The sequence below is a fragment of the Sphingomonas xinjiangensis genome, assembly GCF_014199255.1.
Taxonomy (GTDB): domain Bacteria; phylum Pseudomonadota; class Alphaproteobacteria; order Sphingomonadales; family Sphingomonadaceae; genus Sphingomonas; species Sphingomonas xinjiangensis.
In genome coordinates this window covers 54,688-108,698 of the sequence record NZ_JACIJF010000011.1, presented here as the reverse complement: position 1 = coordinate 108,698, position 54,011 = coordinate 54,688, and the positions used below count along the sequence as shown (strand labels likewise).

50 protein-coding genes, 2 tRNA genes, 1 pseudogene and 1 other annotated feature (1 of these 54 running past the window's edge) are annotated in these 54,011 nt (G+C 66.1%); of the genes and pseudogenes, 33 read left to right on the top strand and 20 right to left on the bottom strand.

Annotated elements, in window-relative coordinates:
- Nucleotides 1-147: 147 nt before the first annotated feature.
- Nucleotides 148-234 (bottom strand) — tRNA-Leu (locus FHT02_RS16005).
- A 141-nt stretch (nt 235-375) separates the two neighbouring features.
- On the opposite strand from FHT02_RS16005, the gene FHT02_RS16000 reads away from it, so the two are divergent.
- From FHT02_RS16000 to FHT02_RS15960, 9 genes are all read left to right on the top strand, one after another.
- The gene (locus FHT02_RS16000) at nt 376-1,305 is read left to right on the top strand and encodes a complex I NDUFA9 subunit family protein (protein ID WP_184089869.1); all 930 of its coding nucleotides are present in this window, start codon (nt 376-378) and stop codon (nt 1,303-1,305) included.
- A 52-nt stretch (nt 1,306-1,357) separates the two neighbouring features.
- Complete coding sequence (locus FHT02_RS15995) at nt 1,358-2,158, top strand: undecaprenyl-diphosphate phosphatase (protein WP_184089866.1); 801 nt, start codon at nt 1,358-1,360, stop codon at nt 2,156-2,158.
- Between the two features lie 141 nt (nt 2,159-2,299).
- Nucleotides 2,300-3,742: an NAD(P)-dependent oxidoreductase gene (locus FHT02_RS15990; RefSeq protein WP_184089863.1), complete on the top strand. Its 1,443-nt coding sequence runs from the start codon at nt 2,300-2,302 to the stop codon at nt 3,740-3,742.
- A gap of 11 nt (nt 3,743-3,753) precedes the next feature.
- Complete coding sequence (locus FHT02_RS15985; RefSeq protein WP_184089860.1) at nt 3,754-4,443, top strand: DUF2059 domain-containing protein; 690 nt, start codon at nt 3,754-3,756, stop codon at nt 4,441-4,443.
- Nucleotides 4,440-5,207: a DUF2059 domain-containing protein gene (locus FHT02_RS15980; RefSeq protein ID WP_184089857.1), complete on the top strand. Its 768-nt coding sequence runs from the start codon at nt 4,440-4,442 to the stop codon at nt 5,205-5,207. The genes FHT02_RS15985 and FHT02_RS15980 overlap by 4 nt, the downstream gene beginning before the upstream one ends.
- A 38-nt stretch (nt 5,208-5,245) precedes the next feature.
- A complete protein-coding gene (gene gltB, locus FHT02_RS15975; protein WP_184089854.1) occupies nt 5,246-9,754 on the top strand; it encodes a glutamate synthase large subunit in 4,509 nt (1,502 codons plus the stop codon).
- A 132-nt stretch (nt 9,755-9,886) separates the two neighbouring features.
- The gene (locus FHT02_RS15970) at nt 9,887-10,306 is read left to right on the top strand and encodes a hypothetical protein (RefSeq protein ID WP_184089851.1); all 420 of its coding nucleotides are present in this window, start codon (nt 9,887-9,889) and stop codon (nt 10,304-10,306) included.
- Nucleotides 10,307-10,352: 46 nt separating this feature from the next.
- On the top strand, nt 10,353-11,024 hold the full coding sequence (locus tag FHT02_RS15965; protein ID WP_184089848.1) for a glutathione S-transferase family protein: 672 nt from the start codon (nt 10,353-10,355) through the stop codon (nt 11,022-11,024).
- A 94-nt stretch (nt 11,025-11,118) separates the two neighbouring features.
- Nucleotides 11,119-12,738, top strand: a complete 1,620-nt coding sequence (locus tag FHT02_RS15960) for an MFS transporter (protein ID WP_184089845.1) — start codon at nt 11,119-11,121, stop codon at nt 12,736-12,738.
- Between the two features lie 7 nt (nt 12,739-12,745).
- On the opposite strand, the gene FHT02_RS15955 is transcribed toward FHT02_RS15960, so the two are convergent.
- From FHT02_RS15955 to glmM, 4 genes are read right to left on the bottom strand one after another with little or no spacing between them, the layout of a single operon-like run.
- Complete coding sequence (locus FHT02_RS15955) at nt 12,746-13,375, bottom strand: ribonuclease HII (RefSeq protein ID WP_184089843.1); 630 nt, start codon at nt 13,373-13,375, stop codon at nt 12,746-12,748.
- The gene (gene thiD / locus FHT02_RS15950; protein WP_184089840.1) at nt 13,368-14,525 is read right to left on the bottom strand and encodes a bifunctional hydroxymethylpyrimidine kinase/phosphomethylpyrimidine kinase; all 1,158 of its coding nucleotides are present in this window, start codon (nt 14,523-14,525) and stop codon (nt 13,368-13,370) included. The genes FHT02_RS15955 and thiD overlap by 8 nt, the downstream gene beginning before the upstream one ends.
- A gap of 3 nt (nt 14,526-14,528) precedes the next feature.
- Nucleotides 14,529-14,753 (bottom strand): DUF1272 domain-containing protein, encoded by a 225-nt coding sequence (locus tag FHT02_RS15945; protein WP_184089837.1) that lies wholly within the window; start codon nt 14,751-14,753, stop codon nt 14,529-14,531.
- A complete protein-coding gene (glmM, locus tag FHT02_RS15940) occupies nt 14,753-16,093 on the bottom strand; it encodes a phosphoglucosamine mutase (protein WP_184089898.1) in 1,341 nt (446 codons plus the stop codon). The genes FHT02_RS15945 and glmM overlap by 1 nt, the downstream gene beginning before the upstream one ends.
- 71 nt (nt 16,094-16,164) lie before the next feature.
- On the opposite strand from glmM, the gene FHT02_RS15935 reads away from it, so the two are divergent.
- Nucleotides 16,165-17,433 (top strand): dicarboxylate/amino acid:cation symporter, encoded by a 1,269-nt coding sequence (locus tag FHT02_RS15935; protein ID WP_184089834.1) that lies wholly within the window; start codon nt 16,165-16,167, stop codon nt 17,431-17,433.
- Between the two features lie 25 nt (nt 17,434-17,458).
- On the opposite strand, the gene gorA is transcribed toward FHT02_RS15935, so the two are convergent.
- From gorA to pgi, 3 genes are all read right to left on the bottom strand, one after another.
- Entirely contained in the window at nt 17,459-18,805 is a 1,347-nt protein-coding gene (gorA, locus tag FHT02_RS15930; RefSeq protein ID WP_184089831.1) for a glutathione-disulfide reductase, read from the bottom strand.
- 69 nt (nt 18,806-18,874) lie between these two features.
- Nucleotides 18,875-19,177, bottom strand: coding sequence for an alkylphosphonate utilization protein (locus FHT02_RS15925; protein ID WP_184089828.1), 303 nt, complete (start codon nt 19,175-19,177; stop codon nt 18,875-18,877).
- Nucleotides 19,174-20,667 (bottom strand): glucose-6-phosphate isomerase, encoded by a 1,494-nt coding sequence (gene pgi / locus FHT02_RS15920; protein WP_184089825.1) that lies wholly within the window; start codon nt 20,665-20,667, stop codon nt 19,174-19,176. The genes FHT02_RS15925 and pgi overlap by 4 nt, the downstream gene beginning before the upstream one ends.
- Nucleotides 20,668-20,779: 112 nt before the next feature.
- On the opposite strand from pgi, the gene lepB reads away from it, so the two are divergent.
- From lepB to era, 3 genes are all read left to right on the top strand, one after another.
- Nucleotides 20,780-21,625: a signal peptidase I gene (lepB, locus tag FHT02_RS15915; protein ID WP_184089822.1), complete on the top strand. Its 846-nt coding sequence runs from the start codon at nt 20,780-20,782 to the stop codon at nt 21,623-21,625.
- Complete coding sequence (gene rnc / locus FHT02_RS15910) at nt 21,622-22,293, top strand: ribonuclease III (RefSeq protein WP_425506447.1); 672 nt, start codon at nt 21,622-21,624, stop codon at nt 22,291-22,293. Before lepB ends, rnc begins: the two co-directional genes overlap by 4 nt.
- Before the next feature lie 183 nt (nt 22,294-22,476).
- The gene (era, locus tag FHT02_RS15905; RefSeq protein ID WP_184089819.1) at nt 22,477-23,385 is read left to right on the top strand and encodes a GTPase Era; all 909 of its coding nucleotides are present in this window, start codon (nt 22,477-22,479) and stop codon (nt 23,383-23,385) included.
- A gap of 4 nt (nt 23,386-23,389) precedes the next feature.
- Here era and FHT02_RS15900 read toward each other — a convergent pair whose 3' ends face one another.
- A complete protein-coding gene (locus tag FHT02_RS15900) occupies nt 23,390-24,091 on the bottom strand; it encodes an NAD-dependent deacylase (protein ID WP_184089816.1) in 702 nt (233 codons plus the stop codon).
- A 92-nt stretch (nt 24,092-24,183) separates the two neighbouring features.
- Between FHT02_RS15900 and FHT02_RS15895 the strand changes: the two genes are divergently transcribed.
- The 5 genes from FHT02_RS15895 (at nt 24,184) to FHT02_RS15875 (ending at nt 26,987) form a co-directional block, all read left to right on the top strand.
- On the top strand, nt 24,184-24,522 hold the full coding sequence (locus tag FHT02_RS15895; protein ID WP_184089814.1) for a hypothetical protein: 339 nt from the start codon (nt 24,184-24,186) through the stop codon (nt 24,520-24,522).
- Between the two features lie 39 nt (nt 24,523-24,561).
- Nucleotides 24,562-25,290, top strand: a complete 729-nt coding sequence (dapB, locus tag FHT02_RS15890; RefSeq protein ID WP_184089811.1) for a 4-hydroxy-tetrahydrodipicolinate reductase — start codon at nt 24,562-24,564, stop codon at nt 25,288-25,290.
- Entirely contained in the window at nt 25,287-25,958 is a 672-nt protein-coding gene (nth, locus tag FHT02_RS15885; protein ID WP_184089808.1) for an endonuclease III, read from the top strand. The genes dapB and nth overlap by 4 nt, the downstream gene beginning before the upstream one ends.
- Before the next feature lie 45 nt (nt 25,959-26,003).
- Nucleotides 26,004-26,080: transfer RNA gene (locus tag FHT02_RS15880), tRNA-Arg, on the top strand.
- A 25-nt stretch (nt 26,081-26,105) separates the two neighbouring features.
- A complete protein-coding gene (locus FHT02_RS15875) occupies nt 26,106-26,987 on the top strand; it encodes an aldose 1-epimerase family protein (RefSeq protein WP_184089805.1) in 882 nt (293 codons plus the stop codon).
- Nucleotides 26,988-27,011: 24 nt separating this feature from the next.
- Here the strand turns inward: FHT02_RS15875 and FHT02_RS15870 are convergent, their stop codons facing one another.
- On the bottom strand, nt 27,012-28,142 hold the full coding sequence (locus FHT02_RS15870) for a site-specific DNA-methyltransferase (protein WP_184089802.1): 1,131 nt from the start codon (nt 28,140-28,142) through the stop codon (nt 27,012-27,014).
- 364 nt (nt 28,143-28,506) lie between these two features.
- On the opposite strand from FHT02_RS15870, the gene FHT02_RS15865 reads away from it, so the two are divergent.
- Nucleotides 28,507-29,124, top strand: a complete 618-nt coding sequence (locus tag FHT02_RS15865; protein WP_184089801.1) for a YbhB/YbcL family Raf kinase inhibitor-like protein — start codon at nt 28,507-28,509, stop codon at nt 29,122-29,124.
- Nucleotides 29,125-29,321: 197 nt separating this feature from the next.
- Here the strand turns inward: FHT02_RS15865 and FHT02_RS15860 are convergent, their stop codons facing one another.
- The 4 genes from FHT02_RS15860 to FHT02_RS15845 form a co-directional block, all read right to left on the bottom strand.
- Complete coding sequence (locus FHT02_RS15860; protein ID WP_184089798.1) at nt 29,322-30,179, bottom strand: SDR family oxidoreductase; 858 nt, start codon at nt 30,177-30,179, stop codon at nt 29,322-29,324.
- 507 nt (nt 30,180-30,686) lie between these two features.
- Entirely contained in the window at nt 30,687-31,703 is a 1,017-nt protein-coding gene (locus FHT02_RS15855) for a GGDEF domain-containing protein (RefSeq protein WP_246352454.1), read from the bottom strand.
- 136 nt (nt 31,704-31,839) lie between these two features.
- Entirely contained in the window at nt 31,840-32,385 is a 546-nt protein-coding gene (locus FHT02_RS15850) for a peroxiredoxin (protein ID WP_184089792.1), read from the bottom strand.
- Nucleotides 32,386-32,409: 24 nt separating this feature from the next.
- Nucleotides 32,410-33,468, bottom strand: coding sequence for a phospholipase A (locus FHT02_RS15845; protein ID WP_246352453.1), 1,059 nt, complete (start codon nt 33,466-33,468; stop codon nt 32,410-32,412).
- A gap of 65 nt (nt 33,469-33,533) precedes the next feature.
- Between FHT02_RS15845 and hisN the strand changes: the two genes are divergently transcribed.
- Entirely contained in the window at nt 33,534-34,319 is a 786-nt protein-coding gene (gene hisN, locus FHT02_RS15840) for a histidinol-phosphatase (RefSeq protein WP_184089789.1), read from the top strand.
- Nucleotides 34,320-34,341: 22 nt separating this feature from the next.
- Here the strand turns inward: hisN and FHT02_RS15835 are convergent, their stop codons facing one another.
- Complete coding sequence (locus tag FHT02_RS15835; protein WP_184089786.1) at nt 34,342-36,495, bottom strand: AsmA family protein; 2,154 nt, start codon at nt 36,493-36,495, stop codon at nt 34,342-34,344.
- A 155-nt stretch (nt 36,496-36,650) separates the two neighbouring features.
- Here FHT02_RS15835 and rpmI point away from each other — a divergent pair, with 155 nt between their 5' ends.
- From rpmI to FHT02_RS15800, 7 genes are all read left to right on the top strand, one after another.
- Nucleotides 36,651-36,854: a 50S ribosomal protein L35 gene (rpmI, locus tag FHT02_RS15830; RefSeq protein WP_184089783.1), complete on the top strand. Its 204-nt coding sequence runs from the start codon at nt 36,651-36,653 to the stop codon at nt 36,852-36,854.
- Between the two features lie 14 nt (nt 36,855-36,868).
- Entirely contained in the window at nt 36,869-37,234 is a 366-nt protein-coding gene (gene rplT, locus FHT02_RS15825; RefSeq protein ID WP_029936734.1) for a 50S ribosomal protein L20, read from the top strand.
- A 231-nt stretch (nt 37,235-37,465) separates the two neighbouring features.
- Nucleotides 37,466-38,086: a LysE family translocator gene (locus tag FHT02_RS15820; RefSeq protein ID WP_184089780.1), complete on the top strand. Its 621-nt coding sequence runs from the start codon at nt 37,466-37,468 to the stop codon at nt 38,084-38,086.
- 58 nt (nt 38,087-38,144) lie between these two features.
- Nucleotides 38,145-39,236 carry a phenylalanine--tRNA ligase subunit alpha gene (gene pheS / locus FHT02_RS15815; RefSeq protein ID WP_184089777.1) on the top strand — a complete coding sequence of 364 codons (1,092 nt, stop codon included), beginning with the start codon at nt 38,145-38,147 and terminating at the stop codon, nt 39,234-39,236.
- On the top strand, nt 39,233-41,596 hold the full coding sequence (pheT, locus tag FHT02_RS15810; protein ID WP_184089773.1) for a phenylalanine--tRNA ligase subunit beta: 2,364 nt from the start codon (nt 39,233-39,235) through the stop codon (nt 41,594-41,596). Before pheS ends, pheT begins: the two co-directional genes overlap by 4 nt.
- A 4-nt stretch (nt 41,597-41,600) precedes the next feature.
- Nucleotides 41,601-41,960, top strand: a complete 360-nt coding sequence (locus FHT02_RS15805) for a hypothetical protein (RefSeq protein WP_184089770.1) — start codon at nt 41,601-41,603, stop codon at nt 41,958-41,960.
- A gap of 66 nt (nt 41,961-42,026) precedes the next feature.
- The gene (locus FHT02_RS15800; protein WP_184089767.1) at nt 42,027-42,878 is read left to right on the top strand and encodes a hypothetical protein; all 852 of its coding nucleotides are present in this window, start codon (nt 42,027-42,029) and stop codon (nt 42,876-42,878) included.
- Between the two features lie 24 nt (nt 42,879-42,902).
- Here FHT02_RS15800 and FHT02_RS15795 read toward each other — a convergent pair whose 3' ends face one another.
- The 4 genes from FHT02_RS15795 to FHT02_RS15780 all read right to left on the bottom strand — a co-directional run bounded on the left by FHT02_RS15795 (nt 42,903) and on the right by FHT02_RS15780 (nt 46,863).
- Nucleotides 42,903-43,427: a DedA family protein gene (locus tag FHT02_RS15795; RefSeq protein WP_246352451.1), complete on the bottom strand. Its 525-nt coding sequence runs from the start codon at nt 43,425-43,427 to the stop codon at nt 42,903-42,905.
- Nucleotides 43,428-43,539: 112 nt separating this feature from the next.
- A complete protein-coding gene (locus FHT02_RS15790) occupies nt 43,540-45,624 on the bottom strand; it encodes a M13 family metallopeptidase (protein WP_184089764.1) in 2,085 nt (694 codons plus the stop codon).
- A gap of 109 nt (nt 45,625-45,733) precedes the next feature.
- Nucleotides 45,734-46,621, bottom strand: a complete 888-nt coding sequence (locus tag FHT02_RS15785; protein WP_184089761.1) for a bestrophin family protein — start codon at nt 46,619-46,621, stop codon at nt 45,734-45,736.
- 38 nt (nt 46,622-46,659) lie between these two features.
- Nucleotides 46,660-46,863, bottom strand: a complete 204-nt coding sequence (locus FHT02_RS15780; protein ID WP_184089758.1) for a hypothetical protein — start codon at nt 46,861-46,863, stop codon at nt 46,660-46,662.
- Between the two features lie 172 nt (nt 46,864-47,035).
- Nucleotides 47,036-47,091, top strand: a sequence feature (sul1 is cis-regulatory element that is thought to sense ions involved in sulfur or methionine metabolism; They are found in Alphaproteobacteria).
- 71 nt (nt 47,092-47,162) lie between these two features.
- On the opposite strand from FHT02_RS15780, the gene FHT02_RS15775 reads away from it, so the two are divergent.
- From FHT02_RS15775 to FHT02_RS15760, 4 genes are all read left to right on the top strand, one after another.
- Nucleotides 47,163-48,659 (top strand): SulP family inorganic anion transporter, encoded by a 1,497-nt coding sequence (locus FHT02_RS15775; protein ID WP_184089754.1) that lies wholly within the window; start codon nt 47,163-47,165, stop codon nt 48,657-48,659.
- Between the two features lie 58 nt (nt 48,660-48,717).
- Nucleotides 48,718-49,464: an SDR family NAD(P)-dependent oxidoreductase gene (locus FHT02_RS15770; RefSeq protein ID WP_184089751.1), complete on the top strand. Its 747-nt coding sequence runs from the start codon at nt 48,718-48,720 to the stop codon at nt 49,462-49,464.
- A gap of 64 nt (nt 49,465-49,528) precedes the next feature.
- Nucleotides 49,529-50,380 (top strand): MBL fold metallo-hydrolase, encoded by an 852-nt coding sequence (locus tag FHT02_RS15765; RefSeq protein WP_184089748.1) that lies wholly within the window; start codon nt 49,529-49,531, stop codon nt 50,378-50,380.
- Between the two features lie 27 nt (nt 50,381-50,407).
- Nucleotides 50,408-50,983: a 3'-5' exonuclease gene (locus FHT02_RS15760; protein ID WP_343056973.1), complete on the top strand. Its 576-nt coding sequence runs from the start codon at nt 50,408-50,410 to the stop codon at nt 50,981-50,983.
- Here FHT02_RS15760 and FHT02_RS21360 read toward each other — a convergent pair.
- Nucleotides 50,944-51,828 (bottom strand): annotated as a pseudogene (locus tag FHT02_RS21360) (SDR family NAD(P)-dependent oxidoreductase). The gene FHT02_RS15760 and the pseudogene FHT02_RS21360 overlap by 40 nt on opposite strands.
- A 116-nt stretch (nt 51,829-51,944) precedes the next feature.
- Here FHT02_RS21360 and FHT02_RS15750 point away from each other — a divergent pair.
- On the top strand, nt 51,945-53,369 hold the full coding sequence (locus tag FHT02_RS15750) for a M20/M25/M40 family metallo-hydrolase (RefSeq protein ID WP_184089745.1): 1,425 nt from the start codon (nt 51,945-51,947) through the stop codon (nt 53,367-53,369).
- Nucleotides 53,370-53,410: 41 nt separating this feature from the next.
- Nucleotides 53,411-54,011: the 5' portion of a ligase-associated DNA damage response endonuclease PdeM gene (pdeM, locus tag FHT02_RS15745; protein ID WP_184089742.1), read on the top strand. 62 nt of this gene lie beyond the right edge of the window; only the first 601 of its 663 coding nucleotides appear in the window; it begins with the start codon at nt 53,411-53,413; the stop codon falls past the right edge of the window.

Sequence of the window (54,011 nt, the reverse complement as noted above, 5' to 3'; positions counted from 1 at the left end):
TAGCAGCCACTTCGACCATCTACGCCGGATTTCCGAGGGTTTTCGGCGGATTGGTGCTCCGGACTGTGTAGCAGTTGCGTGGAGCAGACGCTCTCTGGGGACCGTCTTTTCGACGATCCCCAGCATTTTCAATGCTATGAGAACAAATGGTGCCCAGAAGAGGACTCGAACCTCCACGACCTTGCGATCGCCAGCACCTGAAGCTGGTGCGTCTACCAATTCCGCCATCTGGGCACGGGGTAGGCCGGCGCCTCTAGGGGAGGGCTGCGGGGTCTGTCAACGAACTTTTCGTCAGAAATTTTGCAACGCACCCAAGCCGCTTGCCGTTTGGCCCCGTGCGCGGCAATGGGGGCGCTCGTGAAATAAGAGGCAGGCATGAAGGAAAGGCTGGTAACGCTGATCGGCGGCGGAGGATTTCTCGGCCGCTATGTCGCGCAGGAACTGTACCGCACCGGCGCGCGGATCCGCATCGCGCAGTCGCGGCCGCGCGATGCCTTTTTCCTAAAGATCCTGGGGGGCCTGGGCCAGACCCAGTTCATCGCCGCTGACGTCACTCGGCCCGACACGCTGGCCCGCGCGATCGAGGGATCGGATCTGGTGGTGAACCTGGCCGGCACCTTCGGCCCGCGCATGCAGGCGGTGCATGTCGATGGCGCGCGCAACGTGGCGCAGGCCGCCGCGAGCGCGGGCGTCCAGGCGCTGGTGCACCTCTCGGCGATCGGCGCCGATCCGCACTCGGATTCGAACTATGGCCGTACCAAGGGTGAGGGCGAGCGCGCGCTGCGCGAGGCGTTCCCGAACGCCACCATTCTGCGCCCTTCCGTCGTGTTCGGGCGCGAGGACGCGTTCGTGAATCGTTTTGCGGGCATGATTTCGCTGCTGCCGGTGGTGCCGGTGGTGCGCGGCACTGCCCGTTTCCAGCCCGTCTATGTCACCGATGTCGCCCAAGCCGTGCTGGCGGCGCTGACCGACCCGGGTGCGCATGGGGGCAAGACGTACGCGCTGGGCGGTCCTGAGGTGCTCAGTCTTGCCGAGCTGCACCGTTGGATCGCCGGGGCGCTGGGCCGCAAGGTGCATTTCCTGGAGCTGCCTGATGCGATCGGCGGCATGCTGCCGATGCTGCCCGGTTCGCCGATCAGCAAGGATCAGTGGCGCATGCTTCAGCGCGACAGCGTCGTCGATACCGATGCCGAGGGGCTTGCGGCGCTGGGAGTCACCCCCACGCCGCTGCCGACGGTGGCGCCGGCCTGGCTGGTGCGGTTCCGCCGCAACGGCCGCTTCGGTTCGGTCGGCCGGACCGCCTGACGACCTTTATTGCGGCGGGGGCCGCGGCTTTAAACGGGGCGGGGAGAAGCGAATGAACGAGTATCTCGTGGCGATCCTGCTCGGCATCGTCGAAGGCATGACCGAATTTCTGCCGGTATCCTCCACCGGGCACCTGATCCTGGCCAGCGAGCTGATGGGCTATGACGCCGCGCAATGGGCGGTGTTCAACATCGCGATCCAGCCCGGTGCGATCCTGGCGATAGTGGCGCTCTATTGGCGCACCTTCCTTGCGGTCGGCCGCGGGCTGCTGTCCTGGGAGGCCAATTCGGTCAAGTTCGTGCGCAACCTGCTGATCGCCTTCTTCCCCGCCGTCGCGCTGGGTCTCGCCTTCAACGACCAGATCGAGGCGCTGCTCGAAAACGCAGTGATCGTCGCCTGGGCGCTGATCGCCGGCGGCATCGGCATCCTGGTGGTCGAGCGGCTGGCGCGAACCGAAAATGTGCTGGGCATCGCCGGCGTGTCGTTCGCCCAGTCGGTCAAGATCGGGCTGGTCCAGTGCATCGCGATGATCCCGGGGGTCAGCCGCTCGGGCGCGACGATCATGGGCGCGATGGCGCTGGGCATCGATCGCCGCACCGCCGCCGATTTCAGCTTCTTCCTGGCGCTGCCGACGCTGACCGGCGCGACTGTGCTGCAATTGTTCAAGCATCGCGACGCGCTGACCGCCGACAGCTTCGGGCTGATCGGTGTCGGCTTCCTGGTGTCGTTCGTCGTGGCGTTGGCAGTGATCAAGGCGTTCCTTGCGGTGGTCACCAAGCATGGCTTCGCGCCATTCGCCTGGTACCGGATCGTCGCCGGTGCGGCCGCACTGATTTGGCTGTCGATGCGATAAGTCCGTTTCGGGCTCTTCTTTGCTGCTGAAGAAGCTCGCGTCATAATAAGAAGAGGCGCAGCACACATAAAAGGACAGCATCACTTCCTTATTGTTCAAATCATGCGTGACTTTGTGGTTCCGCATCGCTAAACGTGCGGCATGGCAAATGATGCGATGCTGAAATTCGTGGGGCGTGAGCAGGTCTATCCGGCCAAGCGCGCGGCTGATTTGCGCGCGGAGGATTTCCGCGAGATCGCCAACCGCTATGCCGTTCCGGATGCTGAGGCGCAGGCGGGACGCTGCTCCCAATGCGGCGTTCCTTATTGCTCGGTGCACTGCCCGCTCCACAACCACATCCCCGACTGGCTGCGCCTGACGGCGGAGGGGCGGCTACAGGAGGCCTATCAGCTCTCCAACGCCACTTCGACCATGCCCGAGATTTGCGGCCGCATCTGCCCGCAGGACCGGCTTTGCGAAGGCAATTGCGTCATCGAATTCTCCGGCCACGGCGCCGTCACCATCGGCTCCGTCGAAAAGTTCATCACCGACAAGGCTTGGGAAGAAGGCTGGGTCGAGCCCGTGCGCCCCGGCCCGGACAAGGGCCAGTCGGTCGGCATCATCGGCGCGGGTCCTGCCGGGCTCAGCGCCGCCGAATATCTGCGCGAGATGGGCTATGCCGTCCATGTCTATGACCGGCACGACCGCGCCGGCGGGCTGCTCACTTACGGCATTCCCGGATTCAAGCTGGAAAAGGACGTGGTGATGCGCCGCGTCGCGCGGCTGGAGGAAGGCGGCATCGTCTTCCACACCAGCTTCGAGGTCGGCCGTGACGCCAGCCTCGACGCGCTGCGCAGCCGCCACGACGCGGTGCTGGTCGCCACCGGCGTGTACAAGGCGCGCGCGATCAAGGCGCCCGGCGTCGGCGCGCGGGGCGTGGTCGAGGCACTGGATTATCTCACCGCCTCCAACCGCAAGAGCTTTGGCGACGCGGTCCCCGCGTTCGACGATGGCAGCCTGAATGCGCAGGGTAAGCACGTCGTCGTGGTCGGCGGCGGCGACACCGCGATGGACTGCGTCCGCACCGCGGTGCGCCAGGGCGCGGCGTCGGTGAAGTGCCTCTATCGCCGCGACCGCGCGAACATGCCGGGCTCGCAGCGCGAAGTCGCCAATGCCGAAGAGGAAGGCGTCGAATTCGTCTGGCTGTCCGCGCCCGAAGCGTTCGATGGCGGCGACACCGTTACCGGCGTGCGCGCCTCGCGCATGCGGCTGGGTGCCCCCGACGCCACCGGCCGCCGCGCGCCGGAAGTCGATCCGGGCGGCGCGATGGACCTGCCTGCCGATCTGGTGATCAAGGCGCTGGGGTTCGAGGCCGAGGACCTGCCGAAAATGTTCGGTGCCGAGGCGCTGGGTGTCACCCGCTGGGGCACGCTGCGCACCGACGGGCGCACGATGATGACCAGCCTCGACGGCGTGTTCGCGGCGGGCGATATCGTGCGCGGCGCGAGTCTGGTCGTCTGGGCGATTCGCGACGGCCGCGACGTGGCGGCGCATATGCATGCCTGGATGCGGGCGCGTGCGGCCTCGGCCGTCCGCGCCGCTTGAAGGAACCCACCATGAAGACCGTGTTCGTCGCCCTGTTGCTGGGCACCGCCGCACTCGCGCCGATGCCCGCGCTGGCGCATCCCGTTGTTCAGGCGGCGAGCGCCAAGGCAGAGGCCGACCGGCTGGTCGGCGTGATGCTGAGCGACGCGGCGATGACCGACGTCGCCAGCCGCTCCTTTACCTATGGCATGGAGCAGCAGTTGGCGGGCGATCCGGCCACGCAGAAGCTGTACGCCGCCAATCCAGGAATGAAGGAGCATGTCGCGGGTCAGGTCCGCGCCGAGTTCCTGAAGGTCATGAAGGGCGAATTGCCCTCGCTGCGCAGCGACGTGGCGCGGCTGATCCAGGCAGACATGACCGCTGCCGAAATCGGCACCGCCCGCACGTTCCTGGAAAGCCCCACCGGGCGCAAGGTCGCCGCGCAGATGTACCGCTCGATCGGCGACAAGCCCGATCAAAGCCAGGAACAGATGCAGCAGGCCGCGATGGCGTCGCTGATGGGCTCGCTGACGCCCGAGGACTATCCCGCGCTGATGGCGTTCGGCGGCAGCCCGGCAGCGCAGAAACTTCAAACACTTAACCCCAAGATCACTGCCGCCAGCCAGGCTTGGTCGGCGCGCCTGATCGCCGCCAACGAAGCCCGGATGAAGACGCTCGCCGCCCAGTCCGCCGCGCAGTTCCTGAAGGGTAAGAAGCCGTGATCCGCGTCGACAAGATGCTGGCCATCGCCGCCGCGCTGGCGATCGGCACCACTAGCGCTGCCGCGCAGACCGCGCCCAAACCCGTCACGGCCCCGGTGGACCCCGCCCGCTTGAGCGCAGCCCGGCAAGTAGTGGCCCGGCTGATGCCCCCGGGTACCTATAAGCGGATGATGGACCAGAGCATGGGTCCGCTGATGGACAGCATGACGCAGTCGATGGGCCAGCTGCCGGTGCAGGAACTTGCCCGGCTGAGCGGCATCACCGCCGAGGAGGCCAGCACCCTGGGCACCGGCACGATCGAGCAGGTCATGGCGATCTATGACCCGCACTGGCGGGACCGGCTGAAGCGCAGCACCGACGCGATGATGGGCGGCATGACCGAGATCATGACGAACATGGAGCCGGCGATGCGCGAAGGCCTTTCGCGAGCCTATGCCCGTGAGTTCGTTCCCGCCGAGCTAGCGGAGATGGACCGCTTCTTCGCGACCCCGGCGGGTGCGCATTATGCGCTCAAGTCGCTCCAGCTCTTCATGGACCCGGAGATGATGAAGATCATGTCCGACATGGTCCCGGAAATGACCAAGCGCATGCCCGACATGATGGCCAAGGCCGAAGCGGCAGTCGCCGCCCTGCCCAAGCCGCGCAGCAACAGCGACCTGACGCCTGCCGAGCGTGCCAAGCTCGCCACGCTGCTCGGCGTTCCTGCCGACACGCTCAAGACCGACCCGGAACCGGCAGCGGAGGCGGAAGACGCGGAGGATTGATCCGCACTCGCCCGACCCTGCGCCTTAGGACAATTGCCATGACTATCGACCAGACCGAACGCGACCGCCTCGCCCGCGAAGGCATGTACCGCCCCGAATTTGAAGGCGATGCCTGCGGCGTGGGCCTGATCGCTGCGACCGATGGGCAGGCCTCGCGCCGCGTGGTCCAGTCGGCGATCGATGCGCTGAAGGCGGTGTGGCATCGTGGTGCGGTCGATGCGGATGGCAAGACCGGCGATGGCGCCGGGCTCCATGTCGACTTGCCGGTGCGGTTCTTTGACGACGCAATAGCGATGGGTGGGCACCGCGTGCTCCCGAACCGGCTCGCGGTCGGCATGATCTTCCTGCCGCGCACCGATCTGGCCGCGCAGGAAACCTGCCGCACCATTGTCGAGAGCGAGATCATCGAGGCCGGCTACACCATCTATGGCTGGCGCCAGGTGCCAGTGGACGTGTCGGTGATCGGTTTGAAGGCGCAGGCGACCCGGCCCGAGATCGAGCAGATCATGATCGCCGGGCCCCTTCCAGACGATCAGGATGAGGCCGAGTTCGAGAAGAACCTGTATCTGGTCCGCCGCCGCATCGAAAAGCGGGTGATCGCGGCGCAGGTCGGGGGCTTCTACGTCTGTTCGCTGTCCACCCGCTCGATCATCTACAAGGGGCTGTTCCTCGCCGAGAGCCTCAGCGAGTTCTACCCCGATCTGAAGGACGAGCGCTTCACCAGCCGCGTCGCGATCTTCCACCAGCGTTATTCCACTAACACCTTCCCGCAATGGTGGCTGGCCCAGCCCTTCCGGTGTCTTGCGCACAATGGCGAGATCAACACGGTGCGCGGCAACAAGAACTGGATGCTCAGCCACGAGATCAAGATGGCCAGCATCGCGTTTGGCGAGCAGAGCGAGGACATCAAGCCGGTGATCCCCGCCGGCGCGTCCGACACCGCGGCGCTGGACGCGGTGTTTGAGGCGATCTGCCGCTCGGGTCGCGATGCACCGACCGCCAAGCTGATGCTGGTGCCTGAGGCGCCGGGCGACGACACGCCCGAGAGTCATGTCTCGATGTACAAGTACCTCGCCAGCGTCATGGAGCCGTGGGACGGTCCCGCCGCGCTCGCGATGACCGATGGCCGCTGGGCCGTCGCCGGGGTGGACCGCAACGCGCTGCGCCCCTTGCGTTACACCCAGACCGCCGACGGGCTGCTGATCGTTGGGTCGGAAACCGGCATGGTGCCGGTGCCCGAATCCACCGTGATCGCGCGCGGCCGGATGGGGCCGGGGCAGATGATTGCGGTCGACTTGACGCAGGGCCGGCTGTTCACTGACGCAGAGATCAAGGACCAGATCGCCGGGGAAGCCGATTACGCAAAGATGATCGGCGACTTCCTGACGCTCGACGATCTTCCCGATGGCCCGGCGGATGCGCATTATGATCGCGCCGAACTCACCCGCCGTCAGGTGGCCGCCGGCCAGACGCTCGAGGATATGGAGCTGATCCTCGCCCCGATGATCGAGACCGGCAAGGAAGCGGTCGGATCGATGGGCGACGACACGCCGCTCGCGGTCATCTCGGACAAGCCGCGCCTGATCAGCCAGTTTTTCCGCCAGAATTTCAGCCAGGTCACCAACCCGCCGATTGATCCGCTGCGCGAGCGGCACGTGATGTCGCTCAAGACGCGCTTCGGCAATTTGGCGAACATCCTCGACAAGGAAGCCAATGCGTCCAAGGTGCTGGTGCTCGAAAGCCCGGTGCTGACCAACGCGCAATGGCATCGCCTGCGCGCCTATTTCGGTGCCCAAGCCGGCGAGATCGACTGCACTTTCGACGCGAAGGGCGGGCCGGAGGCGCTGCGCGTCGCGATCACCCGTATCCGCCACGAAGCCGAACAGGCAGTCCGCGCCGGCTGTACCGAGCTGTTCCTGACCGACGAGCATCAGAATGAGGACAAGGCCGCGATCGCCGGTGTCCTCGCCGCCGCCGCGGTCCACACCCACCTCGTCCGGCGGGGGCTTCGCTCTTACGCCAGCGTCAACGTCCGCTCGGGCGAATGCCTCGACACCCATTACTATGCGGTGCTGATCGGCGTCGGCGCGACGACCGTAAACGCCTATCTGGCCGAAGCCGCCATCGCCGACCGCCATGGCCGCAGCCTGTTCGGCGACCTCACCCTCGACCAGTGCCTCAAGAACCACCGCAAGGCGATCGACGAGGGGCTGCTGAAGATTTTGTCCAAGATGGGCATCGCCGTCATCTCTTCCTATCGCGGCGGCTATAATTTCGAAGCGGTTGGCCTATCGCGCGCGCTGGTGAACGACTTCTTCCCCGGCATGCCCGCCAAGATTTCGGGCGAAGGCTATGCCTCGCTCCATCTCTCGGCGATGATGCGGCACGAAGCGGCCTATGACCGCGCCGTCGCCGCGTTGCCGATCGGCGGCTTCTATCGCCAGCGGCATGGCGGCGAGACCCACGCCTTCTCCGCGCAGCTGATGCACCAGCTTCAGACCGCGGTGTCGACCGACAGCTATTCGAGCTACCTCTCCTTCTCGCGCGGCGTTCGCGACCTGCCGCCGGTCTATCTGCGCGACTTGCTCGAATTCAACTTCCCGCAGGAAGGCATCGCCATCGACCAGGTCGAAGCGATTACTGAGATCCGCAAGCGCTTTATCACCCCCGGCATGTCCTTGGGCGCGCTCAGCCCGGAAGCGCATGAGACGCTGGCTATCGCCATGAACCGCATCGGCGCCAAGGCGGTGTCGGGCGAGGGCGGCGAGGACAAGCTGCGCTACAAGCCGTATGAGAATGGCGACAACGCCAATTCGGTGATCAAGCAGGTCGCTTCGGGCCGGTTCGGCGTGACGGCGGAATATCTCAACGCCTGCGACGAGATCGAGATCAAGGTCGCCCAGGGCGCAAAGCCGGGCGAGGGCGGCCAACTGCCGGGCTTCAAGGTGACCGAGTTCATCGCCAAGCTGCGCCACGCCACCCCCGGCGTGACGCTGATCAGCCCGCCGCCGCACCACGACATCTATTCGATCGAGGATCTGGCGCAGCTCATCTACGACTTAAAGATGATCAACCCGCGCGCCCGGGTTTGCGTGAAGCTGGTCAGTTCGGCCGGCATCGGCACGGTCGCGGCCGGCGTAGCCAAGGCGCATGCCGACGTCATCCTAGTCGCTGGCCATGTCGGCGGCACCGGCGCGTCGCCCCAGACCAGTGTCAAATATGCCGGGACGCCATGGGAGATGGGGCTCTCCGAGGTCAACCAGACGCTCACCCTCAACGGCCTGCGCGGGCGTGTAAAGCTGCGCACCGATGGCGGGCTCAAGACCGGGCGCGACATCGTCATCGCCGCGATTCTGGGTGCCGAGGAGTTCGGCATCGGAACGCTCAGCCTGGTGGCGATGGGGTGCATCATGGTGCGCCAGTGCCATTCGAACACCTGCCCCGTGGGCGTTTGTACCCAGGACGAGAAGCTGCGCGCCAAGTTCGTCGGCACGCCCGAAAAGGTCATCAACCTGATGACCTTCATCGCCGAGGAAGTGCGCGAGATCCTCGCCAAGCTCGGCTGCACCAGCCTCGACGAAGTGATCGGCCGCACCGAACTGCTCCGCCAGGTCAGCCGCGGCGCCGAGCATCTCGACGACCTCGACTTGAACCCGATCCTCGCCAAGGTCGATGCGACCGATGCTGAGCGGCGGTTCTCCTTGAGCACCTTCCGCAACGAAGTGCCCGACAGCCTCGACGCGCAGATGATCAAGGACGCCGCGCCCGTGTTTGCCCGCGGCGAGAAGATGCAGCTCACCTACAGCGTGCGCAACGTTCACCGCGCGGTTGGCACCCGGCTGTCGTCCGAAGTGACCAACAAATTCGGCATGTCGACGCTTCAGGATGGGCACGTCCATGTCCGCCTGCGCGGATCGGCTGGCCAGTCGCTCGGCGCCTTCCTGTGCAAGGGGATTACGCTCGAAGTGTTCGGCGACGCCAACGATTATGTCGGAAAAGGCCTGTCGGGCGGCATCATTGTCGTGCGGCCGATGGTCAGTTCGCAGATTGAAAGTCGGCACAACACGATTCTCGGCAATACCGTGCTCTACGGTGCCACCTCGGGCCGGCTGTTCGCCGCCGGCCAGGCGGGAGAGCGCTTCGCGGTGCGCAACTCGGGCGCCGATGTCGTGGTCGAGGGCTGCGGTGCCAATGGCTGCGAGTATATGACCGGCGGCACCGCAGTGGTGCTCGGTGAAGTCGGCATGAACTTCGGCGCCGGCATGACCGGCGGCATGGCGTTCATCTACGACGCGGAAGCCAATTTCGACCGCCGCGCAAACCCCGAGAATATCGTCTGGCAGCGCGTCGCTTCGGCGCATTGGGAAGTCAGGCTGCGCGGTCTTGTCGAGGCGCATGCCGACGCCACCGATAGCAAATGGTCGCGCGGCCTGCTCGAGGATTGGGAGCGCAGCCTGCACCATTTCTGGCAAGTTGTGCCCAAGGAAATGCTGACCCGTCTCGCGCATCCGCTCGACGACACGGTGGAAGCGGTAGCCGCGGAGTAGCTAAGGCGTCATCCCGGCTCAGGGCCAGGAGGTGACAAAGAAGAATGGGGGGCAACTTTCCGCTCCCCGTTCATCGGCTGCTAAGCTGCTGTAATTGATATATATGCCATCCTGCCGACTCGGGAGAATGACATGCGTCCCCTTTTCATCGCCGCCGCAGCGCTTTGCGGGATCGCCGCGCCCGCCGCCGCCCAGACTGACACTAAAGCCGAAGCCGCGGCCCGTGCGCTCAGCAACCCGCTGGTGCAGGAAGGCGTGGCGATGATGGTCGATCAGATCGCCGGCATCGTACTCGACACCCGTGTCGGGCCGATCGCGCGCTATGTTGATCCGGAGGGCGATGTGCGGCCCGCCGACACGCTGGGCGACGTCCAGCGCCGCCGCGACCCGCACTTCCAGGCCAAGCTGCACGCCGGTACCCGAAACGCAGTCCGGACTGCGGGGGCGGTCGCCAACGACGCGCTGGCGATGGGCGATGAGCTTGGCCGCACCGCTGCGCGCCTCCAGGCAGCGCTAGCCCCGTTCACTGCGATGCTCGCCACCGATAATTGATCTAGAAGCGCTGGACGCGCCGCGCGCTGCGGCTCAATAGAGCCGCATGTGGCAGCTTCTTCAATTCCCGCTATGCCCCTTTTCGCGTAAGGTTCGCCTGCTGCTGGGCGAAAAGGGCGTGGCGTACGAGCCTGTGCGCGAATCCCCCTGGATGCGCCGCGACGAGTTCATGGACCTGAACCCGGCCGGGCAGGTGCCGGTGATGGTCGACACCGAACGCGGCGTGACGCTGATCGACTCTTCGGTGATTTGCGAGTTCTTTGAGGAAACCGTCGACAAAGCCGCGATGCTCAACGGCACGGCGGTCGACCGCGCCGAGATCCGCCGGCTGACCCTTTGGTTCGACACCCAGTTCTTCAGCGAGATCACCGCGCCGCTGTTGCAGGAACGCATGCTCAAGCGGTTGGTGTACAAGCAGTCGCCCGATGGCCAGGTGCTGCGCGCCGCGATGAAGGCGGCGGTCGGGCATCTCGACTATATAGACTACCTGCTCGATCACCGTACCTGGATCGGCGGCGCGACGATGAGCCTTGCCGACCTCGCGGCCGCCGCGCAGATCTCGATCGCCGACTATCTTGGCGGCATCGACTGGAAGAGCCACGAACAGGCTAAGCGCTGGTATATCGGCATGAAAAGCCGCCCCAGCTTCCGCCCGCTGCTTTCTGAACGGATGGAGGGCATTCCGCCACCCGCTGATTACGAAAAGCTCGATCACTAGAGCCGCCGCTGGCAATCCATTGGGCGTGAAGATACGGAACGCTTCGCCTCCGCCCCGGTTGTCCGCCCATCCACGCGGCGATACGGACCTTTTGATGCTGGCACCGCAACCCTCGATCAGTCCCCAGGAACGCGAGCGGGCCGCCCGCAACCTGCTGATCGATGCTGCCGCCGCCACGGCGATCGGCGCGCTGAACAGCGGCGTGGTGCTGCTGGCGCTGGCGATCCATATCGGCGCAACCAACAGCGAGATCGGCCTGCTCGCCGCCATCCCGCTGCTCACGCAGATTCTCCAAGCGCCCACCGTGAAGCTGGTCGAGCGCCTCCGCCGCCGCCGGCTGATCTCGGTTACCTGTGTCTTCTTTGCGCGCCTCGCGCTGCCGACCTATGCCGCGGTGCCCTTCATTCCCGACCGAGACGTCGCCGCCGGCGTGCTGCTCACCGCCGCGCTGCTCCACTATGGCCTCAACGCGGTGGGCGCGTGCAGCTGGAATAGCTGGATGCGCGACTTGCTGCCGCCTGAGCGCCTCGGCCAATTCTTCGCCCGCCGCGGCGTGTACGGCACGCTGGTGAGCACGTTCGCAACCGTCGCGGCGGCGGTGGCGCTGGAATGGACCAGCGGATCGCACGCGCTGGGCGACCGCATCTATTCCAGCCTGTATCTGGTCGGGTTCGTGTTCGGGCTGATCAGCACTGCCTTCCTTGCAATGGTGCCCGAGCCGCAGATGCCCCAGGGGGGTCCTACCGCCTCGCTCTACAAGCTGCTGCTTCAGCCGCTCAAGGACCGCAACTTCCGCAACATGCTGCGCTATCTCGCCAGCTGGCAGTTCGCGGTGAACCTGGCGACGCCCTTCTTCACCGTCTATTTCGTCCGCGAACTCGGCTTCTCGATGAGCTTCGTGCTGATCCTCACGGTGGTTAGCCAGCTCGCAAGCGTCAGCGTCGTGCGCGGGTGGGGCCAGCTGAGCGACCGCTTCGCCAACAAGTCGGTGCTGTCGGTGGCGACGCCCCTGTTCATCCTGTGCATCGCGGGCATGGCCTTCACCAGCAACATCGATGGCATGGCTGGCCGCGCGGCCTATCTGATCCTGCTGCACATCGTCATGGGCGCGGCGAGCGCCGGGGTGGGGCTGGCATCAGGGAACATCGTCATGAAGCTCAGCCCGGAGGGGATCGCCACCAGCTACATGGCGGCCAACGCACTGATAAGTGCCGTCGCCGCCGGCTCGGCGCCGATCATCGGCGGCTGGGCGGCAGACTTCTTCGCCAAGCGCCAGCTACGCCTCAATCTGGAATGGGTGAGCCCCAGCGGCACGAATGCGCTGTTCGGCCTGGTATTCACCCATTGGGAGTTCTTCTTCCTGCTCTCTGCGCTGCTCGGCCTCTACACGCTGCACCGCCTGACGATCGTCCAAGAGCCCGGCGCCGTCGAAGGGCGCGAAGTGGTCGGCCATGTCTGGACCTCCGCACGCCGCACGCTGCGCAACGCGTCATCGGTCGCGGGGCTGCGCATCGGCGTGGCGTTCCCGGGCGGCGACCTGATCCGCGCGCGCCAGGGTAAGCGCGTGTCGATCTTCGCGCTGCTGGAAAGCACCAAGCGCCGCCTGGGCTTCGGCGCGACCGCCATGGCCACCGCGCTCGACGCCAGCTTCCGTGAGCCCGAACCCGACGCCAGCTTCGACGATCTGCTCAAGCAGCTCGACAAGATTAACTGAGGCCTGGCTACTCCGCCGCGATCGCCGAGCCGAAGTCCAGTTCGGCCTGCGCTACGGGTGCAAAGCTGCGGCGATGGTGCGGCGTCGGCCCCAGGCTGCGTAGCGCCTCTTGATGGACCTTGGCGCCATAGCCCTTGTTCGACTTCCAGCCATAGCCGGGATGCACCGCGTCGAGTTCGGTCATGATGCAGTCGCGGCGGTGCTTGGCGACGATGGATGCCGCGGCGATCGACAGGCACAGCGCGTCGCCGCTCACCACCGCCTGGCTCTGATGATCCCAGTCCGGACAGCGATTGCCGTCGACCAGCACAAAGGCGGGGCGGAAGCCGAGCGCGTCGACTGCGCGGTGCATTGCCAGCATCGTGGCCCAGAAAATGTTGATCGTGTCGATCTCTTCGACGCTGGCAATGCCGACGCCCACCTTTGCGCAGGCGAGCAACTGCGCGCACAGATCGGCGCGCTTGGCGGCGTTCAGCACCTTGGAATCGTCGATGCCCTCGGGAATGCACTTGGGATCGAGCACCACGGCCGCGGCGACCACCGGCCCGGCCAGCGGCCCGCGCCCGGCCTCGTCGACGCCGGCCACCAGCCCCTTATGCAAGCGCTTGTATTTTCGTTCGAACTTGAGGTCAGGCATCTTCCAGCCGCCATGGTGGAAAGCGGCGCATCTCGCCAGCCTGATAGAGGCGGATCGCATTGCCCGCGGGATCGGTCAGCCGGGCCTCGCGCCAGCCCCATTTCTCGTCGCGGGGCTCCTGGTCGAACTTGACGCCCTGCTGCTGGAGATAGGCGACGGTGACGTCTAGGTCGCCGCACTCCAGATACACCACTGGCGCGGTATAGACCGGATCGGTCGCCACCGAAAACGTCGCGCCGCCCTCAGTCTCGAACCGGGCATAACGCGGGCTGGCGCGGACGACTTGGCGCATCCCCAGCAGCCGGTAGAAGCGCTCGCTCGCGGCCAGGTTGCTGGTCGGCACCGTCACCTGGTTCAGCATCGGCTCGAAAAAGCTCATATTGCTGTCCAGCCGCACTGCCTGCTGCCCCATCGGACCGTGCCCGCGGCCAAGCCCCGGGGCTTCGCGCATCGCGATACGGACAAAGCGGCGCGCGCGCGTAACCGCCTCGGGCAGGTCCCATTCCTGCGCCAGGCCGCATGCGATCGCTGAAGACAACGTGCAGCCGGTGCCATGCGTCGCGTCGGTGTCAATGCGTGGATCGCTCCAGCTGATCTCGGGCGGGTCCTCGGGATCGACCGAATAGAGCCGGTCGGTGACGTCGGTGCCAGCGCGGTGTCCGCCCTTCACCAGCACCGCGCAGCCATGCGCGTGCACCAGCGCCTGTGGATCGCGACCCAGCGCTTCGAGCTCGGGCAAATTGGGGGTGACCACAGTGGCGCGGTCCATCAGCCGCTCGAACGCGGCGATCGTCGCCTCGTCGGCCAACCGCGCGCCGGTCGACGCGACCATCACCGGGTCGAACACCACGGGGATGCCGGGCAGCTCGTCCAGCTTCTCGGCCACCGCCAGCGCCGTGCGTGCCGAACCGATCATGCCGATCTTCACCGCGTCGACGCCGATGTCGCGCACCACCGAATCGATCTGCGCCAGCACCATGTCGGTCGATATCGCGTGCACCGCCTGCACGCCCACCGTGTTCTGCGCGGTCAGCGCGGTGATCGCGGTCATGGCATGGCCGCCCAGCATGGTGACGGTTTTGATATCGGCCTGGATGCCGGCGCCGCCGCCGGAGTCCGAACCCGCAATGATCAGCACGCGTGGCGTCATGTCTCAGCCTTTGAACTTGCGTTCGGTGGACGCGGGATTGCCTTTCAGCGCCTGGCCCACTCGCGCCGGCCGGTCGAGCAGCTCGCCGCCGCAATTCGTACAGGTGTCGTCCAGCGCGTCGGTGCAGTCCGCGCAAAAGGTGCATTCGAACGAACAGATAAACGCGCCGGCTTCATCCGCCGGCAGGTCGGTGCCGCAGCGTTCGCAGTCCGGACGCATCGCCAGCATCAGGCCGCAGCCTGGCGCACGGCGTCGCAGATCCGGTCCACAAGGGATTCGACCTGGGCCCGGTCGTCGCCCTCGGCCATCACGCGGATCACCGGCTCGGTGCCTGATGCGCGGATGACCAGCCGGCCGCTGCCGTCGAGTTCCGCTTCCGCCGCCGCGATCACGTCTTTGACGCGAGCATCGTCCAGCGGCTTGCCGCCGGCAAAGCGCACATTCTTCAGCAACTGGGGCAGGGGGTCGAAGCGGTGCAGCACTTCGCTGGCCGGCGCCTTGGCGCGGACGAGCTCGGCCAGCACCTGCAGCGCGGCGACCAGCCCGTCGCCGGTGGTGGCGTAATCGGACAGGATGATGTGCCCCGATTGCTCGCCGCCCACATTGTAGCCCGAACTGCGCATCTTCTCGAGCACGTGGCGGTCGCCCACGCTGGTGCGGATCAGCCCTAGCCCCTGTGCTGAGAGATGCCGCTCCAGGCCCAGATTGGACATCACTGTCGCAACCAGCCCACCACCCGCCAGGCGCCCCTGGCGTGCCCAGCCGCCGGCGATCAGCGCCATCAGCTGGTCGCCATCAACCACCTTGCCGGTCTCGTCGACGACGATCAGGCGGTCGGCGTCGCCATCCAGCGCGATGCCGATATGCGCGCCGGAAGCCACCACCGTCTCGCACAGCGTCTGAGGCGCGGTGGACCCGACGCCATCATTGATGTTCTTGCCATTGGGCGTGACGCCGATCGCGATGATCTCCGCGCCTAGCTCCCACAGGGCGGAAGGCGCTACCTGATAAGCGGCGCCGTTCGCGCAATCGATGACGATCTTGAGCCCGTCGAGCCGCAGATTTTCCGGGAACGTGGATTTGGCGAAGTGGATGTAGCGCCCCTGTGCGTCGTCCACGCGCCGGGCGCGGCCGATCTCGCTGGACGGGGCAAGCTGCACGTCACCGTCGATCAGTGTCTCAATCGCAAGTTCGTCGGCATCAGACAGCTTGAAACCGTCGGGGCCGAACAGCTTGATGCCATTGTCGGCATAGGGATTGTGGCTGGCCGAGATCATGACGCCCATGTCGGCGCGCATCGATTGAGTCAGCATCGCCACCGCGGGGGTGGGCATCGGTCCCACCAGTACCACATCCATGCCGACGCTGGTGAAGCCCGCCACCATCGCGTTTTCCAGCATATAGCCCGACAGGCGCGTGTCCTTTCCGATCACTACCCGGTGGCGATGCGCGCCGCGCAGGAAGTGGCATCCTGCTGCCATGCCGACCTTCATCGCCATCGCGGCAGTCATGTTGGCGGAGTTGGTGGCGCCCCGGATTCCGTCGGTACCGAAATATTTTCTTGCCATACGTCGCGTTCTCACGCCCTTGTCGAAATCTCTGCCCGTCGTGATAGCGGCGAAAACCTCAAAGGGCGAGCATGTCGCAACCCACCCGCATTCTTCTTTCGTTGCTGGCCGGATTGGCGATCGGCGCCATGTTGGCGGCCTATTCGCCGCAAGGAGCGCTCGCCGCCGCCGCCTGGGCGCAGCCGGTCGGACAGGCTTGGCTGAATGGCTTGCAGATGACGATCGTGCCGCTGGTCGTCGCGCTGCTGATCACCGGCGTCACCGCGACGGCGGAAGCGGCGCAGGCCGGGCGGCTGGCCGGCCGGGCGATCGCGCTCTACGTCGTGCTGCTCTTCCTCTCGGCCGTCGCTGCGGCGCTGCTCACTCCGCTGTTCCTCCAGATCGCGCCGCTGCCGCAGGGATCGGCCGCCAGCCTGCGCGCCGCGCTGGCCGGCGCTGAGAAGATCGGCTCCGTGCCGCCGCTCGGCGAATTCCTAGCAGCGGTGATCCCCGCCAACATCGTCAAGGCCGCGGCGGAGAACGCGTTCCTGTCGCTGATCATCTTCGCGCTGATCTTCGCCTTTGCGATCACCCGGGTGGGGCAGGAGGCGCGCACGCTGCTGACCAGCTTCTTCGTCGCCGTGCGTGACGTCATGCTGGTGGTGATCGATTGGGTGCTGTGGATCGGCCCGGTGGGCGTGTTTGCGCTCGCGCTGGTGGTCGGCGCGAAGGCGGGCACTGGCGCGTTCGGCGCGCTGCTCCACTACATCCTGATCGTCTCAAGCGTCGGGCTGGTCATCACGCTGCTCGCCTATCCCGCGGCCGTGATCGGCGGCCGCATCGGCCTGGGCCGCTATGTCCGCGCGGCTTTACCCAGCCAGGCGGTGGCGATCAGCACCCAGTCGTCATTGGCAACGCTGCCCGTGATGATCGAAGGCGCGAGCGGCGTCGGCGTGCCAGTGGCCGTGTCGGGCGTCACCATGCCGCTTGCCGTCGCAATCTTCCGCGCTACCGGCCCGGCGATGAACTTTGCAGTGGCGATCTATGTCGCCACTTGGTTCGGCGTGCCGTTGCATCCCACCACGCTCGCCGTGGGCGCGGTGGTCGCGACGCTCACGTCGCTCGGGTCGGTCAGCCTGCCCGGCACCGTGAGCTATGTCAGTGCGATTTCCCCTGTGGCCGCGACCATTGGCGCGCCGATCACGCCCTTGGGGCTGCTGGTCGCGGTTGAAACGCTGCCCGACATCATGCGCACCGTCGGCAACGTCACTTGGGATCTCGCGACCAGTATCTGGCTGTCGCGCCGGGCCGGTGCTGTGCCCCGCGATAACCAAGACGAACTGCTCGCCCACCAGCGATAAAGGGCAGCTCGCCCGGCTGGTGCCGCTATTTAAGCAGCACCAGCTCCTCGGCCATCGTGGGGTGCAGCGCGACGGTCTGGTCGAACGCGTCCTTGGTCAGCCCGGCCTTCACCGCCACCGCCGCGGCCTGGAGGATCTCCGGCGCGTCGGGTCCGATCATGTGCAGGCCCACCACGCGCCCGGTCGTGCCTTCGCACACCATCTTGTACAGCGCGCGCTCGTTCCGGTCGGCCAGCACGTTCTTCATTGCGCGGAAGTCGGACTGGTACACCGCGATCGAGCCCAGCTTGTTCTTGGCCTCGCTCTCCGTCATGCCGACGCCCGCCATTGGCGGATGGCTGAACACCGCGTTGGGGATGCAGCTGTAATCCACCTTGTGCGGCTTGTTGCCAAAGATCGTGTCGGCAAACGCCTGGCCCTCGCGGATCGCTACGGGTGTCAGCTGCACGCGGTTGGTGACGTCGCCCACCGCGAAGATGCTGTCGACCGAGGAGCGGTTCTCGTCGTCGACCTTGATCGCGCCCATGTCGTCGATTTCCACCCCGACGTCCTCCAGCCCCAGCCCCTTGGTGTTCGGCACGCGCCCGGTGGCGAACAGCACGCAATCGACTTCGATCGGCTCGAACTTGCTCAGCTCAACACGCAGCGCCCCGCCTTCGGTCTGCTCGATCTTGCGGAATTCCGAATGGAAGCGGAAGTCGATCCCCTTGGTAATCGAGATCTGGAGCAGCCGGTCCCGGATCGAGTGATCATAGCCGCGCAGGATCACGTCGGTGCGGTTCACCAGCGTCACATGGCTACCCAGTTCGTTGAAGATGCCGGCGAATTCGTTGGCGATGTACCCGCCGCCCGCGATCAGCACGCGCTTTGGCAGCTTGTCGATATGGAACACCTCGTTCGACGTGATGCCCAACTCGCTGCCCGGAAATGCAGGCACCAACGGGTGCGCACCGGTGGCGATCAGGATGTGCTTGGCCGATACCTTGCGCCCGCTGGCGAGCGTCACTTCGTTCGGTCCGCTGACCGTCGCGCGCTCTTGGAAAACCTCCACCTGGTTGTTGTGCAGCGTCTGGGTGTACAGTCCGTTCAGCCGGTCGACATCGGCGAGCACATTGTCGCGCAACGTCGCCCAGTCGAAATGGCAGTCGGGGACGTCCCAGCCGAAGCGGCGCGCGTCCTTCAGATCCTCGGCGAAATGCGCTCCGAAGATCAGCAGCTTCTTGGGCACACAGCCGCGAATGACGCAGGTGCCGCCGACCCGGTATTCCTCGGCCACCGCCACCCGCGCGCCATGCGCCGCCGACACGCGCGAGGCGCGCACGCCGCCCGACCCTGCGCCGATGACGAACAGGTCATAGTCAAAGTCGGGCATGGCGGTTCCGGATCCTGCTGGTCGTAAAGCGTCGATATGGTGGCGGGCGACGGTGAATGCGAGCCGGGTTCAGCGCTTGCGGACGAACTCCGCGCGCAGCACCAGGCCCTTGATGCCCTCATATTTGCAGTCGATCTCCTGCGCGTCGCCGGTCAGCCGGATCGACTTGATCAGCGTGCCGCGCTTGAGCGTCTGGCCCGCGCCCTTGACGGTCAGATCCTTGATGAGCGTGACCTGATCACCGTCCTGGAGCAGGTTGCCGACCGAATCGCGTACCTCCACAGCATCGCTCGCCGCCGCGTTTACGGCAGCCTCGGCGGCGGGGACCCATTCCCCGCTCGCCTCGTCATACACGTACTCGTCGTCCTTCATTCGCCGAACGCCCGGCGCATCAGATCGGTGGTGGACGCGTCGAAGCTGCCGCCCTGGTCCGCAGCCTTGGCCATTTCCTTGCCGAGTTCGACGCCGAACTGGTCGAACGCATTGATGCCCAGCAGGACGGCATTCACGAAGGTGCGCTGTTCGTAGAAGGCGAGCAGCGCGCCCAGGGTGCGCGGATCGAGGTCGTCAAGCAGCAGCGTCGAAGAAGGGCGGTTGCCCGGATAGGCGCGCGCCTTGTCCTCGGCATCGCGGCCAGCCATCAGCGCCGCGCCTTGCGCGAACATGTTGAGCAGCAGCTGGCGATGATGCGCCTCGGGCAGCACGTCGCCTGCCTCGATCACGCCGACGAACTCCAGCGGCACCAGGCGCGTGCCCTGGTGGAGCAGCTGGAACACCGCGTGCTGCGCATCGGTGCCGACGCCGCCCCAGGTGATCGGCGCAGTCGGCCAATCGACTGGCTGGCCGTCGGCGGTCACGCGCTTGCCGTTCGACTCCATCTCCAGCTGCTGAAGATAAGAGGGCAGCAGCCGCAGCCGCTCGTCATAAGCGAAGGTCGCGCGCGTTTCGCAGCCGAGCGCCTGGGTATAATACAGGTCGGCAAAGGCGGCGAGGACGGGAGCGTTCTCCGCCAGCGGAGTCAGGCGGAAGTGGCGGTCCATCTCGGCTGCACCTTCCAGCATCTCCTCGAACGCGGTCCAGCCGAGCGCCAGCGCGGCCGGAAAGCCGATCGACGACCAGAGCGAGTACCGCCCGCCGACGGACTCGGAGAAGGGCAGAACCCGCGTTTCGTCCACGCCCCATGCGATCGCCTTCTCCGGCGCGGCGGTCAGCGCGATCACCTTGCCATAGGGATCCTCGACGCCGCCCTCGGCAAGCCAGGCGAGCGCGCTCTCGGCATTGAGCATCGTCTCGGTGGTGGTGAAGGTCTTCGACGCGACTGCAACGATCGTGGCAGCGGGGTCGAAGCCCTTGACCGCCTCCTCCAGCGCGACACCATCGACATTGGAAACCACGGCCACGTCGTACCGGTCGGCCTCGCGGCCGAGCGCGTCGACCAGCAGGTCGGGACCCAGTGCCGATCCGCCGATGCCGATATGGACGATGTGGCGTACCGGGCCGAGCGCATCGGCTTCGATCGCGTCGATCAGCGCGCGCATCCGGGCGTGGAAGCCCTTGGCCAGCGCCACGCTCTCGGGCGCGCCTTCGCCGCGCTGTGCGGTGTGTTCGACTGCGCGGCCTTCGGTCACGTTGATCGCTTCGCCAGCGAACAGTGCGTCACGCTTGGTGGCCAGCCCCATCTGCTCGGCCAGCGTGGTGAACGCCTGCACGGCCTGCGGCGTCAGGTGGGTTTTGGACCAGTCGAAATGGATGCCGGCAACATCCGCTGACAGGGTCGCGACACGGCTCGAATCACCCTCGAACAGCTGCGCCAAGGTCTGGCGCGGAAGGTTCCGGATGGGCGACCAGTCGGGCAATGCCATGTTCATCTCCTGTAAGGCAGCATCTGGCCCACGCCCCTACGCGCCCGAAACGGTCGCGACCACCCGTATTCATCGGCTTGACGCCACCCTTCAGCCCAAGCAGAGCACATCCATGGAAAACGCGCCTTCCGCCGAACCCACCGACCAGCCCGCGCGCGCTGCCGCAAAGCCGGCGCCGCCCAAGTCGGAATGGCGCGATCTCGCCACCTTCCTGGTGAAGCTGGCGCTGATCGTGTTCGTGGTGCGCAGCTTCATTTTCTCGCCCTTCTCGATTCCCTCCGAATCGATGCTGCCCCGGCTGCTGATCGGCGACTATCTGTTCATCACCAAATGGAACTACGGCTATTCCAAGCATTCGCTGCCGTGGAGCCTCCCGCTGATCCCGGGCAGGATCCTTCCGGGCACGCCGGCGCGCGGCGACGTGGTGGTATTTAAGGCGCCGCCGGGTAACGACACCGATTGGATCAAGCGCGTCATCGGCCTGCCGGGCGACACCGTGCAGATGCAGAACGGCCAGCTGGTGCTGAACGGCAAGCCGGTTCCCAAGCAGGCCGTCGCCAATTTCGTCTTGCCGATCACGCCGAACTTCCAACGGTGCCAGCCGCAGTTCGAGCAGGTCGATGCAAAGGGCAATCCGATCTGCTCGATCCCGCGCTTCCGCGAGACGTTGCCGAACGGCAAGCAATATGACGTGCTCGACCAAGGCATGTTGCCCAAGGATAATACCGGCGTTTACACCGTTCCCGCAGGCCATGCCTTCATGATGGGCGACAACCGCGACAATTCGATGGACAGCCGCTTCAGTCATGAAGAGGGCGGCATCGAGTTCGTGCCGCTGGAAAATGTCGAAGGCAAGGCGATCGTCAACTTCTGGTCGACCGACGGCAGCGCCAATTGGCTGCTCCCCTGGACCTGGTTCACCGCCGCGCGCTGGAGCCGGATCGGAGAAGGCTTCTGAGCGCGCAGCCACTGGGCGACTGGCTGGGCAAGATTTTCGGCCGCAAGCCGGGCGCGCTCGCCGCCTATGAGCGCGCGCTGACCCATGGCAGCCAGGCCGCTGAAAATTACGAGCGGCTGGAGTTCCTGGGCGACCGCGTGCTCGGCCTGACCATCGCCGAATGGCTGTTCGAGCGCTTCCCGCAAGAACCCGAAGGTGCGCTGTCGCGGCGTTTGAACGCACTGGTCACCGGCCCGGTCTGTGCCGAGGTCGCGCGCGAACTGGGCGTCGTACCGTATCTCCGCCTGGGCAAGCAGGCACGCGAGGATGGCGCAGCCGACAGCGACAATGTGCTGGGCGACGTCATCGAGGCGCTGATCGGCGCTTATTATCTGGAACACGGCTTCGAGGCGGCGCGCGCGTTCGTCCGCAAGGCGTGGGACGACCGTGTCGACGTGCACACCAAGGCGCCGAAGCACCCCAAGTCCGCACTCCAGGAATGGGCTGCGGCCCACAACCGCCGTGCGCCCGAATATGAGGTTGTCGACCGCTCGGGTCCGAACCACAGCCCGCGCTTCAAGGTGAAGGTCGCGGTCGGCAAGCTGGCCGAGGCCACGGGTGAGGGCACGTCCAAGCAGGAGGCGGAGACTGCGGCGGCCGAGGCGCTGTTGCAGCAGCTGGGAGGCTGATGCGCGGGCACCATCTTTCCATCCAGATGGAAAGGTGGTGCCGCAGGCAGCGTCCCCCGGCGCCGTTCGCCCCGAGCTTGAAGATCACGCTGATCCGTCGTGACTGGAACTGCATCGCCGCCTCGGCAAAAAAGAAGAACGGCCCTTCGACAAGCTCGGGGCTAACAGAGTAGGAGGCAGGCCATGTCTCTCGAAACTGCAAAACAACATTGTGGGCTGGTCGCGATCGTCGGGGCGCCCAACGCCGGCAAGTCCACCCTGGTCAACGCCCTGGTCGGCCAAAAGGTCGCGATTGTCTCCCCCAAGGCGCAGACCACGCGCACCCGGCTGATGGGGCTGGCGATCCAGGGGGAGACTCAGCTGCTGCTGGTCGACACGCCCGGCATCTTTACCCCCGAGCGGCGGCTCGACCGGGCGATGGTCGCCGCCGCATGGGACGGTGCCAAGGACGCGGATGTCATCGCGCTGGTGGTCGACGCGAAGGGCGGCATCGGTTCAAAGGTTCAGACGATCGTCGAGAACCTGGCGAACCGGCCCGAGCCCAAGATCCTGATCCTCAACAAGGTCGACATCGCCGACAAGCCGCGCCTGCTCGGGCATGCCGCCAAGCTGAACGAGTCGTTCGCGTTCGAGGAAACCTTCTTCGTGTCGGCACAGACCGGCGACGGGGTGCCCGAAATGAAGGCGGCGCTCGCCGCGCGCATGCCGGAGGCACCGTGGCACTTCCCCGAGGACCAGGTCTCCGACGCTACCGACCGCATGCTTGCTGCCGAAGTGACGCGCGAGCAGCTCTACCTCCAGCTCCATGCCGAGCTTCCCTATGCGTCGGCGATCGAGACGGAGAAGTATAGCGAGCGCGAGGACGGCTCGGTCGAGATCCACCAGCAGATCCTCGTCGAGCGCGACACCCAGCGCGCGATCGTGCTGGGCAAGGGCGGCACCCGGATCAAGGAAATCGGCGCCCGCGCGCGCGCCGAGCTGTCGCGGGTGATGGGCGTGCCCGTTCACCTGTATCTGCACGTCAAGGTAAAGCCGGGCTGGGAGAACGACCGCTCGCTGTACCGTGAGATAGGCCTCGACTGGGTCGAGTAACCGCTCAGCCGCCCAGCACTTCGGCGACCCAGGCCGGCACCAGCGTGCCGGCCGGGCCCATCCGGCTCTCGTCGAACCAGATGCTGCCGTCAGACGGGTCGAGATTGAGTTCCAGGGTTTGCGCGCCGTGATGCTTGGCAGTGCGGACGAACCCGGCGGCGGGATAGACCGCGCCCGACGTGCCGATCGACACGAATAGATCGGCGTTCGCCAGCGCGGCCTCGATCGCGTCCATGTGGTACGGCATTTCCCCGAAGAACACGATGTCGGGCCGCAGTGCCGGCGCATGGCAGCTCGTGCAGGATGTCCCGGGCGGAAGTGCTGCCTCCCATCGTGTCCGCGTTCCGCACGACGCACACAGTGCGGACATCAGCTCACCGTGCATGTGGAGCATGCGCGTCGATCCGGCACGCTCGTGCAGATCATCGACATTCTGCGTGACCAGCATCAGCGCGCCGGGCCATTCAGTATCAAGCCGGGCAAGCGCCTGATGCGCCGGGTTGGGCTGCACACCGCTCACTCCGGCGCGGCGCTCGTCGTAGAAGCGGTGCACCAGCTCAGGCTGCCGCAACAGCGCCTCGGGCGTGCAGACATCCTCCACCCGATGCCCCTCCCACAGCCCGCCGGGGCCGCGAAAGGTCGCAACCCCGCTCTCAGCAGACACGCCGGCGCCGGTGAGGATCACGATATTTTGAAGGTCGCGCATACCGCGCATATAACCATGACCGATCGCCCCCGCCACGTCGCCGCCGCATTTGCCCCGCAGCTTCGCCTTTGAACCTTAGGGAAAGACGGGCCATGCTGATCGCCGCGCTGCTCTCGCTCGCCGTCCAAGACCGCCTGTCCGTCTTTCCCGGGGGAGACGAGGCAATCCCGCCGGTCCTTCCGAAACGCAGCTGCCAGCCCAAGCCCGGCGAGGATGTGGTGGTGTGCGGCAACGCCGATCCAGACCGCTTCCGCGCGCGGCTGGTGGAGGATGGGCGCTATCGTGAAAAGCCGCTGCGTCCCGAGTTCAACATTGCCGGTGTTGGCAAGGCGGACGTCCAGGCGGTGCAGCGCACCTTTCCGGGTGCCAGCGCGCCAGGCATGATGTTCTCCCTCAAGATCCCGCTCGGCAATAGGAAGGACGACGAATAACCCTGTCGTTCGCGCGCCTGCTGGTGCAAAAGCGCGGCCATGACGAGCATCGGCATCTTCGGCAGCATGGGACGCATGGGATTGGCGATCGCGGAGATCGCGCCCGAGCTCGGCGCACCGGTGGCCGGCGGTTGCGACATGAGCGGTGATCCCAACGAGCTTGCCCGCAAGTCCGACACGCTGGTCGACTTCTCCGCGCCCGCCGCGCTGGAGGCGCATCTGGCGGCGGCCCGCGCAGCCGGCACGCCGATCATGATCGGCACCACAGGGCTCGGCGCGCGCCATCACGCCATGATCGACGAAGCCGCGCGCGACATCGCCGTGCTTCAGACCGGCAATACGTCGCTAGGCATTGGCCTGCTCTCGCACCTCGTACGCGAAGCCGCCGCGCGCCTTGGTGCCGATTGGGACATCGAGATCGTCGAAATGCATCACCGCAACAAGGCGGACGCCCCTTCGGGTACCGCGCTGATGCTCGGCGAAGCCGCAGCGCAAGGCATCGGCACGACGCTGAGCGAAGCCGGCGTGCAGGGCCGTGCCGGGCTTACTGGCCCACGCGCCGCGGGCACCATCGGGATGGCGGCGCTGCGGGGCGGTTCGGTGGTCGGCGATCACAGCGTGATCTTCGCCACCGCCGGTGAGCGCATCGAATTCACGCATCGCGCCGACGACCGCGCGATCTTCGCGCGCGGTGCGGTTCGCGCGGCCCTATGGCTCGCCGGCCGTGCTCCGGGCCGCTACACGATGGACCAGGTTCTCGGCGTGTGAAGAAAGCGGACGTCGTCCAGTTCTTCGCCCGGCTGGCGGAGGATAATCCGCACCCCGAAACCGAGCTGGAATATGTCAACGCCTTCACCTTGCTGGTGGCGGTGGTGTTGTCGGCGCAGATGACCGATGCCGGCGTCAACAAGGCCACCCGGCGGTTGTTCGCACAGGCCGATACGCCCGAAAAGATGCTGGCGCTGGGCGAGGATGCGCTCAAGGAGCACCTCAAGACGATCAACTTCTACAACACCAAGGCCAGAAACGTTCTGGCGCTCAGCCGCGCGCTGATCGAGCAGCATGGCAGCGAGATCCCCGCCGATCGCGCATTGTTGGAAGCGCTGCCCGGCGTCGGCCGCAAGACCGCGAACGTGGTGCTCAACTGCGCCTTCGGGCGCGAGACCTTCGCCGTGGACACCCACATTTTCCGCGTCTGCAATCGCACCCGTCTTGCGCCCGGCAAGACCCCCCTAGCGGTCGAGCTGAAACTCGAGAAAGCGGTGCCCGAGCCCTTCCGCCTGCACGCGCATCATTGGCTGATCCTGCACGGTCGCTACACCTGCAAGGCGCGCACCCCCGAATGCTGGCGCTGCCCCGTCGCCGATCTCTGCCCCTTCAAGCCAAAGACGCCGCCGCCCGAAGCGCGCAAAGTCCGGAGCAAGCAAGCCGCATAAAGCGGCTGGCGTCCCGCGCCGGGCTTTGCTAGTCGCCATGGCCACGCACCCGTAGCTCAGCTGGATAGAGCGCTGCCCTCCGAAGGCAGAGGCCACAAGTTCGAATCTTGTCGGGTGCGCCAGCTCTCTTCGCGGCACGGAGTTGTCATGGCCGGTCCAGCGATGATCGAGATTGCCTCCGACCGGCTCCGCGCCACGCTCAACCCGTTCGGGGCGGAGCTTACCCATCTGCAAGACGCGCAGGGCCGCGAATTGATGACCGATGCCGATCCGGCGTTCTGGACCGGGCATGCGCCGCTGCTGTTTCCGATCGTCGGGCGGCTCGCCGGCGACCGCTACCGGTTGGACGGGCGCGATTATGCCCTGCCGCAGCACGGCTTTGCGCGGCGTCAGCCTTTCGCGCTGCTCGAGCAGGAACCGCACCGCGTCGTGTTCCGCCTGACAGACAACGACGCCACCCGCGGGGTCTATCCGTTCCGCTTCGCCCTCGACGCGGCCTATACGCTGAGCGATGCCACGCTGGCGATCGACGTCACCGTCACCAACCGCGGCGAGCGGCCGATGCCGGCAAGCTTCGGCTTCCACCCGGCATTCGCCTGGCCGCTGCCGTTCGGGCGTCCGCGCGAGTCGCACCGCATCCTGTTCGACCGGCCCGAGCCTGCTGGCCTGGTCGCGATCATGTCCGGGGGGCTGACCGGCCCGGAGCCGTTGCCGTCGCCGCTCGAGGGTCGCGCCTTACCGCTCAGCGACGATCGATTCACGCACGACGCGCTGGTGTGGGACACGCTCGCCAGCAACCGCCTGCGCTATGACGGCGGCAGCGGCCCGGGGCTGGAGATCGGCTTTGCCGGCATGCCCAGGCTCGGCATCTGGACCAAGCCCGGCGCGCGCTTCGTCTGCGTCGAACCCTGGCATGGCATCGCCGACCCACAGGGCTTCGCCGGCGAGATCTGGGACAAGCCCGGCATGCTGCGCTTCGAACCCGGCGACGCGCGCACCTTCAGTATGCAAGTGACGCTGGCGGACTGAGTTCCGCCAGCGCTTCGCCAGCCCTTAAGGCTGCGTCGCCAGCAAATAGGTCTGACGCAGCGTGTCGATCGGCTTCAGCTTGCCGTCGACCTCATGATGCCAATAGGTCCAGCCATTGCACGACGGCGCGCCTTGCAGCGCCGCGCCCAGCTTGTGGATCGACCCTGCGTTGTCACCGCAGCGGAGCGACCCGTCCGCACCCACCACCGCGACATGCTTGCGCTTGGCATCGGTCAGCACCGCGCCCGGCATCAGATAGCCATTCTCCACCAGCTGGCCGAACGCGACCCGCGGCGCGGCCTTGGGCGCCTGCATCGTCTTCAGCTGCGATTCGTCGAGCGGCAGCGCTGCGGCGATCCGCTCCATCGCCGCGTCGACATAGTCCAGCTCGCGCTCGATGCCGATCCAGTGCCGCCCCAGCCGCTTGGCGACAGCACCGGTGGTGCCGGTGCCGAAGAACGGATCGAGCACCACGTCGCCGGGCTTGGTCGACGCCAGCAGGATGCGGTACAGCAGCGCCTCGGGCTTCTGGGTGGGATGGACCTTGTGCCCATCCTTCTTCAGCCGCTCCTGCCCGCCGCAGATCGGGAATTCCCAATCGGATCGCATCTGCAGCTCGTCGTTCAGCGTCTTCATGCTGCGATAGTTGAAGGTGTATTTCGCCTTCTCGCCACTCGACGCCCAGATCAGCGTTTCATGCGCGTTGGTGAAGCGCGTGCCCTTGAAATTGGGCATCGGATTGGCCTTGCGCCAGATGATGTCGTTCAGGATCCAAAAGCCCAGATCCTGGATCGCCGATCCCACCTTGAAGATGTTGTGATAGCTGCCGATCACCCAGATCGTGCCGTCATCCTTCAGGATGCGCCGCGCCTCGGCCAGCCATTCGCGCGTGAACCGGTCATACACCGCCAGGCTGTCGAACTTGTCCCAATGGTCGGTGACCGCGTCGACATGGCTGCCATCAGGGCGATTCAAGTCGCCGCCCAGCTGCAGATTATAGGGCGGATCGGCAAAGATGCAGTCGACCGACTTGGCCGGCAGCGAGCGCATCGCCGCGATGCAATCCCCCATCAGGATCTGGTCGAGCGGAAGCTCCGCCGGCGCCGCGGGAGCAGCCGCACGGCTCCGCGTCCTGACCTTCTCCAAAACCCCCATGTCGTCCCGCTCCCCTTGCCCAGTCGCGCGTTGTGATCGGGCACGGACTCCGCCGTCAACCAAACTTTGGTTAACCTGAAAGCCTGCACGCACCGGCAGATGTTGGAACATTTCGGCACTTGGTCAGATGTTGAGTCAAGAAGTTATCCACAGGCACAAGCGCTGGTGGTGTGACTCAAAAGACTCACCCGCAGGAGTTATCCACAGGCAGCGGGGCGATCACGAAGGACCGGCCGGGCCGCATGGTCCACGGAATGGTCGACACGCTTTTCCTGGCTTTGCCCACATGCTTATCCACATTTCGTACGCTTATGGACCGAATCACGCGCCGAATCGGTTGAGGGTGTGGATCCTGGAGGAAGCCATGCTCGAACACGTTCCCCATTGGCTCGGCAGCGCATTGAAGAACCTGCGCGCCGGCCCGGAAAAACTGGCGATCGCCCATCCCGAACTCGGAAGCTTCGAATCGCTCGATCTTGCGAGCACGGCGTTCGCCAACGGCGCGCGCATACCCGAGCGGTTCACCGCCGATGGCGAAGGCATTTCGCCGCCGCTGTTCTGGACCGGGGTGCCCGAAGGCACCGAGCGGCTGGCGCTGCTGGTCGAGGACCCCGATGCGCCCGCGCCGCAGCCGCTGGTGCATGCCGTCGTCTGGAACCTGCCCCCGCATGAGGGTCAGTTGAAGGAAGGCGCTATCCGCGCCGATGGCGAGGGTAGCATTCGCGGCAGCGATGTCGGCCGCAACAGCTATCTCGGCGAAGGCTGGCTGCCACCCGATCCGCCCACCGGGCATGGGCCGCATTACTACGCTTTCCAGTTGTTCGCGCTCGGGCCGGGTCCCGATCTGGCGACCAACCCGGGTCGCGGCGCGATGATCGAAGCGATGGCTGGACGCGTGCTCGCCGCCGGCCTGCTCACCGGCACGTATTCGCGCGGCGAAGCGGCGCCGACCGGTCTTGTCGGAGCAGCGGCGCCGGCGTGAGGCTGGTGATTCCTCCCCCGCCAGGGGGAGGTGGCGCTGAAAGCGACGGAGGGGGAGGTAAGCGGCTCACTTGTGGCTGGTCTCCTCCCCCTGCGTCATGCTGCGCATGCCACCTCCCCCTTGCGGGGGAGGATTGCCGCAACGCAAGCAGGTGAAGGTTTCTCGAGCACGCGGGCAGCTTGAGCCCGCGCCAAAGCTCACCCGTTCACCACCGTCCCGCCATTGGGATGCAGCACCTGGCCCGACATGTAGCTCGAATCCTCGCACCCCAGGAACAGAAAGGCCGGCGCCACTTCGTTGGGCTGCCCGGGACGGCCCATCGGCACGTCCTCGCCGAAATTCTCCAGCTTGTCCGGGCTCGCCCCGCCCATCGGGTTAAGCGGCGTCCAGATCGGCCCGGGCGCGACGGCGTTCACGCGGATGCCTTTCTTGACCAGGTTCATCGACAAGCTGCGGGTAAAGGCAGTGATCGCGCCCTTGGTCGAGCTATAGTCGAGCAATTCGGGCTCGCCCTGATACATGGTGACCGACGTGCAGTTCACGATCGCCGCGCCTTCCTTCAGATGCGGCATCGCGGCCTGCACCATGAAGAACTGCCCGAAGATGTTGGTCTGAAAGGTGCGCTTGAGCTGCGCTTCGGTGATGTCGGTGATGTCCTTGTCGGGGTGCTGCTCGCCGGCATTGTTTACAAGCACGTCGATGCGCCCGAACTTCTCGATCACCTGCGCCACCGCGCCTTCGCAGAAACCCTTGTCGCCGACGTCGCCGGCGATGGTCAGCGCCTCGCGGCCCTCGCCGCGGACGATGTCGGCGGTCATCCGCGCGTCGTCATGCTCGCACAGATACAGAATAGCGACATGCGCGCCTTCGCGGGCATAAAGCGCCGCGACTGCGCGGCCGATGCCGCTATCGGCGCCGGTGACGATGGCAACCTTGTCCTGAAGCCGGCCTGAGCCGGGATAGCGCGGTTCCCACTCCGGCTTGGGTTCGAGGGCGCTCTCATGTCCAGGCAGCGCATCCTCGTGGATCATCTCGATCGTCTCGGTCTCACGCATCGGCTCACTCCTGAAGGGGTTTGCTCGAGAGAACCGGCGCGGAACGCCCGTGGTTCCGCAGAGTAACCTGCGTGGTGAAGCAGGGGTCAGCTCAGCAAGGGCGCACCTTGGGTGGCGGTGGCTAGGATGGTCACGGCGGTAAGGCCGAACGATACGGCGCCGATCATCAGGCTGCGCAGCATGGCGATGTCTCCCTTGATCTGATCAGGCGATCGGAATGACGGGGGTCGAGAAGACCACCAGCGCGACGGAGAAGAAGAGGGCGCCGAAAGCGGCAACCGGGCGATGGAGCGAGTCGAGGCGTGCGGTCATGGTGAAACTCCCTGGGTCTTCGGCTATCCGAACCATTCGGCTGCCGATGCCACATACTTTGCAGGGAGCGTGCCAACCGGCTAAGTCATTGAAGTCGCGATGATCGTGTTTCAGCCAGCTTTAACATTGGCGTTAATCGCGCTGAGACTTGGTGATTTGCACCACTTTATCGCGCGACCGGAGCGGTCATTGCGCTCAGCCCATGAACAGCCGGTTCCGGCCCGCTGATTTCGCCGCGTACAATAGCCGGTCGGCGCGATGAAAGGCGGTGCCGAGCAGTTCGTCATTGTCGGCATGCGTCAGCCCCGCCGAAAAAGTGATCGCGCCAAGCGGGGCGTCGCTCTCGCGAAGCCGATACCGCTTGGTCGAAACCATCACGAGCGCCGCTTCCATCAGCTTGCGCGCGTCTTTCACGCCCACGCCGGTGAACAGGATCGCGAACTCCTCGCCGCCATAGCGCGCCACCAGATGCTGCGGGCAGCTCTGGCACAACGCCTCGCCGATCGCCTTGAGCACGCGATCGCCCACGGCATGGCCGAACCGGTCATTGACCGACTTGAAATGGTCGACGTCGCACACTGCGACGCACAGCGTAGCGCCGGCCGCCGCCTGCGCGGCATAGGCTTCTTCGAACGCCCGGCGGTTAGGAAGGTCGGTCAGTGGATCGCGGCGGGCATTGTCACGCGCTTCTTCCAGCTTTTCGCGCAGTTCGCTGGCTTCGCGGGTAACGGTTTCCAGCCGGGCCTCGGCCGTGCGAACGCGCGCGATCATGGTGGCGGTGATTTGCGCGAGTTGGGCCGCCGCGATGCTGCCCGCGTCGCGATCCGTGGATCGGGACATCGCCGCCGCGCTTTCGGCCAGGTCGCGGCCGAAATCAGCCGTCTCTGCACGCATCGCGATCACCATGTCGGCGAATCCTTCAACCTGCATCTGAGTCTGCGCGACCAGCCCGTCCACCTTCTTTGCCGCTCCGGGCTTGCCGAGCGCTTGAACCTCCAGGTTCATCGCATCCACTTCGGGCTGGGTCAGTCGCACTCCGCCATCGGTGAGTGCCTCCACGGCACGTGCCACCGGGCTCTTGGGCTCGCTGATCAGATAATAAGCGAAGGCGTAGTTGTGGGGCGTGGCGTCCAGCCGGTGATCGCACAGGAATGCTCCTATGCGGTCAAACAGGCTGGCGGTCTCCGCTTCCTCGGTCCTTTGCACGGCCATCGCTCTGGCCATAGTTCGAAACCCCTACCGTATACCGGCTTCTTTGCGGTCCCGACCGCATATCTCTCTTGCTTGGCGTGATAGCCTGCAATCGCTAAAATCTGGTGAGCGGCCGCCTGCGGGTTGTTGCAGGCAATCAGCGGCGCTGCTGGCGAAACTTGCGGACCGCCTCCAGCGTCAGCCGCACATGGCCGGCCGGGTTCATGTCGTTATGCGCGAACAGGATGCGCCCATTGGGGGCGATGACATAGCTGGTGCGCGTCGTGAGGGCGGATCCGCTGCCGCCGGGCTTCTTGAGCAGTACGTCATAGCCGCGAATCACCTGCGGGCTCGCCGCCGCCACCGCGAACTTGCCCGCGCAATGTTCGGCGGAGAATTTCTGCAACTGGTCGACATTGCCCGCGGTCATGCCGATCACCGTCGCACCCGCCTTGGTGAAGTCGGGCAGCGCCTCGGCAAAGGCGTGCGCTTCGGCATTGCACCCTCCGGTATAGGCGGCGGGGAAGAAATACAGCACCACAGGGCCCTTCTTCAGCGCAGCCGCCAGATGGATGCTGGTCGGTTTGCCGGCAACCGCGCCATTGGCGCTGAAATCGGGCGCGGTCGCGCCGGGTGCGAGCGCGGCCTCGATCGGCACGGACAAGGGGAGCAGAAGAGCGGCGAGCAGCAGGCGCGTGCGCATAAATAGAGTCTCCTTGGGCCGATCTTATCGAGTCAGTGCGATGCCGATCCTGGCATGCGTATCGCTGCGGCGATAGTCGTCCAGCGTTTCTGCATGCCCGGCAAAGGCCTGGCCGAACAGGTAGAAGCCGATCCCGCCGCCCAGCCGGGCCAGCGGATAGGACGCGAACAGCTCGGCCGAGGCCTTGCCGGTTTCGACATTGCCGCGCCCGGTCAGCGACAGCTTGAAACCGTCCTTTTGCTGGATCGACGCACTCAGCGAGGTGTAGCCATAATAATCCGGCACATCCTGCGCGGCGCGCTGCGGGCCGACATAGAACCACGCCATTGGCGCCACATCCAGCCGCCAGTCGCCGCCCAGGTCGAACTGCTTCTCCACCCGCGCGAAGATGCGGTTGAGGTCCACCGAGTCCGGATCGCCGCGCCCGTTCGAATCGTGCCGCCAGCCGATCGCCACGCGCGTTGTGTCGTCCAGCGCGCTGTCGGCATAGACTTCGGGGCTGTAGATGGTGGAGCGGAAGGGCCCCGACGGCTCCTCGATCGCCCAGAACATCGTCTGGGTATAAGCGAAGCGCAGATTGCCCAGCTTGGCCGGCGCATCCTCGGCAAAGGGGCGGAAGCCCAGGCTGAGCTGAAGCTTGGCCCCCGAATCGCCAAAGCCGAACGCGCCATAAACCGGCTCGTGCGGCTCGAACCGATCGGCGAACGCCGACGAAGAACCGGTCGAGCTCTGCACCACCGTCTCGCCGTCCGGCAGTGTCGCAGCGGGATGTTGGCCCGATGGCGGGACGACCACCGACGCGACGCTCACCGGGATATAGCGCACCTTGGCAAAGGCTCTCGGGGCGATCGTGCGGGTGGGCCCGGGCGCGCGCTCGAGCACCAGGCGGCTCCCGTCCGCCGCGGTGACTTCCAGCTGGCGCGGGCCGGCGTCGCTGACCGGTGTGGCGGTCTCGTTGAGGAGGAACACTTCCACCCCGCGCAGTGCCGCCTGCTCGGACTCGGGCTGCGCCGGCACGGCACGCACCTGGGCAAGGGCAGGGGTTGTGGCAATCAGGCCGGCAAGGACAAGCATCGGGCGCATCGCCGCAAGGACTGGCAGCGCTTTGTGACCTTGGCGAGTCAAAATCGGCTGGCTAGGGCAGGGACATGCCCGTGACTCAAACCGACATCGCCCTCGCCAACCGCCTCGCCGATGCGGCCGGCGCGGCGATCCGCCCCCGTTTCCGCGCCGAACATGGCCTGGAGGCCAAGGAGGATCAGTCCCCCGTCACCCTCGCCGATCGCGAGGCTGAAGAGGCGATGCGCAAACTTATCATCGCTGAACGGCCCATGGATGGCATCATCGGCGAGGAATTCGGCGTCCGCGAAGGCACCAGCGCGCGGCAATGGGTGCTGGATCCCATCGACGGCACCCGTGCCTTCATCTCCGGCCGCGCAACGTTTGGCACCTTGATCGCCTTGATCGAAGACGGCTGGCCGCTGCTCGGAATCATCGACCAGCCGATCATCGGCGAACGCTGGCTCGGAGTCATGGGCCGCCCGACTCTGTTCAACGGCAAGCCGGCGACCACGCGCCGCTGCCGCGAGCTGAACCAGGCGATCCTCGGCACCACCTCGCCCGCGCTATTCACCGACGACCAGCTCCACGCCTTCGAGCATCTCGACGCCGAAGTGATGAGCACGGTGCTCGGCGGTGACTGCTATGCCTATGGTTGCGTCGCCAGCGGCTGGATGGACGTGGTGGTCGAAGCCGGGCTCAAGCTCCACGATTTCGCCGCGCTGGTGCCGGTGGTGGAAGGTGCCGGAGGCCGTATGTGCGACTGGCAGGGCGACCCGCTGCATGCCGGCAGCAACGGCGAAGTGATCGCGGCAGGCGATCCGGCGCGGGTGGAAGAGATATTGGAAGCGCTCGCCTGCCGCGGCGGGCACTGATCGCCGCCAGCCTGTCCTCGGCTCAGAAGATGCCGAGGAACTTCTTGCGCTGTTCCTTGCGCTCGCTTTTGCTGCGCTTGCCGTCCTCCGACTTTGCCGTGGTCCCCTTGCCTACATCGTCGCGGGGGCGGCCATCCTTGTCGCGCTGCGCCCGCGCGGTGGCGCCCGCGAGTACCGGACCGCAGGCCGCGCCCTTGGCGTCGCCTGGATCCACAAACGCCACCACCGCTGCGACTGGGCTGGCAACGACGGCCAGGCCCAGGCCCACGCCCGCCCGCGCCAGCAATTCGGGCGTGATCACGTTGATCGAAGGTTGCGAGAAATAGCCGCCGATCCCGACGGGAGACTGGCCTGCGAACAGGCTGAACTTCTTGCTGTCGGCGCGGAAGGCGAGATCCAGCGTCTCGTTCTTGAACGAAAAGCCGCCGCGCCCCAGCATCACGTTCTTGCTGGTGTCGATTAGGATCGGATCGGCCGCCGCCACGCCGTTGCGCACGGTGAAGCCCAGCAGCCCGCAATTGATCTGCACCGGCTCCTTCAGCTTCTTCTCGAACATCTTCTGCACGAACGTGCCGACGTCGATTTCGGACAGCTGGATGTTGCGCGTCCAGAAGCTGCCCTTGGGCAGGATGATCGCGATACGGCCGTTCGAATTGGCCAGCGAATCGCGCACGCTGTTGCCGGTGCCGGTCATCTTCACCCGCGCCTTGACGGTGCCGCTGGTGCCCGCTTCCTCGACGCCAAATCCGGCGAGCAGCACGCCCATCGGCGTCGGCGACAGGCGGATGTCATAGTTGGTAAAGACCGGCTCGCGCCGCGCGTTGATGGTGATGTCCGAATGGACGGTCCCGCGCGCCAGGCTGAAATTCAGCGGGCTCAGCTTCAGCAGCCGGTTGTCGAGGCTGAGGCCCAGCTCGATGTTCGACATTGGCAGCTTGTTCGCACGGACGCGGGCCACGTTCCACTTCACCCGAGCGTCGAAATTCTTGAGCGCTTCGATACGCAGCGGCGCGTCGGGCAGGATGCGCGGGGCGCCGCCGACCTGCTGGATGGTGCCCGAACCGCCCTTCGCCTCGATCAGGTCGGGATTGTAGCCGATGAACGGCGCGGCATCGATGATGTCGAGCGTGCGCGTGGCGAGGTCCGCGGTCAGCAGCAAACGCGGCTCGGTCATCTTGACGGTAAAGCGCCCGCGAAGGTCGCTGTCGCCAAAGCGGCCGCGCATGCCGGTGAAGCGCCACTCGTCGCCGCGCTTGGTCAGCGCAGAGGTCATGCCGTAGCGGCGCGTGTCCGGCACGGCGATGCCGAACATCAGGAAGATGTCGGCAAGGTTGCGCCCGCGCATGCGCATGCGCAGGTCGGCGCCTTCGATTTCCGTGGCGCCCGGCAGGGTGCCGGAGATGGCGACGCTGGTGCGTACCGCCTCGGCATGAAGCTGAAGCTTGTTCTCGCCGCCAGCCACCGTTTCGTTGGGCGACAGCAGCGATCCCGACATGGTGAAGCGAGTGCCGTGCGCGGTGCCGTTGCCGTCAAAGCGGATGCTGTTGTCCACGCGCGTGTCGCGGGCTTCCACTGTGTGGACGCGGATCGCGGCTTCGATCCGCATCCGGGGATCGAGATAGCGCAACTGCGTACCCTGGACGATGCCGCGCCGGATCGCCGGCAGCTCGAACGGATCGCCGCCTTCCTTGCCCGATTTGAACGTCCAGGTGTTGCGCCGCCCGGCCTTGTCCCATTGCAGGTCGAAGCGGCCGTCCTGCAGGCTTAGCCAGTTGAACCGGTATTTGTGAGTGACCAGACTCCAGGTCGAAATGCGACTGTCGACTAGCGCTGCCGACAAGAAGTTGCCGCTGCCCGCCCAGGCAGGATTGGACACCGTGATTCGCTGGGCCAGGAACTTGACGTTGATCGGCGCGAAATAGAGCTGGAAGTCGCCCGCGACCTTCACCTCGCGCCCGCTCTGCGCCGATGCGATGCGTTCAAACGTGTGCTTGAGAAAGCGGCCCTTGCTGACGAACAGGATCGTCCAGGCGAGCACCAGCAGGCCGAGTACCGTTGCCAGCACCGAAAGGACCGACGCCAGGGGCGTGCCCATCGCCCGGCGCGACCGTCCCGACGCCGCAACCGGGGCCGGGGCAGCAGGGTCCGCGCTCAAGGATGGATCGACGTCAGCCATTCAGGGCGTAAATCCCGTAACGCAGGTGAGTTCCGACACTGGTTGCATTGCGGCGCACGCTCGGTTATGCGCCCGCCTTTCCGCGATCGAGGGACCGCCCGGCTATCAAGGGCTGCCGTGGCTGTCTGCAATCGTCGAACCAAAAGGAGACGAAAATGCCCAAGCTCAAGACGAAGAGCGGCGTAAAGAAGCGCTTCAAGTTCACCGCCACTGGCAAGGTGAAGCATGGAGTCGCCGGCAAGCGCCACCGACTGATTTCGCACAACGCGAAGTATATCCGTACCAATCGCGGCACTTCCGTGCTGGCCGATGCTGACGTCGCGCGCGTTGTCGCGTGGGCGCCGTACGGCCTGAAGTAAGGGAGGCCTGACACATGGCACGCGTAAAACGGGGTGTTACCACCCGCGCCAAGCACAAGAACATCCTGGAACAGGCGAAGGGCTATCGTGGCCGTCGCAAGAACACCATCCGCATCGCGCGGCAGGCCGTCGAAAAGGCCGGCCAGTACGCGTATCGCGACCGCAAGGTTAAGAAGCGGACGTTCCGTGGTCTCTGGATCCAGCGCATCAACGCCGGCGTCCGCGCCGAAGGCCTGACCTATTCGCAGTTCATGCACGGGCTCAAGCTCGCCGGCATCGAACTCGACCGGAAGGTCCTGGCCGACATCGCAATGCACGAAGGTGAAGCGTTTAGCGCCATCGTCGCGCAGGCGAAGGCGGCACTGCCCCAGGCCGCCTGAAGCGATCTGTAGCAGGTAGCGAATAAAGGGGCGTCGGTGGCAACACCGGCGCCCTTTTGGTTCGGGATGGGCAATCCTCCCCCGCCAGGGGGAGGCGACGGAGGGAGCGGAATCCCCGAGGCAGGTTGGTCGCTTACTTGCCCTTCGTCACGCTCCGCCTGCCACCTCCCCCTGGCCGGCCGGGGAGGGTGAGGCGAATGGTTGATCTGAGTTGGAACGAAGGTAGCGCGAATGGCACTCCACACCTGGTGGCTCTACGTTACGGCCGTGTTCCTGATCGCCGGCACCCCCGGCCCCAACATGCTCCACGTCATGGTGCAGAGCATCCACCACGGGCCGCGCCGGGCGATGTTCTCCATGGCCGGGCTGATGAGCGCGGTATTGCTGTGCCTGCTCGCCTCCGCCATGGGTCTGGGCGCGTTGCTGAAGGCGTCGCCGCGGGTGTTCGACGTGCTGCGCTATGCCGGGGCCGCTTATCTTTTGTGGTTGGGCATCAAGGCGTGGCGGGCACCGGTGAGCGCCCCGGCGGACGCCGATCCGCATACGCGTCCCCGTGCCGGCGCGCTCTACGCCGCCGCGCTCGGCACCGGATTGTCGAATCCCAAGCTGATCATCTTTGCCGCCGCGTTGTTCCCGCAGTTCCTTGAGGTGAACCGCCCCTTCTGGGTCCAGTTGGCCATCCTGGTGATCAGCTTTGCGGTGATCGAGGGCGGCTGGTACGTCACCTACGCGCTTGGCGGGCGCTCGCTGGCGCGCTGGCTTGCACCCGCGCATCGCCAGCGCAGGTTCAACCGCGCGACCGGTGCCATGTTCATCGGCTTTGGCGGTGTGCTGCTGGCAAGCCGGGTATAGGGTTGACGCGACGCCGCGACTGGGGTTCGGCCCTTCACGACATAACGAACGGAATGCGATGACCACCGACCTAGACCAACTTCGCCAGAACCTGGTCGCGTCGATCGACGCGGCGACGGGACTCGACGCGCTGGAGGCGATCCGCGTCCAAGCACTGGGCAAGCAGGGCGCCATCACAGGGCTGCTCAAGACGCTGGGCGGGATGAGTCCCGATGAGCGTCAGGCGCAGGGCCCGCGCATCCATGGGCTGCGTGAGGCGGTCACGGGTGCCTTGGCTGCGCGCAAGGACGCGCTCGAAAAGGCGGCGCTCGACGCACGGCTCGCGGGCGAAAAGCTCGACATGACGCTGCCGGTCGATGGCGTGCCTGCGGGCAGTGTCCACCCGGTCAGTCAGGTGATGGACGAACTGGCGGAGATCTTCGCCGATCTGGGCTTCGCGGTGGCGAGCGGGCCCGAGATCGAGGACGACTGGCACAATTTCACAGCGCTTAACATTCCCGAGACGCACCCCGCCCGGGCGATGCACGACACCTTCTACCTCGCTGGCGAGCACGAACGGCCGATGGTGCTGCGCACTCACACCAGTCCGGTGCAGATCCGTACGATGATGGCGAACAAGCCGCCGATCCGCATCATCGCGCCGGGCCGCGTCTATCGCTCCGACAGCGACGCGACCCACACGCCGATGTTCCACCAGATCGAAGGCTTGGTGATCGACAAGGGCATTACGCTCGGTCATCTCAAATGGACGCTGGAGACCTTCCTCAAGGCGTTTTTTGAGCGCGACGACATCGTGCTCCGCCTGCGCCCCAGCTATTTTCCATTCACCGAGCCCAGCGCCGAAGTGGACGTCGGCTTCACCTGGACCAATGGCAAGCGCGTGATCGGCGGCAGCGGCGACGCGGCGGGCGGCGGCTGGATGGAAGTGCTCGGCTCCGGCATGGTCCACCGCAAGGTGATCGAGGCCGCCGGGCTGGACCCCACTGAATGGCAGGGCTTCGCCTTCGGCACCGGCGTCGACCGGCTGGCGATGCTCAAATACGGGATGGACGATTTGCGGCCCTTCTTCGACGGCGATCTGCGCTGGCTCAAGCATTACGGCTTCTCGGCGCTCGACGTGCCCACGCTGAGCGGGGGAGTGGGCGCATGAAGTTCACCCTGGGCTGGCTCAAGGAGCATCTGGAAACCGATGCCTCGCTGACCGAAGTCGTCGAGGCGCTGACTCGCGTCGGGCTGGAAGTCGAAGGCGTCGAGAACCCGGCCGAGCGGCTGACTGGCTTCCGCGTCGCGCGGGTGCTGACGGCCGAGCGTCATCCGCAGGCCGACAAGCTCCAGGTGCTGAGCGTCGATACCGGCGACGGCGCACCGCTTCAGGTGGTGTGCGGCGCGCCCAATGCGCGCGCCGGGCTTGTCGGCGTGCTCGGGCTTCCGGGCGCAACGGTGCCAGCCAACGGCATGCAGCTGAAGATCTCGGCCATTCGTGGCGTCGAATCCAACGGCATGATGTGTTCGACGCGCGAGCTCGAGCTCGGCGAGGACCATGACGGCATCATCGAACTACCCCAGGACGCACCAGTCGGCACGGCGTTCGCCGATTATGCCCAGCTGGGCGACCCCGTCATCCACGTGTCGATCACCCCGAATCGCCAGGACTGCATGGGCGTGCGCGGCATCGCTCGCGATCTCGCCGCGGCCGGCCTGGGGACGCTCAAGCCACTGATGGTCGCACCCGTGGAAGGTGAAGGCCCCGGTCCCGATGTGCGCACGCAGGACGAAGGCTGCCCCGCCTTCTTCGCACAGGGCGTGTCGGGCGTCACCAATGGCGAATCGCCCGAATGGATGCGCCGCCGCCTCCTCGCGATCGGGCAGAAGCCGATCTCCACGCTGGTCGACATCACCAATTATGTGATGATCGATCTCGGCCGTCCGCTGCACGTCTATGACCGCGCTTCGCTGAACGGCGGGCTGGTCGCACGCAAGGCCAGGGCCGGTGAGCAGGTGCTGGCGCTGAACGGCAAGACCTACACGCTCGACGAGAGCATGACGGTGATCGCCGACGACGAGACCGTCCACGACATTGGCGGCGTCATGGGCGGCGAGCATTCGAGCGTGCAGCCAACCACCACCGATGTGCTGATCGAATGCGCCTATTTCGAGCCCGAGCATATCGCCCGCACCGGGCAGAAGCTCCAACTGACCAGCGACGCGCGCCAGCGCTTCGAGCGCGGCGTCGATCCCGCCTTCCTCGAAGACGGCCTCGCCATCGCCACCCGCATGGTGCTCGACCTGTGCGGCGGTACCGCCAGCGGCATCACCCATGCCGGCCAGCCGCCGGTCGCGACCCGCACTATCGGCTATGACCCCACGCTCGCCGAGACGCTGGGTGGCCTCGCCATCCCGGCGGAGCGCCAGCGCGATATCCTGGTGCGGCTGGGCTTTTCGGTCGATGAAAACTGGCAGGTGGTGGTGCCGACCTGGCGCCGGGACGTCGACGGCCCCGCCGACCTGGTTGAGGAAGTGATCCGCATCGAGGGTATCGACCATGTCCCCTCCACGCCGCTGGAGCGCACGCCCGGCGTCGCTCGTCCCACGGCCACGCCCGAACAGAAGCTGGAGCGCAAGCTGCGCCGCACGGCGGCGGCACGCGGGCTGAACGAAGCGGTGACCTGGAGCTTCATCTCCGAAACGCAGGCGGCGGTATTCGGCGGCGGCGCCTGGAGCCTGGCGAACCCGATCAGCGAGGACATGAAGGTCATGCGCCCTTCGCTGCTGCCCGGCCTGCTCGCGGCAGCCGAGCGCAACCTCAAGCGCGGCGCCACTAGCGTCCGGCTCTTCGAGATCGGCCGGCGCTATCTGGCCGACAAGGAGCGGCTGACGCTCGGCGTCGTCCTCGCCGGCAGCCGCACCCCGCGCGGCTGGCAGGCCGGCAAGGCGCAGGGCTTCGGTGCGTTCGATGCCAAGGCCGAAGCGCTTGCCCTGCTCGAAGCCGCCGGGGCGCCGGTCGCAAACCTCCAGGTCATGGGTGAAGCAGGCGAAGCTTATCATCCCGGCCAGTCGGCGACCCTGCGGCTTGGACCAAAGACCGTGCTAGCCGCGTTCGGCGCGGTGCATCCCAGCGTCGCCAAGGCGTTCGACCTGTCGGGTGATGTCGTTGCGGTCGAACTCTATCTCGATGCGCTGCCCGCCAAGCGGGGATCGGGCTTCATGCGCCCGGCCTACACCCCCCCCGCGCTTCAGGCGGTCACCCGCGACTTCGCCTTCCTGGTGCCCGACACATTGGTCGCCGGCGACCTGGTCCGCACGGTGAAGGGTGCCGACAAGGGCGTGATCACTGACGCGCGCCTGTTCGATCTGTTCGTCGGCCAGGGCGTGCCCGAGGGGCAGAAGTCGCTGGCGGTCGAGATCACCCTGCAACCGGGCGAAAAGAGCTTCACCGACGCCGATATCAAGGCCGTGGCCGATAAGGTCGTGGCCGCGGCGGCGAAGCTCGGCGCGACGCTGCGAGGCTGAGGGTGTGATCGAGCGGTTCCTCACCGGGCTAGCGGCCAAGATGCAGGAGCCGCTCGACACCCAGTACATGATGATCGTGCTGCCCGAGGATCTCGATCCGATGGAGCGGCACCTGCGCTACAGTGTATCGCTCGACGCCGAACTGCGGCTGGCCGGGCTCGGGTGCAGCGAAGGCGGCGCGACCATGCTCAGCGAAGCAGATGTCGACGCCACCGATATCGACCGCGCCCGCGCGCTGCTGCGCCTCCATTTGCCCGAACTCGGCTGCCTGCGAGGTACGCTGGTCCAGTTCGACCAGCTCGAGGACCGTTGGGACGGCGAGCATTGGCTGCTGGCCCAGCCGCTCAGCGTGATCGAGGAATAGCGCACACAGGCCCTTCCACTGCGGGGCCGGGCTCTGTTAGCCTCAGCGCGAATTCAGGGGATTCGCATGCTGCTCGCCCTCGCCATGTTCCTGACCCCGCCGGCGCAGGCGGCCGCGCACCAGGAAGTCGTGATCACGTCCGACACGCGCGACCAGGCGGCAAAGGCGCGACACTATGTCGAGCGGATCTCGGAACCCTTGATGGGCGACGCACCGCTTGCGCGGTTCACCGATCCGGTGTGCGTTGGCAGTGCCGGCCTGCCCAGGGCCGCGGGGCAGGCGGTGGTGGACCGGGTGAGCGAGGTCGCGGCGTCGATCGGACTGCGCGTTGGGGAAACCGGCTGCGCGCCGAACCTGATCGTGGCGTTCGTGGAGGATAGCCGCGCTGCCGTGCGCCGGCTGGCGCGCGCCAATTCGGTCGCGCTGAACAGCCAGTCGCTGGCCGATGTTGCCCGGATCGTGCGCGAACCCGGCCATGCCCGCGCCTGGATCGAAGTGGAAACGCGCAGCCGCGACGGCGACCGGCCGGTCCGTGACACGGACGATCCCAAGGTGCTGCGGACGCACAGCCCAACGCGCCTGTCCTCCCCCACGCGTCGCGACGTGGTGAGTGCCACCGTGCTGATCGATCGCGGCGCCATGGCGGGGCGCAGCCTGGCTCAAGTGGCCGATTATGCCGCGATGCGCGCGCTCACCGGCGCGAAGCTGCGCGGCCAGGCGGATGGGGGTTCGATCCTGGCGCTGTTCACCCCAGAAGGCGACGCGCGTGCCCCCGCCACGCTCAGCGCATTCGACCGCGCCTATCTGGAAGGGCTGTATGCCGGGCGCGGCGATTTGCTGCCGCGCATGAAGAAGAATGCGATCGTGTCGCACATGGTACGCGGGCCGGTGCGGCGGGGCGCCGTGACTGCGCCGTAACGCCGCGTCGAACCGGCCGGCGGTTTACCGGCTGTACCGGCGGTGGAGCAGATAGACGATCAGCGCGATGGCCCCGCCGGCGCCAAGCACCGGCAGGATCACCAGGCCGGCGTCCCGAACGCGGCCAAAGGCAGTTTCGATCGCTTCGCCGAACCAATAGCCCAGGCCGACGAACACGGTTCCCCATACTATTGCCGCAGCGGCATTGAGGAACAGAAAGGTGCGCGCCGGAAGCTGCGTGGTGCCGATCGCGATCGGGCTCACCGTCCGCAGCCCATAAAGGAAGCGGAAGGCGAAGACGAACATCGCGGGATGCCGCTCGAAGATGCGCAGCGCCCGGACAAAGGCGGGCCGCGTCTGCATGCGTTGCACGAAAGGACGGTCGCGGAAGCGCCGCCCCAATAGGAAGAACAGCTGGTCGGCGATGAACGAACCACCCGCCGCCGCCGCGGCGGCCGGCCAGAACGGCAACAGCCCATGATGCACCATCGTCCCGCCGATCAGGACAATCGTCTCGCCTTCGATCCCGGCGCCCAGGAACAGCCCCAACAGGCCATAGTTCGCGATGAATTGTTCAAGGGAGATCGGGGAACCTCGCGGATTGGTGCCTCCACCGGGTTCCGGCGCATGACTCGACAGAGATCATGCGCCGGACGGCCGATTACCAGATGCGGACGCGATCCGCGGGGGCGAGATACTGCTTCTGGTCCGGCGTGATCTTCCAGGCGGCGTACCACGCATCGACATTGCGCAGCGGGTTCACTGCGCGGATCTGCCCGGGTGAGTGCGGATCGCTGACCAGTTGCTGTTGCAGCGCCTCTTTGCGGAACAAGGTGCGCCACACCTGACCCCAGCCCAGGAAGAAGCGCTGGTCGCCAGTGAAGCCGTCGATCACCCGCGCCTTCTTGCCGTCCAAGGATGTATGATACGCGTCCAGCGCGATCAGCACGCCGCCCAGATCGCCGATATTCTCGCCCATCGATGCGCGGCCGTTGATGTGGACGCCCGGCAGCCCTTCGAAGGTATAGGCTTCATATTGCGCGCCGAGCCGTACTGCCTGCGCCTCGAACTTGGTCGCATCCTCGCCAGTCCACCAGTCGCGCAGCACGCCGTTGCCGTCGGACTTGCGGCCCTGGTCGTCGAAGCCGTGGCTGATCTCGTGCCCGATCACCCCGCCAATGCCGCCATAATTGACTGCGTCGTCGGCCTTGGGATCGAAAAAGGGCGGCTGCAGGATCGCGGCGGGGAAGACGATCTCGTTCTTGACCGAATTGTAATAGGCGTTGACCGTCTGCGGCGTCATGCCCCACTCGGCCTTGTCGACCGGCAGTGCGATGCGGTTGCGGCGGTAATCCCATTCGAAGCGGCTGGCGCGCTCGGCATTGCCGACCAGGTCGCCGGGCTTCACTTCCAGCGCCGAATAGTCGCGCCACTTCTCTGGATAGCCCACCTTCACGGTGAAGCCCTTCAGCTTGGCCTGGGCCTGTTCCTTGGTGACCGGGCTCATCCAGGGAAGCTTGTCGATGCGCCCGGCAAGCGCCACGCGCAGATTGGCGACCAGCGTATCCATCTTGGCCTTGGACGCGGGCGGAAAATAGAGCGCGACATAGTCGCGGCCGACGCCTTCGCCCACGGCACGCTCGGTGAAGGCGACTGCGCGCTTCCAGCGCTCGCGCTGCTCGGGCTGGCCGTTGAGGAACTTGGAGCGGAACTCGAACTGGGCGTCGACAAAGCGCTTGGAGAGCAACGGCGCAATGTCGTCGGCGGTGCGGAACGCCTGCCACGCCTTCAACGTGTCGAGCTCGGTGTCGGCATAGAGCTTGGCGATCGCCGGGAATGCGGTGTTCTGCGCGACGATGGCGCGCTCGGCCTTGGCCACGCCCGCCGCTTGCCAGAACGCGTCCCAGGGGAAGCCGGGCGACCGGGCCTTGAGTTCGGCCAGCGTGGTGAGATTGTAGGTCTTGTCGCGGTCGCGGCTCTGCGCGCGCGTCCAATGCGCCTGGGCGAGCTTGGTCTCCATCGCGACCACATTGCCTGCCGCCGCTTCGGCATTGGGCCAGCCCGCCATGGACAGCATCTGCGCGAGATATTGGCGATAACGTGCGACCTGCGGCGCGAACTTGGCGTCGAGATACAATTCGCGGTCGCCAAGGCCGAGGCCCGACTGGCGCAGGTAAAGCGAATAGATGTCGGGCTGCTTGGCGTCGTCGTTGACGCCCGGCGCGAAGAAGCTGGCGCCGAAGCCGCCAAGCGAAGCGCCCATCAGGCGGGCGATATCATCCTTGGACGTCGCGGCCTTGATCGGCTGGAGCCGCTGGGTGAGCGGCTGCGCGTCGAGCCGCTCGGCGGCGGCTTCGTCCAGATAGCCGCTATACAGGATTGCGGCCTTCATCCGGTCGGGATGCGCGGTGTCGCTGGCGCTGTAGCCCGAAATCAGGCTCCGCAGGCGCATCTCGGACAAGTCGCGCAGCACGGCGAAGGCGCCATAGGAGGAGCGGTCCGCAGGAATCTGGGTTTTGGCCACCCAGCTGCCGTTGACGAAGCGGAACCAGTCGTCGCCCGGCTTCACGCTGCGGTCCATGCCGGCGATATCGAAGCCCCAGGGGCCGTAGCTGGTGGCGGCGGCGGTATCGGCGGCGTGGTCGGGGGCGGGTGCGGCGGGCGGTGCCGCTTGCTGGCTGAGCGCCGGAGCGGCGAGGGCGGCAGCGGACAGCGTGGTCGCCAGCAGGATATGCTTCAGGTTCAAGGATTCGTCTCCGAAATCAGGCGCTTATTGGCCTGTCGGAGCAATCTACACGGCAAACCGGGGTTGGCAATCAACCTTCCCCCCTCGCTTCAGCGGGGGAGGATATCCCTCACCACAACACACCCGCTTTGTCCGGTTTCATCGGCTCGGGCGCCTCGTCGCCGATCGCCTGGAGCAGGTCGATCTCGATCGTGCGGCACATGGCGCAAAGCGGCAGGTCGTGCGCGGTGTTGGCGAACGGATCGACCAGGTCGTCACCGATCGCCAGCACGATCAGGAACATGAGGCCCGCGATGGTCGAACCCAGCGGCGTCGCCAGTCCCAGCGTCTCGACGAGCCCGATCGGCAGCAGGATGCAGAACAGGTGCGTGAAGATCGTCGGGAAAAAGCGATATTGGTTGGGCAGCGGCGTGTTCTTTAGCCGCTCCATGCCGCCCTGCGCGTTGGCGATGTCGATCAGCACGCTTTCCATTGCGGTCTGCTGGATGGTGTCGATCCAGCCATTTTGCCGCGCCAGGTTGATCCGGCGGCTGGTGCCATCGACAATGCCGTTGGCCACGTTGGTGCGGGCGAGCGCGAAATCGGCTTCGCCCTTCGACAGGAAGCGATGCACTTCCGCGTCCACCGGCTGCCGGCGCAACTGGCACCGCAGCGCATTCACATATGCGATCTGGCGCAGCACGATGGTGCGCTTCATGTCCAGCGCTTCATCGTCGGGCAAAAAGTTGCGGGCCTGTCGCGCCAGGTTGCGGCTGGCGTTGATCATCAGCCCCCACAGCCCGCGCCCTTCCCACCAGCGCTGATAGGCCGAGTTGCTGCGGAAGCCGAGGAACAGCGCCAGCGCCGATCCGAACAGCGTCAGCGGCAGCGATGGCGCGCGGAACGGCAGGAGGAAATAGGTGATCGTGACGATCACGTCCCACACGAACAGAAGCGCAAGCGGCTTCCAGATTTCGCGAACGACTTGTTTGAAGCTGGGGGCGGCGGTGACAATCATGGTTCGCTCATACGCTTGTCAGCGGGGTAGGGCTCCCGTCACGAAGCCTCGGGCGCGCCGGTCGGCGTGTTTCCGGCGTTCGACATGGCGGCAGCGGTGCCCGATGCCGGACGCAGCTCGAACCATTCGGGCCGATCGATCGCGACCAGAAAGGCAAGTGTGCACAGGCCAAAGGCCAGCAGGAACAGCGACGCGCGAAGCTGCTCGAACAACGGCTTCTTCTCATTGTCATTGGGCTGCATGGGCGACTCCCTTGGTGGTTGTTGAGGGTCAGATAGGATGCGTGGCCTGTCTGTGTATGTGCGGGACGTAACGAACCTTTGCTGCGCCGCAGCAGAGCGCCGGACCGTTGTGCTGAATCGGCGAATGGAGGGGTTGCGCGCCCGGCGCCAGCGGCTAAGACACGGACATTCGCAAGGACCCGGTGCAAATCCGGGTGGCTCTTCTGGCCGCCGATCCGCCAGACAATTGCACACTGCCGGCGATCCGCCGCTCTTTTCCGCAGCTGCGTGGCATGTGCCGAATGCATGGCCTTTCTCGAATGACTAGCTCGCTTGCCCGGCTTCGCGCCGAATGGCTTCCCAGCGGCGTCCAGGCGCGCCGCGACATCCTGGCCGGGATCGTCGTCGCGCTGGCGCTGATCCCCGAGGCGATCGGCTTCTCGATCATCTCCGGCGTCGATCCGCGCGTCGGGCTCTACGCCTCCGTGGCGATCGCCATCGTCATTTCGTTCCTCGGCGGCCGGCCCGGCATGATCTCGGCCGCGACCGCGGCGGTGGCAGTGGTGGTGACGCCGCTGGTGCGTGACCATGGCGTCGAATATCTGTTCGCGGCAACCATCCTGATGGGCGTGATCCAGATCATCGCCGGGCTGCTGCGGCTGAACCTGCTGATGCAGTTCGTGTCGCGCTCGGTGATCACCGGCTTCGTCAACGCGCTGGCCATCCTGATCTTCATGGCGCAGCTGCCGCAGCTGACCGGCGTGAGCTGGCACACCTATGCGATGATCGCCGGGGGGCTGGCGATCATCTACCTGGTGCCGCGCGTGACCAAGGCGGTGCCTTCGCCGCTGGTGGCGATCCTGGTGCTCGCGGCGCTCAGCATCGGGCTTGGGCTGCCGGTGCGCACGGTCGGCGACATGGGGCAATTGCCGCAAGGGCTGCCCAGCCTGGCTTGGCCGAACGTACCGCTGACGCTCGAAACGCTGCGGATCATCCTCCCTTATTCGCTCACCATGGCGGCGGTGGGGCTGCTCGAATCGATGATGACTGCGCAGATCGTCGACGGCATGACCGATACCGACAGCGACAAGCGCCGCGAATGCCTGGGGCAGGGCGGCGCCAACATGGTCGCGGCATTGTTCGGCGGCATGGGCGGCTGCGCGATGATCGGCCAGTCGGTGATCAACGTGACGTCGGGCGGGCGCGCGCGGCTGTCGACCTTCACCGCGGGCGCGTTCCTGATGTTCCTGCTCGCGGTGCTCGGACCCTGGGTGGGGCGAATACCGATGCCCGCCTTGGTCGCCGTGATGATCATGGTGTCGATCGGCACGTTCAGCTGGAACTCTATCCCCAATCTGCGCCGCCATCCGCCGACATCGTCGGTGGTGATGCTGGTGACGGTGGTGGTTGTGGTGGCGACGAGCGATTTGGCGCAGGGCGTTCTGGCGGGCGTGCTGCTGTCGGGGATCTTCTTCGCCGGCAAGGTGCGCCGCATGTTCTCGGTCGAGCGCAGCGTCTCCGACGACGGCCGCACTGCGACCTACACCATCACCGGTCAGGTCTTCTTCGCGTCGGTCGACAGATTTACCCAGTCTTTCCAAGGGGATGAAAGCGCGCAGCGCATCGTCATCGACGCGTCGGCGGCGCATTTCTGGGATATCTCGGCCGTTTTCAGCGTCGACAAGATAGTGGCCAAGCTCCGCCGCGAAGGGCGCGAGGTCGAAGTCGTCGGCTATAACCAAGCGAGCCGCGACTTGGTCGACCGCTTCGCCCTGCACGACAAGACCGGCGTCGAAATGGGCGTGGTCCCGCATTGACGATGCGCGCCCCCGGTCCACATAGGACGCGCCTACCCACGCTCGCGAGGAGTTCAGCATGCCAACCGTTCTAGTCACCGGCGCCACCGCCGGAATCGGCGCGGCAACCGTCCGCGCCTTCGCCGCGGCGGGCTGGCATGTCATCGCCACGGGGCGGCGGAAAGATCGGCTGGAGTCTCTCACGACAATCATCAGCGAGAACCGCGTCCACCCCCTGGCCTTCGACGTACGCGACGAAGCGGCTCTGGACGAAGCGTTGGCATCGCTGCCCGAGCCGTTCCGCGACCTCGACCTGCTGGTCAACAATGCCGGCCTCGCGCTCGGCACAGAGCCGGCGCAAGACGCCGCGCTGTCCAATTGGCAGACGATGATCGATACCAATATAACCGCGCTCGTGTCGGTGACTCACAAGCTGCTGCCCCAGCTGATCGCGCGCAAGGGCGGGATCATCAACCTTTCGTCGGTGGCCGCGAGCTATCCTTATGCTGGGGGCAATGTGTACGGCGCGACCAAGGCTTTCGTGCGCCAGTTCAGCCTGAACCTGCGTTCCGACCTGCTCGGCACGGGCGTTCGCGTGACGTCGATCGAGCCCGGCATGGTGGAAACCGAGTTCACCCTGGTGCGCACCGGCAGCCAGGAAGCGTCGGACAAGCTCTATGGCGGCGTGAACCCGATGACCGCCGAAGACATCGCCAAGACGATCCTGTGGGTTGCCGAGCAGCCTGCGCACCTGAACATCAACACGCTGGAGTTGATGCCGGTGAACCAGGCGTTCGCCGGCTTTGCGGTGCACCGCAAGGGCTGATCCTTGTTAGGCTGCTGAACCGCTTTCGCTTTCGCTTCGTTGGCGCGGCGAAGGGAGAGCGGCCTTGAAGATCCATCACCTCAATTGCGGGACCGATTGTCCATTGGGCGGCGCGCTGTTCGACGGACGCAGCGTCGGGCTGACCGGGCATCTGGTGTGCCATTGCCTGCTGATCGAAACCGACGCGCACGGGCTGGTGCTGATCGACACCGGCTATGGGCTGCGCGACGTCGACCACCCGCATCGCGACCCGGCGCGGATCACGCGGGCGATGCGGACGATGCTCAACATCAAGCTGCTCGAGGAGGAGACGGCGATCCGCCAGATCCAGGCGCTGGGCTTTGCCGGGCAGGATGTGCGGCACATCGTGCTGACGCATCTGGACTTCGACCATGCCGGCGGGCTGGAGGATTTTCCGTTCGCCACCGTGCATGTGATGGAAAAGGAGTTCGCCGCCGCGACGGGGCCGCGCAAGGGTTTCGTGCCGCGCAACCGCTATCGCCCGGCGCAGTTCGACGAAGTGGCGAACTGGCGCCGTTATACGAGCACGGGCGAGCCCTGGTTCGGGTTCGACGCGGTACGTGGGCTGGAAGGACTGCCGCCCGAGATCCTGATGGTGCCGCTGCCGGGGCATACTTGGGGGCATGCGGGGATCGCGATCGACCGCGGCCGCGAGGGGTGGCTGCTCCATGCCGGCGACGCCTATTTCTACCGCGGCGAGATGCGCCAGGCGACGCGGCACTGCACGCCCGGCTTGCGCGGATACCAGACAATGATGGAGGTTTCGCGCACGCAGCGGCTCGCGAACCAGGAGCGGGTGCGGCGGCTGTCGGTGGAGCGTGCTGGCGAGGTGAAGATATTGTGCGCGCACGATCCCGTGGAGTTCGAGCGCGCGGTTGCGGGGCAGATGTTGTGACGCGATCCTTCCTGAACGGGAAGGATCGTGGCACCCGATCGGCTTGCGCTGCGTTCCGCCATCATGCGCGTCTTTCTCGACTTCGAAGCGTCGTCCCTGTCCAAGCACAGTTATCCGATCGAAGTCGGCTGGGTGTTCGAGGACGGCACGTCCGAAGCGCATCTGATCCGTCCGGCGCCCGAATGGACCGAGTGGGACCCCGAAGCTGAGGCGATCCACCACATCACCCGAGCCCAGCTGGAGCGAGACGGCACGCCATACGACGCCGTTGCCGCGCGGATGGTCGCGGTGCTGAGTGGGCATGACTTGTTTGCCAGCGCGCCGTCCTGGGACGGCAAGTGGCTGAGCACCTTGCTGCGCGCAGCGGGGCTGCCGCGGCACGGCTTGCGGCTGCGTGACAGCGACGATCTATTGCTGGAGACCGCGCGCGAAGGGTTGCGGGAGCGGATGGCGGCGGACCGGCTGGAAGAGGAAGCCGCGAACCTAGTGGCGTTGTGCGAAGTGCGCCGATCTGGCGCGCCGCCGGCGCACCGGGCGCTTGCCGACGCACAGGAGGAGCATGCTCACTGGCTGGCAGTGCGGACTGCGGCCCTCCCGCAATAAGTCGTCCCCGGCCAAGGCCGGGGAACGGCATTGTCGAGCGCCTTAATCCTGCTTGCCCGAGCCGGGCTCGGAGAGCGCGCGGTGGATTCGGGCGGCTGCCAGAGCGGGCTCACATCCGCGACCCCGGCCATGACCTTGTTCTTGAGCAACGGCACGATTTTGTGCTTGTCAGCCATCAGCGCATCGGAGCGGGCCTTGGCGACCACCGCAGGATCATCCTTGTTCTCCATCTGGCCGGCGCGGGCGTCCGTCATCTCGGCGCGGCTGAAGAAGTTGATTTCGGTCACGCTGGGCATCAGCACGGTGACCGCCATGCCGGTGTCCTTCAGCTCGTTGCGGAGCGCCTCGCCGAACCAGCGCAGGAAGATCTTGGTGGTGCCATACACTGCTCCGAACGGATCGGGCATCGTCGCAGCGACCGGCGAGGTGAACAGGATCTTGCCGCTGTCGCGCGCGACCATGTCCTTCAACACCAGCTTGGTGAGCTGCACTGCGCCGCGCACGTTCGGGTCGATCATCTTGAGTTCGCGCTGCAGGCCGGTTTCGACGAAGGCCCACCCAAGCCGACGCCGGCGTTGACGCACAGCGCCTCGACCGGGGCCGATCGCCTAAATGCGGCAAACGGGCTGTTCACGCCATTCTGGGGTCGACAGGTCGGAGGCATGACCTTCCACCCCTGCTCCGCTCGCCGACAGGGTGGCGGCGGCGTCGCGCAGATGCGCCGCATCTTCGGCGGCGATCAGCACGTCATAGCCATTGTCGGCGAACTTCTTGGCGGGTTCGTAGCCGATACCATTCGAGCCGCCGGTAACTACCGCAAGCGGCCGATTTTCGCTTCCGAACATGCGCTTACTCCTAGAGGGATGTACCGGACAGAACCTTGGGCGGCGGCGATGTCCCCCCCACCCGGGGGCAGCGCGGCTGGCTTGCTCCGCACGCGCGCGAGGGCTAGCGAAGGCGCATGACCGATACCGCCAAGCCACTCGATTATGTCGACCTGAACCTCGATGCGTCACTCGACCGCCTGTTCGCGCTGATGCGCATCCAGTCGATCTCGACCGACCCGGCTTATGCCGAGCATTGCCGGACCGCGGCGCAGCTGCTGTCCGACGAACTGACCGAGTTGGGCTTTGCGGCGCGCGTGGCGCCGACGCCGGGACACCCGATGGTGGTTGCGCATCACGACGGCCCAGAGAACGAGCGCGCGCCGCATGTGCTGTTCTATGGCCATTACGATGTGCAGCCGATCGACCCGGTGGAGCTGTGGCGGCGCGACCCGTTCGATCCAGTGATCGAGACGCGCGCAGATGGATCGAAGATGATCGTCGGGCGCGGATCGTCCGACGACAAGGGCCAACTGCGCACCTTCCTGGAAGCGTGCCGAGCCTGGAAGGAAACCACGGGCACGCTGCCGTGCCGCGTGACGATCCTGATCGAAGGCGAGGAAGAATCGGGGTCGGAAAGCCTGGAGCCGTTCCTTCATGCTGCCGCCGAAGAGTTGAAGGCCGATTTTGCGCTGATCTGCGACACGTCGATGTGGGACACGCAGACTCCGGGGCTGACCATCGGGCTGCGTGGCATGGCGGGCGGCCAAGTGACCGTGCGCGGGCCGAGCCGCGACTTGCATTCGGGGCTGTATGGCGGGCCGGCGCGCAACCCGCTCCAACTGCTCGCGACCATCCTGGCCGAGATGAAGGATACCGATGGGCGGGTGACGCTCGACGGCTTCTATGACGGGGTCCATGACCTCAGCGCCGATGTGCAGGCGAGCTGGGATGCGCTCGGCTTCAACGCCGGGCAGTTCCTGGGGGATGTCGGGCTGAGCGTCCCTGCCGGCGAAACCGGCTATGGCGCGCTCGAGCAGAGCTGGGCACGCCCGACCGCCGAGATCAATGGCATGTGGGGCGGCTATATCGGCGAAGGCTACAAGACGGTCATTCCCGCTGAGGCGCATGCGAAATTGAGCTTTCGCCTGGTGGGTGATCAGGACCCGGATCAGGTGTGGGAGGCGTTCCAGGCGCATGTCCGGGCGCGGCTGCCCGCCGACTGCACCGCCGAGTTCAAGACACGGGGCGGTTCGCGGGCGATCAGCCTGGCGAGCGACAGCGCCCCGGTGGCGGCGACGCGCGCTGCGCTGGACGCGGAATGGGGCAAGTCGGCGCTGCTGGCGAGCGGGGGATCGATCCCAGTGGTTAATTCGATCAAGACGATCCTGGGGATGGACAGCGTGATGGTGGGCTTCGCGCTGAACGACGACCAAATCCATTCGCCCAACGAGAAATACGACCTCAAGAGCTTTCACAAGGGGATCCGCTCCTGGGTGCGCATCCTGGCGCAGCTGGGGGCGATGCAGCAGGTTGAGGCGAGCGAGGCGGTTCCCGCCTAAGTGCTTGACAGGACTGGCCGGCGAGGCGGATAGGCGGGGCCATGGTTCCCCTTTCGTTCGCTGGCCATGAATTTCGCGCGATAGCGAAGGGCGCTCTGTATTGGCCGGCGCGTCGGGCGCTGCTGGTCGCCGACCTGCACTTCGAAAAGGCCAGCTGGTTCGCGCTCCAGGGTCAGATGCTGCCGCCCTATGACTCCTTGGCGACGCTGAGCGCCCTGACTGGGTTGGTCGAGCAAGTGGCACCGGTCGAACTTTGGTGCCTGGGCGACAGCTTCCACGATTCCGCCGGGTGCGAGCGGCTGCCGGCGCAGGCACGGGCGATGCTGACCGGGCTTACGGGGCGGCTTGATTGGCACTGGATCACCGGAAACCACGACGCGGCGCTGGTCGATCATTGCGGCGGGACAATTCACGACGAAGCGGTGGTCGACGGGCTGGTGCTGCGGCATGAGGCAGAGCCGCGCGATATCCGTCCCGAGTTGTCGGGACATTTCCACCCCAAGCTGCGCGTCACCGTGCGTGGACGACAGATCGCGCGGCGTTGTTTCGTGACGAACGAGACCAAGCTGATCCTGCCAGCGTTCGGTGCGCTGACCGGCGGGCTTGACGCGCATCATCCCGAAATCGTGCGAGCAGTGGGTG

Coding starts and splice junctions, on each gene's coding strand:
- FHT02_RS16000 (WP_184089869.1), top strand. CDS start 376: ATGAAGGAAAGGCTGGTAACGCTGATCGGCGGCGGAGGATTTCTCGGC.
- FHT02_RS15995 (WP_184089866.1), top strand. CDS start 1,358: ATGAACGAGTATCTCGTGGCGATCCTGCTCGGCATCGTCGAAGGCATG.
- FHT02_RS15990 (WP_184089863.1), top strand. CDS start 2,300: ATGGCAAATGATGCGATGCTGAAATTCGTGGGGCGTGAGCAGGTCTAT.
- FHT02_RS15985 (WP_184089860.1), top strand. CDS start 3,754: ATGAAGACCGTGTTCGTCGCCCTGTTGCTGGGCACCGCCGCACTCGCG.
- gltB (WP_184089854.1), top strand. CDS start 5,246: ATGACTATCGACCAGACCGAACGCGACCGCCTCGCCCGCGAAGGCATG.
- FHT02_RS15970 (WP_184089851.1), top strand. CDS start 9,887: ATGCGTCCCCTTTTCATCGCCGCCGCAGCGCTTTGCGGGATCGCCGCG.
- FHT02_RS15965 (WP_184089848.1), top strand. CDS start 10,353: ATGTGGCAGCTTCTTCAATTCCCGCTATGCCCCTTTTCGCGTAAGGTT.
- FHT02_RS15960 (WP_184089845.1), top strand. CDS start 11,119: ATGCTGGCACCGCAACCCTCGATCAGTCCCCAGGAACGCGAGCGGGCC.
- FHT02_RS15955 (WP_184089843.1), bottom strand. CDS start 13,375: ATGCCTGACCTCAAGTTCGAACGAAAATACAAGCGCTTGCATAAGGGG.
- thiD (WP_184089840.1), bottom strand. CDS start 14,525: ATGACGCCACGCGTGCTGATCATTGCGGGTTCGGACTCCGGCGGCGGC.
- FHT02_RS15945 (WP_184089837.1), bottom strand. CDS start 14,753: ATGCTGGCGATGCGTCCGGACTGCGAACGCTGCGGCACCGACCTGCCG.
- glmM (WP_184089898.1), bottom strand. CDS start 16,093: ATGGCAAGAAAATATTTCGGTACCGACGGAATCCGGGGCGCCACCAAC.
- FHT02_RS15935 (WP_184089834.1), top strand. CDS start 16,165: ATGTCGCAACCCACCCGCATTCTTCTTTCGTTGCTGGCCGGATTGGCG.
- gorA (WP_184089831.1), bottom strand. CDS start 18,805: ATGCCCGACTTTGACTATGACCTGTTCGTCATCGGCGCAGGGTCGGGC.
- FHT02_RS15925 (WP_184089828.1), bottom strand. CDS start 19,177: ATGAAGGACGACGAGTACGTGTATGACGAGGCGAGCGGGGAATGGGTC.
- pgi (WP_184089825.1), bottom strand. CDS start 20,667: ATGGCATTGCCCGACTGGTCGCCCATCCGGAACCTTCCGCGCCAGACC.
- lepB (WP_184089822.1), top strand. CDS start 20,780: ATGGAAAACGCGCCTTCCGCCGAACCCACCGACCAGCCCGCGCGCGCT.
- era (WP_184089819.1), top strand. CDS start 22,477: ATGTCTCTCGAAACTGCAAAACAACATTGTGGGCTGGTCGCGATCGTC.
- FHT02_RS15900 (WP_184089816.1), bottom strand. CDS start 24,091: ATGCGCGACCTTCAAAATATCGTGATCCTCACCGGCGCCGGCGTGTCT.
- FHT02_RS15895 (WP_184089814.1), top strand. CDS start 24,184: ATGCTGATCGCCGCGCTGCTCTCGCTCGCCGTCCAAGACCGCCTGTCC.
- dapB (WP_184089811.1), top strand. CDS start 24,562: ATGACGAGCATCGGCATCTTCGGCAGCATGGGACGCATGGGATTGGCG.
- FHT02_RS15875 (WP_184089805.1), top strand. CDS start 26,106: ATGGCCGGTCCAGCGATGATCGAGATTGCCTCCGACCGGCTCCGCGCC.
- FHT02_RS15870 (WP_184089802.1), bottom strand. CDS start 28,142: ATGGGGGTTTTGGAGAAGGTCAGGACGCGGAGCCGTGCGGCTGCTCCC.
- FHT02_RS15865 (WP_184089801.1), top strand. CDS start 28,507: ATGCTCGAACACGTTCCCCATTGGCTCGGCAGCGCATTGAAGAACCTG.
- FHT02_RS15860 (WP_184089798.1), bottom strand. CDS start 30,179: ATGCGTGAGACCGAGACGATCGAGATGATCCACGAGGATGCGCTGCCT.
- FHT02_RS15855 (WP_246352454.1), bottom strand. CDS start 31,703: ATGGCCGTGCAAAGGACCGAGGAAGCGGAGACCGCCAGCCTGTTTGAC.
- FHT02_RS15850 (WP_184089792.1), bottom strand. CDS start 32,385: ATGCGCACGCGCCTGCTGCTCGCCGCTCTTCTGCTCCCCTTGTCCGTG.
- FHT02_RS15845 (WP_246352453.1), bottom strand. CDS start 33,468: ATGCGCCCGATGCTTGTCCTTGCCGGCCTGATTGCCACAACCCCTGCC.
- hisN (WP_184089789.1), top strand. CDS start 33,534: ATGCCCGTGACTCAAACCGACATCGCCCTCGCCAACCGCCTCGCCGAT.
- FHT02_RS15835 (WP_184089786.1), bottom strand. CDS start 36,495: ATGGCTGACGTCGATCCATCCTTGAGCGCGGACCCTGCTGCCCCGGCC.
- rpmI (WP_184089783.1), top strand. CDS start 36,651: ATGCCCAAGCTCAAGACGAAGAGCGGCGTAAAGAAGCGCTTCAAGTTC.
- rplT (WP_029936734.1), top strand. CDS start 36,869: ATGGCACGCGTAAAACGGGGTGTTACCACCCGCGCCAAGCACAAGAAC.
- FHT02_RS15820 (WP_184089780.1), top strand. CDS start 37,466: ATGGCACTCCACACCTGGTGGCTCTACGTTACGGCCGTGTTCCTGATC.
- pheS (WP_184089777.1), top strand. CDS start 38,145: ATGACCACCGACCTAGACCAACTTCGCCAGAACCTGGTCGCGTCGATC.
- pheT (WP_184089773.1), top strand. CDS start 39,233: ATGAAGTTCACCCTGGGCTGGCTCAAGGAGCATCTGGAAACCGATGCC.
- FHT02_RS15800 (WP_184089767.1), top strand. CDS start 42,027: ATGCTGCTCGCCCTCGCCATGTTCCTGACCCCGCCGGCGCAGGCGGCC.
- FHT02_RS15785 (WP_184089761.1), bottom strand. CDS start 46,621: ATGATTGTCACCGCCGCCCCCAGCTTCAAACAAGTCGTTCGCGAAATC.
- FHT02_RS15780 (WP_184089758.1), bottom strand. CDS start 46,863: ATGCAGCCCAATGACAATGAGAAGAAGCCGTTGTTCGAGCAGCTTCGC.
- FHT02_RS15775 (WP_184089754.1), top strand. CDS start 47,163: ATGACTAGCTCGCTTGCCCGGCTTCGCGCCGAATGGCTTCCCAGCGGC.
- FHT02_RS15770 (WP_184089751.1), top strand. CDS start 48,718: ATGCCAACCGTTCTAGTCACCGGCGCCACCGCCGGAATCGGCGCGGCA.
- FHT02_RS15750 (WP_184089745.1), top strand. CDS start 51,945: ATGACCGATACCGCCAAGCCACTCGATTATGTCGACCTGAACCTCGAT.